Raw genomic sequence first — 57262 nt, 5'->3', positions numbered from 1 at the left:
ACCTGCTGCGTTGGCTGGGCAGCCGGCTTGCTGACGGCGACCGGCTTGCTGGCAGGCGCCTGACGCGGCGGGGCGGCAACCTGGCCCTTGCCGGTGAGCATGGGCCCCTTGGTCGGATGGCTGCGGTAATAGTTGCGGATCCCCTCGAAGATGGCCCGGGCCAGCTGATCCTGATAGCTGGCGGTGGCCAGCAGCTTCTCCTCGGCGTGGTTCGAGATAAAGCCGGTTTCCACCAGTACCGATGGGATGTCCGGCGCCTTCAGCACCGCCAGGCTCGCATGTTCCGGCGCCTTCTTGTGCAATCTGGCCACCCGGCCGAGCGAGCGCAGGATCTGGCGGCTGACGTCATAGCCTTCAGCCCGCGACTTGTCCATGGAGAGATCCAGGAAGGTCTGCGCCAGATAGGGGTTGGGATCAGACTCGGCCAATACCTTGCCAACGCCCCCCAGCAGCTCCCCCTGCTTCTCCTGCTTCTCGAGCCAGCTACCCATCTCGCGGTTGGCGCGGTTGGTCGACAGCACCCAGACGGAGGCGCCGCGAGGAGTCGAGTTGTGGAAGCTGTCGGCATGCACCGACACCAGCAGGTCAGCCTTGGCCTTGCGGGCAATCTCGGAGCGTTTGTTGAGATCGACGAAGTAGTCGCCACGGCGGGTCAGCACGGCGCGCATGCCGGGCTCCCGGTCGATGAGGGCCGCCAGCTTCTGGGAGACCGCCAGGGTCACCCGCTTCTCGTAGGTGCGGCGCGGGCCGATGGAGCCCGGGTCTTCCCCGCCGTGACCAGGGTCGATGGCAATGACGATGGCCTTGCCATGCCCCCCGACGGGAGCGGGCTGCGCCGCGGTACTCCCCTTCTCTTCATAGGGAAGATCGATCACCAGACGGTGGCCATAGGGGCCTGCCGGCGCCAGCGGGAAGACCACCGGCTTGATGGCAGAGCCGAGATCCAGCACCAGTCGCAGGCCGCCCTTCTCCAGCGGCGTGCTCTCGCGGATCTTGCGCACCAGCTCGCTCTTGTTCTCGATGCGGGCCAGGTTGGTGGCGTTGCTCGCCCCTTTCAGGTCGATGACCAGACGGTTCGGACCGGTCAGGGTGAAGTAGTTGAAATTGGGGGCGCTGCTCATGTCGAGCACCACCCGGGTGTTGTCCGGTGATGGCCACACCCGCACACTCTTGAGCTGATTGGCCCAGGTGGGCAATGCCATCAGGGAGAGAACAAAGACAAGGATCACGCGCACTGAGATGACAACCGTTCCAGAATGGCTTCGCCGATAGCAGTACGGGCATCAATCTGCACCTCGCGCTGCTCGTTTGCATAACTCAGGGTGATCTCGAGATCCGGGGCTGGCAGCCAGCCGTCGCCCTTCTGTGGCCACTCCACCAGGCAGAGGGTATCGGCGGCGAAATAGTCGCGAATGCCCATGAACTCCAGCTCTTCCGGGTCGGCCAGTCGATAGAGATCGAAGTGATAGACCTGCCACTGGGCAAGCTCATAGGGCTCCACCAGGGTATAGGTCGGACTCTTGACCTTGCCCTCATGACCCAGTCCCTGCACCCAGCCTCGGGTCAGGGTGGTTTTGCCGGCCCCGAGGGCACCGTGCAGAAATACCGTGGTGGCCTGCTGGCACGCCTTTGCCAGACGGCCACCCAGCGCCACTGTTGCTGCCTCGTCCGGCAGTGTCATCATCAAGGTTTTTGCCATGTTCTTCTTGTTACTTGTTACTGTGTCGGATTGACCAGACGACGGATCCAAGGCAGCAGATCCGATGCCAGCATGCCCCTCTCACCCTCGGCGGCGGCCAGGTCGGCGGCCTCTGCGTGGATCACGGCCCCGAGTCGGGTGGCCATGCCCGCAGACCAGCCCTGAGCCAGAAGGGCGGCGATTATACCAGACAAGAGGTCACCCATGCCGCCACTGGCCATGCCGGGGTTGCCCTCGTCGCACAGGGAAATGCGCCTGCCGTCGCAGATGAGCGACCCCGCCCCCTTGAGCAGCACCACGCCACCGTAGCGCTGTTGCAGCCGCGAGACGGCCGCAAACCTGTCCCCCTCGACCTCGGCGATGGTGCAGCCCAGCAGGCGAGCCGCCTCCCCGGGGTGGGGTGTGAGCACCCAATTATCCTGATGACGGGGGGCCTGCGCCAGCCAATTCAATCCATCGGCGTCCAATACCAGTGGCACGGCGGCTCCGATGCCCTGTTCGAACCGGGCCCGGCCCCACCCATCCTGACCGAGCCCGGGGCCCAGTACCTGCACCGATGCCCACCCTTCATCCATGTCCGCCGGGCATCCCATCAGCTCGGGTTGAACCAGGCTGGCCGCAGGACAATCCGGGTGCTGGCGCAGGCGTACCAATCCCGCCCCCGCCCGCAGACAGGCCTGACCCGCCAGCAGGATGGCCCCCTGCATGCCGAGGTTCCCCCCCGTCAGCAGTACCTTGCCGCTGTGTCCCTTGTGAGCCGAGCGCCTGCGCGGGGTCAGCAACCCCTTGAGGCTGGGATAATCGATCCGCTCGGCAGCGGGAGCCCGTTCCTCCCCCGGCATCACTCCCAGGGGATCCCGGTCGAGGTGACCGACTCCGTCTACCCCGTCGGCGGTGAGCATGCCCTGCTTGATGCCGATGAAGGTGAGGGTGCGGGTGGCACGCACCAGTGCGCCCATGGCGCGGCCGGTGTCGGCATGGAGACCGGAGGGGAGATCCACCGCCAGCACGGGCGCGTTCAAGCCATTGATTGTTGCGACGATCTTTGTCATTGACGAGGAGAGGGGAAGCTGGACGCCGGTACCGAGCAGTGCGTCTATGACCAGATCCGGCGGCGGCAGCGTGGTGGGCAGCAGATCCTCGGCCATGGTCACGCTCCCCCCCGATGCGAGCCACTCTTCGGCAGCCCGCCTGGCATCTCCCCTCAGCAGGCCGGGAGCCCGGGCGGCAATCACCAAAGGCTCGAGGCCGATGCGCCGGGCAAGGCGGGCCAGCACGTAGCCATCCCCACCGTTGTTGCCAGGGCCAACGAAGATCCACCACTGACGGCTGTCGGGCCAGTGGTGACAGGCATAGTTGCACAGCGCATTCCCGGCCCGCTCCATCAGCACATAGAGGGGAAGCCCCTCCTGCTCGGCCCAGCGCCGTTCCATGCTGCGGATCTGCTCGGCCCGCCACAGGGGTTGTGCTAGACTCTCCCACTCATTTTTTCGGATAGCGTCCCCGAACACCTCTACCATGACGGCCCCCACGTTTCATCATCCCATGACCCGGCAACTGGCACGCCATATTGCCGCCCTGCGCCTGCCACACTCCTGCAGGCAGAGGGGGGATGCTGCATGACGGCTGCCGAACTTGCGCAACTGGCCCACGATATCAAGCTCTGGGCAAGGGAGCTAGGATTTGACCAGGTCGGCATCGCCGACACCGACCTCACCCTGGAAGAGCCGAAGTTGCAGGCCTGGCTGGATGCCGGTTATCACGGCACCATGGACTACATGGCGCGCCACGGCATGATGAGGGCCCGCCCCCACGAGCTGTTGCCGGGCACCTTGCGGGTCATCTCGGTGCGGATGAACTACCTCCCGTTCGAGGCGGGCTTTGCCGCCACCCTGCGCGATCCCACCCTCGGCTACATCAGCCGCTATGCCCTCGGCCGCGACTACCACAAGGTGCTGCGCAACCGGCTCAAACAGTTGGGGGAGCGCATCGAGCTGCGGTGCGAAACCCTGTTGCAGGCAGCGGGACAAACCCTGGGCGAGTGGCGCCCCTTCGTCGACTCGGCCCCTATTCTGGAACGGCCGCTGGCGGCCAAGGCCGGCCTTGGCTGGGTGGGAAAGCACTCACTGCTGATCAACGAGTCCGCCGGCTCCTTCTTCTTTCTGGGAGAATTGCTCATCGCCCTGCCGCTGCCCGTGGATGTCCCGGTGGAGAAGGAGCTGTGTGGCAAGTGCGTGGCCTGCATCAACATCTGCCCCACCGGTGCCATCATCGCCCCCTATGTGGTAGACGGACGGCGCTGCATCTCCTATCTCACCATCGAGAATGACGGCCCCATTCCCGAGGAGTTCAGGCCGCTCATGGGCAATCGCATCTATGGCTGTGACGACTGCCAGCTCATCTGCCCCTGGAACCGCTATGCCGATGCCAGCCCCGAACCCGATTTCAGCCCCCGCCCCGACCTGCATCGCCCTCCCCTGCTAGTGCTGTGGCGCTGGAGCGAGGCCGAATTTCTCAAGCACACGGAAGGCAGCCCCATCCGCCGCATCGGCTATCAGCGCTGGCGCCGCAACCTGGCAGTGGCCCTTGGCAACGGGCCGGCCAGCAGCGAGGTCCTGGCCGCCCTGCAACAGGCGCTGCCTGAGGCTGCGCCCATGGTGGCCGAGCATATCGAGTGGGCGCTGGCGACCCTGGCCAGGCGTCAGCAGGAAGAGAATAAAAAGACGCGATTGCTGATCCGCTGCATCGAAAAAGGTCTGCCGGATCACGCATAAGTGATCTGGCCCTTGCCGGATCGCAGCCATTTTTTCATGCTCTGCCGACCATTGAACATCGGCACAATAAAAGGAAGATTCTGATGCAGATGCTGGGAGTAGATATTGGGGGGTCCGGGATCAAGGGCTGCCTGGTCGACACCGAAACCGGGGAGCTGATTGGCGAACGCCACCGCATCGCCACACCGCAACCGGCAACCCCGGCCGCCGTGGCACACACCCTCAAGGCGCTGGTCGAGCACTTCGAATGGAAGGGGCCCGTGGGGTGCGGTTTTCCCGCCACCATCCACAACGGCATCGCCAAGAATGCCTCCAACATCGACAAGAGCTGGATTGAGACCGATGCCGCCCACCTGTTTGCCGATGTGACCGGCCTGCCCTGCCATGTCCTGAACGACGCCGATGCGGCCGGTCTGGCGGAGATGCGCTTTGGCACCGGGCAGGATCGCCAGGGGGTCATCATTCTCATCACCGTCGGCACCGGCATCGGTACCGCCGTCTTCGTCAATGGCCAGTTGCTGCCCAATACCGAGCTGGGTCACCTGATGCTGGAAGGCATGGTGGCCGAACACTATTGCTCCGATGCGGTACGCAAGCGCGAGGATCTTTCCTGGGGCCGCTGGGGCAAACGTTTCAACAAATACCTGGCTCGCCTGGAGTTTCTGTTCTCCCCCGACCTCTTCATCCTGGGGGGCGGCAGCGCCGCCAAGCTCGACAAGTTCATCGACAAGATTGAGACCCGGGCTCCCCTGGTGGCGGCCGCGAACCTCAACCAGGCCGGCATCATAGGCGCCGCCCTCTATGGCGCGGCCCGGCAAGGGGGCTGACCGCCAGCAACATCAGAAGACCCGGCCCGTGCCGGGTCTCTCTCATCCGGGCTCAGAGATCGTCGAGGCGATGAGCACCGTGTACCAGACGGGTCAGGCGGGATTGGGCCATGGAGGCCAGGGCTTTCAGCAGCGCCGCCGTGTCGGGCGTGGGGCACTCCCGGGCCAGACGTTCCAGCTCGCCGATGAGCCTCTCCTCCTGGCGTGACACCAGGGCCACTATCTCCGCGGGCTGGGTTGTGGCGGGCAGCGCCAGACGATCCCCCTCGGCCAGCAGATCCTCGCCAAACCCCTGATCCAGCCAGGTCTCCTTCACCGCGCTGCCCATCTGCTCGCGATAATCGTGCAGATGAGCCGCCGCGGCATCCTCCCGCCCTTGCAGATAGGCCAGCAACATCCTGCTGCGCTCAGCATCCACCCGGGGGATCTGGCGCCCGTAAATGCGCCCTTGCCGATGATGAAGCTCCTCGAGATAGAGCATCAGGTCCTTGATCTGTTGGAATCGCATCTCGCCTCCCTCCTGGCATCCACCTGCAGCCAGTATAGGGAGCTGGCATGTCGACACGGCCACGAACTGGTCATTTATTGTTCTGCATCAAGGAGATGGAAAAGAAAGCAGAAAAAGAGACAGCAGGAGGAAGGGGAAACCGGCAGCGAGGCTGCCCGGACAACCGGGCACCTTGTCCGAAGGGGAGACATCAAATCGACGACATAAAAGATATTTACCAGCTTATATTCGGACTGGAGTCATCAAATCGGAATCTAATATTGATGCTGGTGGTGATACCTCCACACCATAGTCAAATGGCGGGAATCCTTATCCATTTTTTAGACGTCTAGACGTAAAAACATGCGTTGACACAGCCATCCGGACATCTTAGCATCATCCTCCATGATGACAGAGCTACCCAGTGAAACCTCTGCCCAATTTACCCGCCTGTAGCGCCCTGTGCTTTAAGGCTGTTAGCACGGAAGAATCCATGATTAAGTTGATCGGTCTCAACAAAGTCTACGGTAAAGGCAGTGATGCCGTGCACGCCCTGCGTGACGTGAGCCTGCATGTGCCCCAAGGCAAGATCTTCGGGGTGATCGGTGCCTCCGGGGCCGGCAAGAGTACCCTTATCCGCTGCGTCAACCTGCTGGAGCGCCCCACCGAGGGGCAGGTCATCGTCGATGGCCAGGACCTGGTCGCCCTGAGCGAGCGGGATCTGACTCAGGCTCGTCGCCAGATCGGCATGATCTTCCAGCACTTCAACCTGCTGGCCTCTCGCACCGTCTCCGCCAACATCGCCTTCCCGCTGGAGCTGGCGGGCTGGAGCAAGGACAAGATCCAGAGCCGGGTCAGCGAACTGCTGGCCCTGGTCGGGCTGGAAGCCCGTGCCCACGCCTATCCGTCCGAGCTCTCCGGCGGGCAGAAGCAGCGCGTCGCCATCGCCCGTGCCCTGGCACCGGCTCCCAAGGTCCTGCTGTGTGACGAGGCCACCTCGGCCCTCGACCCGCAGACCACCCGCTCGATCCTGACCCTGCTCAAGGAGATCAACGTCAAGCTGGGGCTCACCATACTGCTCATCACCCACGAAATGGACGTGGTGAAGGGGATCTGCGACGAAGTGGCCATCATCAGCGACGGCCATCTCATCGAGCAGGGGGAAGTGGCCTGGTTCTTCAGCAATGCCAAGACCCAGCTGGCCCGGGATTTCATCCACTCCACCATCCACCTGGAAGTGCCCCAGGAGTATCAGGATCGGATGAGTGCCGAGCGGGTGCCCGGCAGCTATCCCCTGGTGAAGCTCGGCTTTACCGGGACCACGGTGGATTCGCCGCTGATTTCCGAGGCGAGCCGCCGTTTCAACATCGACATCAGCATCCTGAGCGCAGACATCGAATACGCCGGTGGCGTCAAGTTCGGCTTCCTGCTGGCGGAACTGTTCGGGGACGAGGCCCAGTGCGAGGCCACCCAGCAGTTCCTCATCGACAACCACATTCAGCTGGAGGTAATGGGTTATGTCCGAAGCAATGATTAATCTGCTGATTTCGGCTCTGGGCGACACCCTCATCATGGTGTTTGCCTCCGCCCTGTTCGGCTGCCTGCTCGGCCTGCCGCTCGGCGTGGCGCTGCACGTGACCAAGGCAGGACAGATCCTGGCCAATCCGCTGCTCAACAAGGTCCTGGGCGTCATCGTCAACGTCGGTCGCTCGGTGCCCTTCATCATTCTGCTGGTCGCCATCATTCCGTTGACCCGCTTCATCGTCGGCACCAGCATCGGTACCATCGCCGCCATCGTGCCGCTGACCGTGGGCTGCATCCCCTTCATCGCCCGCCTGGTGGAAGGGGCTCTGATGGAAGTGCCTGACGGCCTGCTGGAAGCGGCCAAGGCCATGGGGGCCAAGCCCCTGCAAATCATCGCCAAGGTGCTGCTGCCCGAGGCCCTGCCGGGGATCCTCAACAGTGTCATCATCACCCTCGTCACCCTGGTGAACTACTCCGCCATGGCAGGTGCCATCGGAGGCGGTGGTCTCGGTGATGTGGGTATTCGCTACGGCTACCAGCGTTTCGATCCCACCGTCATGCTGGTCACCGTGGTCATTCTGGTGGTGCTGGTTCAACTCATCCAGAGCGCGGGTGAGCGCCTGGTCAAACAATGTGATCATCGTTAATCGTCGATTTCTGACAGGAGGTTTTTATGAAATTGGGCATCAAATCCGCAGCAGCTGCGCTGCTGGCAACCCTGGTACTGGTCGGTTGCGGCCAGAAGGAAGAGAACAAGACCCTGAAGGTGGGCGCCATCGCCGGTCCCGAGACCGAGCTGGTTGAGACCGCGGCCAAGGTGGCCAAGGAAAAATACGGCCTGACCGTCGAAGTGGTCACCTTCTCCGACTACGTCACCCCGAACGTGGCCCTGAACGACGGCAGCGTCGACGTCAACGCCTTCCAGCACAAGCCCTACCTGGATGCCCAGATCCGTGATCGCGGCTTCAAGCTGGTGCCGGTCGGCAACACCTTCGTCTACCCGATCGCCGGTTACTCCAAGAAGGTCAAGGCCCTGTCCGAGCTGAAAGACGGTGCCCAGATCGCGGTGCCGAACGATCCGACCAACCTGGGTCGTTCCCTGATCCTGCTGGAGAAGCAGGGCCTGCTGAAGCTGAAAGAGGGTGCCGGTCTGGAAGCGACCGTACTGGACATCGCCAGCAACCCGCGCAACTTCAAGATCGTCGAGCTGGAAGCCGCACAACTGCCGCGCTCCCTGGAAGACGTGGATCTGGCCATCATCAACAACACCTTCGCCGGTCAGATTGGTCTGACCCCCACCGAGAACGGCCTGTTTGTCGAAGACAAGGAGTCCCCCTACGTCAACCTGATCGTTGCTCGCGAGAACAACAAGGACGACGAGAAGGTCAAGGAGTTCGTCCAGTCCTTCCAGACCGACGAGGTCTTCAAGAAGGGGACCGAACTGTTCAAGGGCGGTCTGGTGAAAGGTTGGTAATCACTCACTCTGGAAAAAAGGCCACGTCAAGCGTGGCCTTTTTTTTTACCCCCGTTATCATAGCCAGAAGCACGGCAACACGAAAAACAGAACAACAATGAAGAAATGGTATCTGGCCTACTGCAAACCCAAGGAAGAGGCCCGCGCCCGCGCCCATCTGGCAGCCCAGGGCGTTGAATCCTATTACCCCATGGTCGAGATTGAAAAACTGCGGCGAGGCAAGCGCGTGCCCCAGCGCGAGCCCATGTTCCCCAACTATCTCTTCATCTACGTGGATCTGGAAGAGGTCACCCCGGTCACCCTGAAATCGACCCGGGGCATCAGTCGCATCATCCACTTCGGCAAGGAGTGGACCCCCGTCAGCAGCCAGCTGATCTACCGGCTCATGAGCCGGGACGACAGCGACGAGGCGCGCGCCAGCTATGCCCGTCTGCCGACCCAGGGAGACAAGGTACTTATCGAATCCGGCCCCCTCGCCGGGTTTGAAGCCATCTATCTGGAACCGGATGGCGAAAAGCGGGCCATCCTGCTGGTCAACCTGCTCAACCAGGAGACCTGCAGCAGCTTCGAAAACCAGGCCTTCCGCCGCCTGGAGTGAACCGTCCTGTCGGCAGAAAGAGACACAGGGCAGTACACAAGACACCATCCCCCTGCTTCCGAACGGTCAGGACCGCTCCTGCGTCGTGCATCCTTCCACCACCAGGTTTTCGGGCCGAAAAAAACGGGGCAGACCCAGAGGTCTGCCCCGTTTTTCTCTCCCTTGCGTCAGGCATCCAGTTCGAAGCGGCTGATGGCCGATGTCAGTCTCCCGGTCTCCCGGGTCAGGCGGGCGGCGATCTGCTCCCCCTGCTGGCCATGCTCGCTGGACTGATGGCTGAGCCCGGCAATCTCCTCCACCGTGCCCGCCACCTCCTGCGCCGCCCTTGACTGCTGCTCGGTGGCGGTGGCGATGGCGGCAAGCTGGCCGCTGAGATCCTGCACCAGCGTCGCCATCGACTCCAGGGTCTCGGTCACCGAGGCCACGGCGCCGCGCCCCTGCTCCACCAGCAGGGTACCGCTGCCCACGGTATCCGCGGTCTCCCGGGTCTGCTGCTGGATGCTGGCAATGGTCTGGTTGATCTCCATGGTCGATGCGCTGGTGCGGCTGGCCAACTGCCTCACTTCATCGGCCACCACGGCAAATCCCCGTCCCTGCTCACCGGCCCGCGCCGCCTCGATGGCCGCATTGAGTGCCAGCAGGTTGGTCTGCTCGGCGATGGTGGCGATCACTTCGGTGACCCTCCCCACCTGCTCGCTCTGGCTGCTGAGCTGCGTCATCGCCTGGTTTGCCTGGGCAATCATGGCACCAATCTGCGCCATGGTGGTCCCCATGCGGGCGAGGGCCTGCTCCCCCTCCCTTGCCTGTTGCTCGGTCTGGCGAGCCGCTCCCGCCGCGTCCGCAATGTTGCCCGCCACATCCCGGGTACTGACCGACATCTGCTCGATGGCGGCTGCCACCGCATCGAGCCGCTGATTCTGGCTCGCCAGATCATCCACGATGGCATTGGTGGTCTGGCCCACCTCGCGGCCAGCCCCTTCCACCTGACCGACCGCCCCCTGGATCTCCCCCACCAGCTCGCGCAACTGTGCCGACATCCGGTTGATGGAGCCCGTGAGCCCTCCCAGCTCATCCTGACGAAGCACGGGCAAGGGGGTGACGGGGAGGCGGCCATCGGCCACCAGGCCCGCCCGTTTCACCAGGCTGGCGATGTCCCGGGTCAGGCGCCGGCTGAACAGCAGGGCCACCAGGGTGCCCAGCAGGATGACGCTGGTGGTGGCCAGCAGCAGGGTGCGGTGAATGGTCTGACTGGCGGCCGCCATCTCCCCCGCCATCTTGTCCACCTCGGCACGGGTATGGGTCACCTGGGTCGCCAGCTGATCCGCCAGCCGGGTCAGGGCGGGCTCTATCTCGGTAGCCATCAGGTGGTTGGCCCTGTCCCAGTCCGGGGCCTGGCGCTTCTCGATCACCTGACCGACCAGCTCTGCAAAGGGGGCTGACATCTCTTCAAAGAGCGTCCAGAGCCCCTTTTGTGCCTCGGTGAAGTTGGCCTCTTGCTGTTTCAGCTCGGCCACCCGCTGCTGGTGGAACTGGTAGTAGTCCCGATACTTGTCCAGGTACTCCTTCTCCCCCGAGATGAGGAAATCCCGCAGGGCGGAGAGCGCATTGCCCAGGCTGTTGTAGGCATCCCCCACCTGCTTGAGCAGCAGGCGCCTGTCACCGGGCAACGTCGCCTGGGGCGTTGCCACCTCTTCATTGGCAAAAGACTGCAACTGATCGAGGGCCGACTCCGCCAGGGGGCCGGCCTCCAGCAGCATCAGGGTGTGGGCGGGCAGGTTCTCTTCGGTGTGAGCCAAGGCCCACACCTGTGACTGTGCCCCCTTGAAATCCTTGAGTGCCCGGGTCAGGTCAGGGGCGAAACGCTGGCGTTCGATGGCGTGCCAGGCCTCTTCCCACTCCTGCTTGATGCGATCACCCTGTGCCGGATCCTTGCCGAGGATGAGATAGGCCCGCAGGGATGAAACGGTGGCAATCAGGGCTTTCTGGCTCGCCTCGTCCCGCTGCAGGGCGGGCAGGGCCTGGGCCAGCAAGGCATCTTGCGAGCCTTCGATCCGGCCGAGCTGATGATAGACAAGGGCGGAGGAGAGAATGATGAGCAGGTTGATAAAACAGAAGCTCAACAACAACTTGCTTGATATTTTCATGGCCATCCTTGGAATTCGTCGGGCATCCTGCCCGGGATTAGCGTCTGATGAGCGCGGGCAAACGAGCCTGCCAACCCTGATGCCATCCCATCAGCTCCTCGCGGGGCATGGGACGGGCGGAGAAGAAGCCCTGGCATTGATCGCACCCCAGCTTCGCCAGCAATTGCCAGGTCGCCTCATCTTCGACCCCCTCGGCCACCGATTTCAAGCCCAACTTGCGAGCCAGCTCGATGCTGGACTCGATGATGGCTAGGCGAGAGGGATCTTCATAGCAGCGATCCACGAAGGATCTGTCCAGTTTCAACTCGGTAAAGGGGAGCAGGGCGAGCTGCTGCATGGAGGAGTAGCCGGTCCCGAAATCATCGATGGAGAGGCCAAAACCGTGCATCCGCAAGCGGGTCAGCACCTCCAGCGACTTGCCGAGATCCTTGACGAAGGCGCTCTCGGTCACTTCGAGGGTGATGAGCTCGGGGTTGATGCTCCAGCGCTGGCAGTGGCTGAGCAGGGTGTTGCACAGATCCCCCTCGATGAGGGAGGTGGTGGAGAGGTTCATCGACAGGTTCAGGGAGAGCCCGGTCTTCTCCCACAGGTGGCCGTCCCGCAGCGCCTTGCCGATGATCACCTCGGTGAGCGGGTCGATGAGCCCGTTGTGCTCCGCCAGCGGGATGAAACGGGCTGGCGAGATGAGGCCATATTCGGGGTGCTGCCAGCGGGCAAGAGCCTCCATGCCGAGCCACTCCCCGTTGTGAAAACCCACCTTGGGTTGATACCAGGGCAGCAACTGGTCCTGATCCAGCGCCCGGCGCAGCTCATCCAGGGTCAGGTGATAACCATCCTCTTCCTGGCTGCGCACCTGCTGGGGCCGCCAGGCACCGATAAGCTGCGCGATCTGCTGGGGAGACGCGGGTTTCTCGATGCGCCCCAGCACCTGCAGGCCATAGGCCCGGCTCATGCGCAGCACGGCATCGACCACGTCATCCTCCAGGGCGCTGCACAGCACAATGCCGCCGCGGAACCCGCCAAGGGAGAGGCGGCGCAGCAGCGCCATGCCATCCATGCCCGGCATGCGCAGATCACAGAACAGGATGTCGACCCTGTGGCGCTGGCACTGTGCCAGCGCCTCCTCCCCGTCCTGCGCCTCCAGCAGGTTGCCGTAGCCCAGTCCGCGGATCTGGTGCATCAGGGCCTTGCGCTGGAAGTTGTGATCCTCCACCACCATGATCGCCAACTCATGCCGTGCGCTATTCATCGAGCCATAACCCCGTTTCACCTCTGATAGAGTCCATCAATGCCTGTACCGCCCTGGCCAGGTCATCGAGCTTGTCCAGTTGTTTCAATCTGGCTGCCGCCTCCAGCCGGGCCGCCTCCTCTGCCAATGCCTGCTGTCCTACCATGCGCGCGGCCCCCTTGATGCGATGTGCCGTCTCCACCAGCGCCTGGGTATCCTGGCTGGCCAGCGCCAGCCTCATGTCCTCGCCATCCTGCTCGTTGGCTTCCAGGTATTCGCTGGCCATGCTGCGTGCCACCGCCTCATCCCCGAACAGGGTCAACCAGCTTATGCCTGGCAGCTGAACCCTGGCTTGCCGGGGCGCCTCCGAGGCGAGCTGTTCTTCCTGAGTCGGCAACCAGCGTCCCAGGGTCTGGCTCAGGGCATCCAGGCTGTAGGGCTTGAACAGCATGTCGTTCATGCCGGCATCACGCATCTGCTGGCTCGCCTCCTCAGAGGTATCGGCCGTCACCCCGATAATGGGAGCTCTGTCCCCGGCATCCCGCAAGGCTCGCGTGAGGGCATAGCCATCCATCACCGGCATGTGGCAGTCGGTCAGCAGCAGGGCGAAATCCTGCCCCTGCCAGGCGCGCAGCGCCTCTTCGCCATCTTCCACCACCTCGGATTCGAGCCCCAGGATAGCGAGCTGTCTCGTCAGCAATGCCCGGTTGACGGGGTGATCATCCGCCACCAGCACCCGCCCCCTGAGCTTCTCCCCCTCCATCCCCATCGACTGGCTCGCCTGCTGGTTGAACAGTGACTGGCAGGTTTCCAGCAACAGATCGGGGTAGAGAGGCGATTGTCCCAGTCGCCACCAGGCGTCGCCCCCCATGCGCCCCCGCAGGGCCTCATGGGGAGAGAGTACTATGCCCTTGAGGTTCGAACGCTGCAAACAGGCCAGCCAGTCACTGCCAAGGGCCTGTTCCAGGTGATTCTCCTGCGCCAGCAGATGCCCCTCGAGGGGCTGCTGCCAATGGTGTGCCTCCATGCGAACCAGTCTGGCGCCCAGCCTGGCCATCACCGATTCCAGCCCCTCATCCTCCCCAAACCACCACCATACCTGACCGGTCAGGGGCGGCGCTTCCCACTGGCACTCTGCCAGGGGCAGCGTGAAGGTCACGCAGGTGCCCATTCCGGGGGTACTTTCCAGGGTCAGGCTCCCCCCCATTTTCTGGGTGAGTTGATGACAGATGGCAAGCCCAAGCCCGGTGCCGCCAAACCGGCGATTGGTATCGGACTCCACCTGCTTGAACGGGATGAAGAGGGTGCGCTGCTGCTCCAGGGCGATGCCTATCCCGGTATCCCGGACCCGGAAGGCCAGCCGGTCGTCTTCATAATCCACCTGGATGGCGATCGCCCCTGCCTCGGTGAACTTCACCGCGTTGTTCAACAGATTGGAGATCACCTGCCCCACCCTTATCCCGTCGATGCAGGCCAGATCCGGCACCGTCTTCCCCCACCGCAGCGTCACGTTGAGCCCCTTGCCATAGGCCAGGGCCGCATGTCCCCGGATGACATCGCAAATCACCGAGGTCAGGCGGCAGTGATGGGGGTGCAGTTGCAACTGCCCGGCTTCCATCTTGGAGAAGTCCAGGATGTCGTTCACCAGATAGAGCAGATGGTTGGTGGAGGTCGAGATATTGCGCAACATGTAGCGCTGATCGTCGTCCAGCGCGCTCATTTGCAGCAGCTCCAGCATGCCGTGCATGCCGGAGATGGGAGTGCGAAGCTCATGACTCATGGTGGCGAGGAAGCGGCTGCGCGCCTGGGTCGCCTCCTCCGCCACCCGCCTGGCCTGGCGCAGCTCCAGCTCCTGGCGCTTGAGCTTGGTGATGTCCTGCACCACGCCGTTCAATATGACCCCTTCAAGCCCCTCCTGGTGAACGAAATGACCACGGATCTGCAAATAGCCCGCCTCCCCCTGGCGCCGGATCTCCACCTCGAGATCCAGCGGCTGCATGCTCAGGGCATGACGATCCACCGTGGCCACGAAGTCCTCGTGCGCCTTGCCTGTCAGCCCCAGGATGGAGGCTCCGGTGACCGCCATGCCGACCAGGTCCTCTTCGACCCCCACCATCTCCCTGACCCCTTGCGAGGTGTAGAGGAAGTGCCCCTTGCCCGGCCCAAGCCAGTGATACTGATAGACCAGACCCGGCATGCTGTCGGTGATCTGGGTCAGCCGGGTCTGCGCCTCCTGGGCCGCAAACCGCGCCTGCTCCAGCTCGGTCACGTCGGTCAGCACGGTCAGGATCCCGAGTCGCTTGTCATCGGGCCCCGCAAAGAGCCGCTTGGTGTAGATCATCTGGTGCAGGCGATCGTCATCAAACCGGATCTCGCCCCGGCCATGAAGCTCCTCTCCGCTCTCCCAGACGCTGGCATCCTCCTCCATCACCCTGGCGCGGATCGACTCGGGCAATCGATCCTGGAGCAACCGCTCATAGGAGCCCGTCAAGTTCTCCCCGCCGAGGAACATCTGCCGATACGCCCGGTTCGTCATTGCCACTTCATAGCGCTCGTTGGTCAGCACCACCTGGTTGGGCAGGGCATCCAGCATCATCTGGACAAACATCAACTGCTCCTCGAGCCGCCGCTCGGCCTCCCGCCGCTGGCTGATCTGGCGGCGCAACGTCCGGTTCCAGCCCATGAACAGCAAGAGGCAGAGCAGGAAGATGCCGCCGCCGAGGGAGGACCAGAGCAGCACCGTCTTCGGATCCAGTCCCGTCTGTATGGTCAGGGAGAGCCACTTTTTCTCCAGGGCGGAGAGCTCGTCGGGGGGAATGGCGATCAGCACCTTGGTGAGGATCTGCTGCAGCATGGGGTCCTGCAACTGGGTCGCCATGGCGATGGGTACCCGCAGGTCGCTGCCGGAGAAGACCACCTGGTAGCGGTCGCTGAATCCCTTTTGCAGCGACTGCTCCAGGGTGGTGGTGCTCATCAGCACATAGTCGACCTTCTGCTGGTCCAGCAGGGGCAGCAATTCGGCATCGCTGGCCACCGGCACGGCGATGGCCCCCACCTCGTTCAGCAAGACCTGCTCCACCGAGCCCCCTACCATGCCCACCCTGTGCCCTTTCAGTGCCCTGGCGGCGGTGAGCTCGGCCATCCCCTGCCTCGCCACGACCACCCGGTTGATCGACGCGTAGTTGGGGGTAAACCGGGCAAACTGCTGACGCTCCGCGGTGGGAGTCATGGCCGGGATGAGATCCAGCTTGCGATCCTGGAAGAGCGCCATGCTCTGGGCCCAGCTCCGGGTCGGCACCAGGGTGAACTGAAGCCCGGCACGCTGGCTCATCAGTGTCAGCAGATCGGCAATGAGCCCCTTGAGCCGCCCCCTGTCGTCCACCTCGCTCATCCCGGGCCAATCCGGGGCAACCCCGTAGCGGATGACCGGATGTGCTTGCAACCACGCCTGCTCCTGCGGATTGAAGACGATCTCCCTGCTCCTTTTCACCAGGGCATAGTCGAGGATGTCCCCCGCCTCCAGAATGGCGCGACGCTCCAAGGGAGAGATGTCCTCGAGGGCCCGCTCCAGCAATCCCTGCAAGACATCATTCCTGGGTGCCACGGCCATGGCGAGGGAGGTATCCCTCATCCAGTCGATCCTGGCCAGCGCCATGCCCGCCATGGCTTGCAGCCTGTTCAGCATGGGCAGCTCGGCCAGATAGGCATCCGCCTTGCCCTCCTTGAGCATGAAGATCGCCTCGTCCCGGCTGTCGGCCGTGATCAGGTTCGAGATCCCCAGGCGCAGCAGCTCATCGCAGGCGCTGACACCGAAGACGCAGACCCAGCGCACCCCATAGGCCTCTTCCAGCGAGAGGCTCTCCCGCCCCCCCGTCAACAGCACGGCCCGGGGCAGTGCCATCAGCTCGGAGGTAAATTGCATCTGCAGGGTGCGGGTCGGGCTCGGAGCCACCCCGATCAACATGTCGACCTTGCCATCCAGCAAGGCCTGCTGGACCGCCGCATTGTTGGCATAGGCACGGTAGCGAAGGCTCACTCCCAGCCTGGCTGCAATCTGGGAGGCGAACTCATCCAGGGGGCCGGTGAAATTGCCGCGCCCATCGGTATAGACATAGGGTGGCCAGGCCGCCGAAGGCATGCCGACAACCAGTTCATCATGGGTGGCAAGCCAGTGCAGTTCATCCAGGGTGAAGTTGCTCTGGTCCAGTTGCGCCGGCACAGCCGCAACCATCAGGCTCCAGAAAGCCAGACCACATAGCAGGATGAGACGACAGCAGCGGCGGAACATTATCAACTCCCATACGAAACGGAGGGGGATCATAGAGTGTTTGGCGCAATGTGCGACAACTAAATTGAGACAATGCTCATCAGGAAAGAAAAATGGCAGGCCCAGGCCTGCCATCCACCAGGTCGGGGGCCGGGCCCCCTCCCCTCAGGTTATTCGATTCCCGAGCCGGAAACCGGTTTGAAACTCCCGCTCACGGATGTGGGCGATCTGCACTTCCTTGCCTTCCAGCCCGATGTCTTTGAGCAGGGCAGGTGAAAGATGCAGGTAGCTGACGCGACGCTCCAGCCGGGTGATCCTTTTTTGAACCAGGGTCTCTACGTGGCGCAGCAGGGCGAGTTCGATAGACATAATATTCTCCAGTTGAACGTGCGGTTCCCCCGGAGAGAGGTGATCACCCTGCGGGACAACCGCGGGTGATGAAAAAAGCAGGTGTTACCTGTCCCCTCCACGCGGCAAATAAAGAGCACGAGTCTTCGCGCTGCCAGAGCAGCGATCGAACGCAACGTTGAACATGGAATGTTGCATGGTCGTCTCCTTACCGTGTGAAAGTTGAACAAGTTGCCGCAGTGTAAAAAAACACCGAATTTTACGCAATATCTCTCCCACCCATATGGGTGGAATGCGGCCAAAAAGAGGTTCAGTCAAATCCCTGACAACAGCCGGAACTCCTCCAGCGCATAGGTATCCGTCATGCCGCTCACATAATCGAGCAGCAGCCGCACCCGGTAGTACCACTCCTGCTCGCTCTCCTTTTCGAAACGGGGATCCCGGCTCGCCACCGCCAGCCGGTACGCCTTGAGGTGGCGGGCAGAGAGGCGGTGGAACAGCCGCCGGGCAAAGAAGAGCTCGCTCCCGCCGTTGCCTGCGAGCAGCCGCTCGAACTGGCTGGCGGGAAGGGCCAGCAGGCAGGCGTAGGTGGAGAGCACCCCGCGCAGGGCGGCATAGCCTTCCAGCTCCAGCGCCTCCACCTCCGGGCGCATGAACACCAGCTCGCGAGCCACCCGCTTGAGGGTATCGAGTACCCGGGCTGCCGGAGCCTGGCCGTGCAGCAGCGCCTGGGGATAGGCCCCGCTCAGGATCTGATCGTGCTCGGCCACATAGGTATGGGCGGCAAGCGCCACCAGATCCCGGGTCAGATGCTGGCGAAAATGGGGGAAGAACCCCCGACCGGAGGCAAGCGCCTCATCGAGCAGGTCGGCCATGTAACCGCCCTCGTCCGCCTCGCGCAGGGCTGCCAGCAGTTCGCTCTGGGTGAGGATGTGCCTGTCCACCGCATCCTCGAGATCGGCGATGCAGTAGGAGATGTCGTCCGCCGCCTCCATGATGTAGACCAGCGGATGACGGCACCCCTCGGCCAGCCCCAGGCTCTGGCCGAGGGCACGATAGAGGGGTTGTTCGCTGAAGAAGATGCCGCGCTTGCTGGTCCAGCCGTGGTGCTGACCATAGCCCTGTGGATGGTGCAGGCCCGGCAGGGGCTGCTGGGGGTATTTGCACAGCGCCGCCAGCTGCCCCAGGGTGAGGTTCAGCTCATGCAGGCTGTGCACCAGTCGCAGGCTCTGGGCATTGCCGTCAAACACCAGCAGATCCTGGCGAAGGGTTGCCCACTGGGGGCTCGGCAACTGGTCGTGGGCACGGGCGAAGAGGCCGTCCAGCTCCTGGGCAAGCCACTGACTCATCACCTGCTCGCCGAAATGGCCAAACGGCGGGTTGCCGACATCGTGCAACAGGCAGGACATCTCCACCAGATTGATGAAGGCCCCCTCGCACACCACTCCGGCCGGCAGCGCCGCCAGGATGCGGCGACTGATCTGGCGACCGGTCTCCTGCACCTCCAGCGAATGGGTGAGGCGGCTGCGCACCGAGGCTTTCACATCGAGCGGGAAGACCTGGGTCTTCTGCTGCAACCGACGCACCGGCGCCGCCTGCACGATGCGGGTGCGGTCCTGCTCCGTCGCCTCCAGCAGGTCTTCGTCTCCCCAGGGGTGAATGCGCTCGGGGGGGATCAAACGGTCATACATGTCGCGGCTCCTTGCCTGAGGCGTCGTGTCTACGAGAGCAGCCAGCGCCGCAGGCGGGCGATGTCACCCGGGTATTCCCGGCGCAGGGTTTCAATCCAGTCTTCCACGTTCTCCCACCAGGCGGGGTGATCCGGGCTCTGGATAAGCTGGGCCGTCTGCTGCAACCGGCGCAGGCCGATGGAGCCTGCCGCCCCCTTGATCTTGTGGGCCTCCTCCACCACACCGGCCTGATCCCTGGCAATCATGTTGGAGTCGAGCACCGCCATGTAATCCGGCATCATCTTCTCGAACAGCTCGACGCTGGAGAGCAGCACCGGCTTGCCGACCGTGCTGGCGTAATCGGTGAGGAAGGGCAGATCCAGCAGGGCATCCTGATGGTGGACATCGTCCTGCTCGTCCGCCTCGTCCCCGGCGAGATCCGCAAACAGGTGGCCTATCACCTCCCGCACCGCCTTGGAGCCCAGCGGCTTGTTGATCACATCCTGCATGCCGTGATCCCGGTAGTACTGGCGATCGCCGGTGGCATTGGCGGTGAGCGCCACCATGGGGGGCAAGCTGTCGCCGTAGCGCGCGAGCAGTTGCTCCGCCACATCGAACCCCGTCATGTCCGGCAGCTGGATGTCGAGCAGGATCAAGTCGAAATCATCCGGGTTGGCCATGGCCAGCGCCTCTGCACCATCCCGCGCCACCTTGACCTGATGGCCGAGCTTGTTCAGCAAAGCGCAGGCCACGGTGACGTTCAGCTCCACATCCTCCACCAGCAGGATGTCGAGGGAGGGCATCTCGGGCTCCGGGGCCGCGGCCCTGGGCTCGACGCAGTCCACCTCCAGCTCGGCGGTGAAGCAGGCGCCTTCGCCCGGGTCGCTGTCCACATAGAGTTGACCACCCATGGCCTGCACCAGCTGGCGGGAGACCGCAAGGCCGATGCCGGTGCCGGTAGCGTGCTTCTTGCCCTGCACCTGATAGTACATGGCGAAGATCTTCTCCTGCTGGGCACGGGGAATGCCCACCCCGGTGTCTTCCACCTCGAAGTGCAGCGCCAGCTTGCCCGGTTCATCAGCGGCGTGGGCGAGACAGCGTATGGTGACGCCCCCTTCATCGGTGAACTTGACCGCATTGCCCACCAAGTTCCACAGCACCTGACGCAGCCGGGTGCCGTCCGCCATCACGAACTGGGGCATGTCGCCGTCCCGGTCGAAGTGCAGGTAGAGCCCCTTCTGCTCCGCCTGGATGCGCGACAGCGTCTCCAGCTCGTCGAGGAAGGCGGGCAAATCCAGCGGAGCCGGCGCAATCTCCAGCCGGCGACGGTCGAGCTTGTCCAGATCGATGATGTCGTTGAAGATGTTGCCGAGCGTCACCGCGCTCAGGTGGATGGTCTTGAGCTGCTGCTGTCTGGCATCGAGGGGCGTATCCATCAACATCCGGCTCAGGCCGACGATGCCATTGAGCGGGGTGCGCAGCTCGTGGCTGATGGTGGAGATGAAGGTGGTCTTGTCCCGACTCGCCTTCTCCAGCTTGTCCTGGTACTGCTTGCGCTCGGTGATGTCGCGACCAAAGCCGAGCAGGCCGAGCCGCTTGCCGAAGCGGTCGAAGAAGGGCACCTTGCGCAGCTCGAAGTAGGCCTTGCGGCCATCGGGATACTCCAGCCACTGCTCATAGGTGAGCGGCTCGTTCTGGGCGAAGACCTGCTTGTCGGTCTCCACCACCTTGCTGGCGATGTCGTGCTTGTAGACATCGAACGGGGTCAGGCCGATGAGTTCCGCTTCCACCTTGCCGGTGAGCTCCTCCATGGCGCGGTTGCAACCGGAGAACTGCTCGTCCTCGTTGCGGTAATAGACCAGATCGGGGGAGCAGTCGATGAAGGAGCGCAAGAGGGCGGTACGCTCCCCCAGATGCAGCTGGGCTTTCTCCCGCTGGAACACTTCGTTTTCGAGATCCTCGATGGCTTGCTGGCGCAGGGTCTCGGCCCGGTTGGTCTCGGCGATCTGGGCGTTGAGCCGGCTGATGTTCTCCTGCAACTGGCTGTTGAGCTCGAGATCCCGCTCGCGCATGTCTTGCAACTTGCGCACCATCCGGGTCAGCCGCTGGCGGGAGTCCTCCAGCTGATCCACCACGATGGAGAGAAAATAGACGGCCCAGGGGGTCACCAGCAGACCGAAGAAGACAGAGCGCACCAGGTCGACGATGTCTACGGTGCCGCGCAAAAACAGGGTCACCCCCATCTGGATCGAAACAGCCAGCACTATGATGGCGGTGGCCAGGAACATGCTGAAGCGCACCAGTCCCAGCTTGGTCATCAGGTCGACGTAATATTGCGCCCAGGATTTGATCTGCTTCATCTCGTTGTTTTCTCCCCTTTTCTTGCGCAAACAGGATACCAGTACGGCGCCATGAACTCTTGTCCGTCGCGTATTCAATTATTGATTAACGTCACACTCCGGCTGGGGTAGCATGCCTGCCATGCCTCAGTCAGCACCGGTTCCACCGGAATACCGGGGCACACTGTCACCCTTCTCATTCGTTATGTCAGGAGCATACCCGATGCGAAATCATGTTCTGTTGAGCCTTGGCCTGCTGGTCGCCACCACCGCCCACGCCGATCTGGGGGAGATCCCCCGCCAGACCGGCTGGTCCGGTTTTCTGCTGGGCGGAGTCAATGCCGGCAGCCACAAGTCCAACTTCTATGCCGGTGACGACAGCAACAGCCGTATCGATGATCTGGGCTCCCCCGGCCGCGAAAGCAGTCTGAGCCCGCTGCTCAATGCCGATATCCGCTACACCTTCGCCGATACCCGCACCCAGGTCTTCCTCGGCAACCTCATCCAGGACGCGGTGCGCTTCGACTTTACCCAGCAACTCGGTCTGCGCCAGGAGATGGGTGACAAGGGTATCGTCGCCACCTCCCTGGTGTTCAACCTCATGCCGGTGGAAGTGTGGAGCGATCCCTTCGCCACCGGCGTGGACCGCAGCGCCACCGATCTCACCTCGAAAGGGGTGCGCTTTGCCTGGGACAGGATCTGGGGCAGCAACGTCTACGCCACCCTGACCAGCCGGGAAGTGGAGCTCGACGAGGAGCGCAGCGGCCAGCAATATGACCTGACCCACGGCACCCACTACGCCTCCATGCTGAGCCGCAACGGCAAGGTCCACGACCTGGCTGTCTCCTACCAGTACCACTTCGGCGGCGACCAGCTGCTGGAGCCCGCCTTCCTCTACAAGGAGGCCCGCCTGGACGGGAGTGCGGAGAGCTTCAAGAACACCGGTCTGCAGCTGACCTATGCCAAGCGCGCCTCCCAGTGGTCCATCGTGAGCAACCTCTACGCCGGCAAGCGCAAGTATGACGAGGCGAATCCCCTGTTCGGCCAGCGCGCCGATGCCAGCGAGTTCGCCCTCAATGGCACCTTCTTCTGGCACAACCTGTTCGGCATCAAACCCCTTGCCGCCACCTTCACCGCGGCCTACTCCAGCGCCGACTCCGACATCGACTTCTACGATGCCGAGGCGCTTCGCTTCAGTACCGGGCTGCTTTACAACTTCTGACCCGCCCCAAGCAAGGAGGCCACCCCCGGGGTGGCCTCTTCATTTGCACAACCCTCGACCATCAGATGCCGAGGGAATCCAGCAGATCGTCGTGCTCGTTGCTCGCCGGCGCGGCCGCCGGTGCCGGTTTGGCTGACTGCTTGGCCTGGGCGATCAGCTCGTCGGGATCCACCTCCTCCTGCACGCCGCCATCATGGATCCGGATAAACTCCGTCTTGTCCATGGCCAGCTCCAGATAGAAGATGTTGTTGCTGGCGGTGAAGAAGGTCACCCGGCGGGTCTCGGGATTGTCGAGGTTGGTGTCGACGCTCAGCATCACCTGCTTGTTGAGCGCCAGCATCTTGGGCTGGTTCTGGGTGATGTGGGTCTGCAGCTCGCGCCCCACCTTGGTGGTGAAGCTGCCGACGATCTGGTTCATCAGCTCGCCCATGACGTTGCTCACCTCGTCCGAGGTGTGGGAGATGGCAAGATCCTCCTTGGAGAGCCCCATGCTCAGCATGTAGCTCTGGTAGAGCTCCATGGCCGCGGCGGCGGAGAAGTTGATCACCACCAGCCCGGAGAAGCCGCCGTCAAACAGCACGAAACAGCCGATGTCAGGCTTGAGGCAGGTCTTGCTGATCCGCTGCACCATGCCGGAGAAGCGCACCTGGGTCTGGGTCGCCGCACTCAATACGCTCGTCACCGAATTGCACAGGCTCAGCAGTACGTCCTCTGTGGTCAATACGGCATCATCCTCGGATCTTGTCACTATCATGGAACCTTCCTGCTGATCGAAATAATGGGGCTGTCACTCGTGTCGCCCATGTCACCATGCACCGACGCGATACGCTAACAGATTGCGTGATCCCGGTGCCCAAAGCGCGAGCCACCTCTCACTTGACTGGATTATCAGTCAGAAATGGCTGAAATCCATCCAGGGTAGCCAGACGGGTTTGCCAACTGGCAGCCGCCCCTTGCAAAGCCTGCTCCTCATAGGGAATGGCGGGACAGGCACCCCAGATGGGACCGGGCCAGGCCGCATCCGAGCTGAAGCGGGCCACGTGGTGCAGGTGCAGCTGAGGCACCAGATTGCCGAGGGCCGCCACGTTGATCTTGTCCGGGCCGAGTGCCCGCTCCATCAGGGTGGCGACGGCGCAGGACTCCTGCATCAACTGCTGTTGCTGCTCGGGGGCCAGATGATGGATCTCCCGCAGGTTGGCGACCCGGGGCACCAGAATCAGCCAGGGATACTGGCTGTCTTTGGCCAGCAGGACGCGGCACAGGGGCAGATCCCCGAGTATCCGGGTATCCGCCTGAAGGCGGGGGTGCAATTCAAACATGGGGGCCTCGCTGATCAACATGGGCACATCGGGAATCAAAGATGTGCCCACGTTACTGCAACGGGGAGCAAACTTAAAGGCGCGGCACGGCCCAACCGATGAAGCGCTTGCGAAGCGCGGGGTCCGCCTGCAGGAAAAGCTGTTGCAACTGCCCTTCCAGGGCGCTGGCCGGCACGGAGGAGGCCCGGGGCGTCGCCACGGCGGCCGCAGTCACATCCGCCGCACCGGCGAGCACGGCAGGCCCCTCGCCACGGTTGTACTCCATCAGCCTGGCATGCCAGTCCATGCCGATCTGCATCCCCTGCACCATCAGCGTATCCTGGCGCACCTCGAGGGGCTGCCCCCCCGCCACCAGGCCCAGGACAGGGGCCCTGGCGTAGCGTTCCATCCCGGCCTCGTCCGCAGGCACGGGAGCCTGCAGGCGCACCGACTGCCCGCGGGCCTCATAGCGAAGCACCTGGGGCTCGGAGCGAACCTGGCGATCGTTGTCGCTGCTGTTGCGACTCGGGATCACCCCCTCGTAGCGCACCAGCAGTTGCTGCTCTCCGTCGGCCAGCACGGCATGCTGCTCGTCCTGCACCTTGCCTGCGCTCACCGCCAGGATCTGGAAATCCCGGGGCACCTCGACCCTGACCTCGGCCTGCACACCGCTGCAGCACAGCAGCGCAACCCCTGCCCAACCCTGATGACGCTTCATTCCCTGACTCTCCTTTCGCGATGAAGGGCGCAGGGTAGCAGCCCCAGATGACAGAAAAATAACGGGATGCAGGCTCACCCCAGCAGATAATGGGGCCGCTCGGCAAACCACTGGGCCAGCACCTGCTTGAACAGCCGGATCTTGCGCGGCACCCGGCGCTGCTGGGCGTGCAGCACATGGATCGGATGCAGGCCGGTCTGCCACTCCGTCAGCACGGCCACCAGCTCCCCTCGGGCCAGGCTGGCCTCCACCAGCATCAGTGGACACTTGGCAAAGCCCATGCCCGCCCGGGCCAGTTGCAGCAGGGTGCTGTAGTGGTTGGCCCGCACTCGCCCCTGCACCAGGATGTGCGCCTCCTCTTCCCCCTGGCGAAAGTGCCACTGCTCCCAGTCCGGGTTGTGGCCCTGCAGCAGGCAGGAGCGCCCCCCCAGCTCATAGGGAGTGGCGGGGATCCCCTCTCGCGCCAGCAGGGCGGGGCTTGCCACCACCACATCCTTGAGCCTGCCGAGCGGCAGGGCCACCAGGTTGTCGGGAATCAGCTCCATGGCCCGCAGAGCGATGTCATTCTCCCCCTGGCTCATGTCGATCATGGCATTGGTGAAGTTGAGCTCGACCTGGACGCCGGGGCACAGCTCGGCAAAACGGGCGAGCAGCTCGCTCACCATGCGGTCCCCCGTGCTGACCGGGCAGGTGAAGCGCAGGCGGCCGCTGTCCTCCTCGGTCAGGGCGCGGATCCCCTCCTCCGCCTCCCGGGCCAGGGCGAAGATCTCGCCGGCCTGCAGGTGAAGCACCCGCCCCGCCTCGGTCAGGCTGAGTCTGCGGGTCGTGCGCTGGAGCAGCTGGGCATTGAGGGCGGACTCCAGGGCGCTGACATGGCGACTCAGCATCCCCTTGCTCACCCCCAGTGCATCGGCAGCGGCGGAGAAACTGCCCCGCTGCACCACTTCATAGAAACTGGCCAGGTGAGTGATATCCATCATTAGCACCAATATGGAAACAATGGGTTCATCATAAGAGCTTTTTCTCCCTTTTTATCCCGCTATCATCAACTCATCTCAACCAGGAGCGATAGATATGAAGATTGTGATTGTGGGTGCCTCCGGCACCATTGGCGCCGCCGTCAGCGAACTGCTTGCCCAGGATCATCAGGTGATCCGGGTCGGTCACAGCCAGGGGGATGCCAGAGTGGACATGCGCGACCCCGCCTCCATCCGGGCGCTCTTCGAGCAGGTCGGGTCCTTCGATGCCCTGGTGGTCGCCAGCGGCAGCGTCGCCTTCAATGCCCTGACCGAGATGACGGACGAGCAGTGGCAGGTAGGGCTTCAGAGCAAGCTGATGGGCCAGATCAACCTGACCCGGGCCGCCATTGCCCACCTGAGCGACCGTGGCTCCATCACCCTCATCAGCGGCATTCTGAGCGAGGAGCCCATCCACTGGGGGGTGAGCGCCACCACCATCAACGGTGCCATCGAGCACTTCGTGAAAGGGGCCGCCTGCGAGCTGCCAAGGGGCATTCGCATCAACGTGGTCAGCCCCACTGTGCTGGAAGAGTCCATGGGCAAGTATGCCGACTTCTTCCCGGGCTTCGTGCCGGTACCCGCCGCCCGGGTGGCCCAGGCCTACAAGAAATCGGTACTGGGGGTACAGACCGGTCAGATCTTCCGGGTCAATGGCTGAGCGCTCCGGACAACCCAATGAAAACGGGCCCCGTCATGGGGCCCGTTTTGTCATCTGCGTTGCAAGCGCCTCGCCAGCCACCGGCAAACGTTTGTGCGCCTGCGGCAAAAAAAGCGGTCGGCCTCAGTCGATCAGGCCGTACTGCTCCCGCAGTACCTCGATGATCTCCTGCTTCGGATTGGCACTGCGTACCAGCGGCTGACCGATGATCTTCTCGGCGATCCCCACATAGGTGCGGGAGATATCCATCATCACCTCGGTGGGCAGCTTGTTGTCACGGGCCAGGGCGAAGCGCTCGGGCATGCGGTTCTTGTTGAGCAGGATGTCCGGATCCGGGAAGTGGTTCAGCAGCCACTGGCGGAAGCCCTCTTTGGACTTCTCGATGATCTCGCCGCCGCGAAGGGCTGCGCCGTCCCAGATGCGGGAGCTGTCGGGGGTGCCCACTTCATCCATGTAGATGAGCTTCTCGCGACCGGCGGCATCGGTCACGTAACCGAACTCGAACTTGGTGTCGACGAAGACCTGATCCAGGGCAGCCAGCGCCTCGCTGATGACGTTGAAGCCCTCTTTGAGCAGCGCCTCGTAGCGGTCGATGTCCGCCGGGGAGCGGAAGCCGAAGGCCTGATGGTGGCGCTCGATGTCGCCGCAGGAGACGTTGACGTCGTCCGCTTCCGGCACGCCATCCAGCCCCTTGAGGATCCCCTTGGTGGACGGGGTGATGAGGATCTCGGGCAGCTTCTGATCCTTCTTGAGCCCTTCCGGCAGGGTGATGCCGCAGAATTCCCGCTCACCATCCTTGTAGGCACGCCACATGGAGCCGGTGATGTACTGGCGGGCAATGGCCTCGATCATCACGGGACGGGCTTTTTGCACGATCCAGACGAAGGGGTGCGGGATGTCCAGGATGTGGCTGTCCGCCAGCCCCTGCTCCTTGAACAGCTTGAACCAGTGGCTGGAGATGGCATTGAGCGCCGCACCCTTGCCCGGCACGCCGTTCAGACCGTCCACCCCTTGCCAGATGCAGTCGAAAGCCGAGATGCGATCACTGATCACCATGAGGGCCAGGGGCGTATCGGCCGGCACATCATAGCCTTTCTCCCGAATGAGCCGGGCACTGTCTGCCGGGGTCAACCAGTAGACGCTGCGCACTTTGCCGGAATGGACAGGTTTATCGGTACGGATCGGCAAATCGTCGTTCACCGCCAATACTTGATCTGCAAGACTCATGGCTAATAACACTTCCTGTTGTGGGACTAGTTAGGCAGGGGCACCAGACCCCTGTCTGTGGGGGATTCACATCATCAGGTACTCAGGCCCGGGGCAACCGGCTCGGCACGCTGGCCCTGCGGCAACCCGGACATAACAAAACAGGGGCGCGAGGCCCCTGTTTCCATGCTTACTTCGCCCCCTGATCGGCCAAGCCCTTGGCAAAGGCCTCGGACAGGCTGATGTACATCTGGGAGATGACACCGGATGCGACAGGCTTCTTGTCCTTGTCGAACAGGGTGATGGAGGTCTTGCCGCCCGTCATCTCGCCGAGCTGGAAGCGATACTTGTCTTCCTCGAGCTTGAAGGGTTCCGCTCCCTTGGCCTTCCAGAACTCGCTGTCCGGCTCATCGTATTCCACGTCGATCCAGCCCAGGGACTGCTGGGTGTCCTTGATGGTGAAACCATAGGCAGGCAGCACCTGATTGAGGCGGCGCCACACCTGGTCAAACGACCCTTCGGCAATCCAGGCGCTCAGCTCGTTGTTGTCCAGACCCAGCTCCAGCCCCATGCCATCGCTGGACTTGTGCTGTTCACGGGCCTTGAGCTGCTTGTCGTAATAGAGGGAGAACTGGTTCAGGGCGCGGGTAGCATAACGCTGGGCGTCCGCCGGCGTCAGCACAGTGCTGGTCTCGCCGTCGATGGTCTCTTCGTGATCCAGCACCCGTACCGACATCTTGATGGCGTGGCGCTGCACATCGTTGCGCAGGGTGAACTGGTAACGCTGACGGATCTTGAAGTCATCGTCATCTTCCGCCCAGCCATCGAGCACCGCTGAGTTGTCAAACCAGCCGGTCTGCAAGACGCCGTCCTGTTGATCCAGCTTCTCGGTGGTGACCTTGTGTTCGGCCAGGAAGTTCATCAGGAAGGCCCAGGTATCGCGCTCCACGCTCTGGGAGGTGCTGAGGGCATAGAAGGCGACGGTTGGCTCGCTGGCATTGGCCACCACCTGGCTGCCGGGCACCACGGTGAGCAACTGGGCGGGCGGACGCACGTCCACCTTGGCCCCGAGGGCGCCCTCACGGCTGCTCTCGGGCAGGGCCGGAATGTCGAAATTGCTGTTAAAGGCGGGGGTACTCAACCCGGCGGGCACAAGGAAGGCGCGGCCTTCGAGGCGGCTCTCTTCATACTCGAAGCCACGGTTGGCCATTTTGCGTTCCTGGGGTGAGCTGCAGGCAGCCAGCACGGCCACCGTCGCGACACTCAGTACCAGGCGCACTGCATTTCCCTTTCCATTTGCTTTAAACACTCGCCATCAACTCCGCAGTCGTCAGTGCTCGCGCCATCGCCGCTTCCCCCTCGGGGGTGAGATCGGTCAGGGGCAGACGCAAGGTCGCCGTCGCCATCAATCCCAGCCGGGCACAGGCCCATTTCACCGGGATGGGACTCGGTTCACAGAACAGAGTCTGATGCAACGGCATCAATCGATTGTTGATGTCATGAGCCTGCCCGGCATCACCGGCCAGGGCAGCACGACACATGTCGGCCATCTGGGGCGCCGCAATATTGGTGGTGACCGAAATGACACCATCGCCCCCTTGCAGCATAAAATCACATCCGCTGGCGTCATCGCCACTATAAAGCGCAAAATCCGGCCCGCACAGTTCGCGCAGCAGCGGGGTACGGCCAAGATCGCCAGTCGCTTCTTTCAAACCTATGATGCCGGGCACCTTGGCCAGACGGGCCACCGTCTCGGGTTTGAGGTCACAGCAGGTGCGACCGGGCACATTATAGAGAATTTGAGGCAGACCACTAGCCTCGGCGATCGCACAATAGTGACGATAGAGGCCTTCCTGGGTGGGTTTGTTGTAATAGGGGGTAACCGAGAGACCCGCCACCACGCCCATGGTGGCGAAACGCCGGGAGAGGGCGATGGCATGAGCAGTATTGTTGGAGCCGCAGCCCGCGATGACGGGAATGCGTCCGGCGGCGTATTCCACCGTCTTCTCAACCACGGCGATATGTTCCTGCTCGCTCAGGGTGACCGACTCTCCCGTGGTTCCCACGGCGACGATGGCGCTGGTCCCGGCATCCACATGATATTCCACCAGCGCTGCCAGACTGACCCAATCGATGTCGCCCGAAGGCAGCATGGGGGTAACGAGCGCAACAATACTACCGCGTAACATGGATAATTCTCCCGATTTTCAGGGGCGTAATGGTAAAGCTGCCCCTTTTGAAAAACAAGGGAGGCAGGGGACAAGCCGTGTTACCATCCGGCACAAAACGTATGAATGCACGAGCGCACAAGAGGCCTCACGGCAGGGTGCCGGCACCCGCGGTCAACGCATTCTCAATAATGGACGAGAGACGATTTATGACTCATTACCTGGTCGTAACGGCCATCGGCACGGACAGGCCTGGCATCGTCAATGAGGTGACCCGTCACGTCAGTGGCTGCGGTTGCAACATTGTCGACAGCCGTCTTGGCATCTTCGGCAACGAATTCACCTTCATCATGCTCCTGTCCGGTGACTGGAACAGCCTGATGCAACTGGAAATCAGCCTCCCACTGCGCAGCCAGGAGTGGGATCTCATCACCATGATGAAACGCACCGAGCGCCACCACTCCCTGCAATATGACATCAGCGCCAGCGCAGAGGTGCTGATCCGGGATCAGCCGGGCATCGTAAGTCAGTGCACCCAGTTCTTCAGCGATCACGGCTGGGACATCCAGGCCATGCAGACCATCACCCTGGAACAGCAGCCCTTCAACCTGCTCAAGGCGAACTTTCAGTTGAATCTCTCCAAGCAGGGAGAAGAGCCCGGCTCGAAGACAGCCTTCGCCGATTTCTGTCGTGGACTGGGCGCCGAGTCGTTCGAATTCATCGTCAATCACAAGTACGCCTGACGGCGTTTATCCGAGGAGACCCCATGTCACCACTAGAAGCTGGTACCCAGGCCCCCGATTTCTCCCTCTCCGATCAGGACGGCAATCAGGTTCGCCTCGCCGACCTGCGCGGCAAGAAGGTGCTGATCTATTTCTACCCCAAGGCGATGACCCCGGGTTGCACCACCCAGGCCTGCGGTCTGCGCGACGTCAATAGCGAGCTGGCTGCCCTCAATGTGGTGGTGCTCGGCATCAGCCCTGACAGCGCCAAGCGCCTGAAAAAGTTCGAGGAGCGCGACAACCTCAACTTCCGCCTGCTGGCCGATGAGGATCACACGGTGGCCGATGCCTTTGGCGTCTGGGGCCCGAAGAAGTTCATGGGCAAGGAGTATGACGGCATCCATCGACTGAGCTTCCTCATCGACGAAGAGGGCAAGGTTGCCCATCGCTTCGACAAGTTCAAGACCAGCGATCACCATCAGGTGGTGCTCGACCTCGTCAAGGGGTAAGCCACCAGCGGCATTGTTGCAGGGCTCGCCATGGCGGGCCCTGCTCGTTTCACCACGGCATCAGCCCCCACTCTCTGGCGGCTCACCAGGGCGCCTCCTCCCCCTTTTCTCGCCAACCTCCCCTCTCAGATCAAAAAATTCATCCTGGATATGGGTTAACGTGACCCCAGATTCATTTTCCAGCGAGACAGCCCATGAACATGAGCCACACCGAACGCCTGATCCTGAGCAACCAGTACGAGATCCTGGCCAAACTCAATCCGGAAAAGGCGGCGTTTTACCAGCGTGCCAGCACCATCGTCGAGCGCGGCTACTGCCTGCAAATCCTCGAGCTGGAGAAGAGCTTCGGCCATCTGGACCTCGCCACCTGCCAGGAGGTGCTGGACACCCTGGAGCTGCACCATGCACTGGCCATCTCCTGGGGTAACCTGGATGCCAGCGCCCGGGCCGATGTCAACGAGAGCCGCCTTGCCTTCAACGGCTACAGCCGCAGCCAGGAGCGGGAACTGGCGGATTACGTCTGCTTCCTGCTGGAAGTGGACAAGCGCTTCCCCGAACTGCCCTGCCCCTGCGATGAGCTCTCCAGCGACATCGCCATGCGGGACAAGTACCAGCGCATGCTGGCGGTCTGGCGTCAGTGCCCCCGTCAGTACAAGCTCTCCATCCAGGAGATCAGCAAGGTGCTGGCCGCCTGAATGTGAAAAAGGCGCCTGAGGGCGCCTTTGTCGTCAGTCTGACTTCGGAAAGTCATTCGTAGAGGAAGGATTTGTCCAGCTGCTTGAAGGCGGCGTTGAGGGTATCGGCCAGCTCTTCGTAGCGGGGACGGGCCACCAGCTGACGTTGACCGCCCTGCTCGTTCATCTTGCCGTTTATCTCCCGATACCAGGTGGCGAGGGAGGGGGGCAGCCGGGTATCGGCGCGCTGGCCGAGCCAGTAGTACCCTTGCAGCGGCAGGCTGAGCAGGAAGAGCACGGACGCCATCACGGAGGGCCAGTAATGAAGCTCGCCAAACTGGAACTGCACCATGACGCTGAGCACCGCAAGTGCCGGGATCACCTTGAGGGCGAATTCGGTGGCCTTGATCACCCGATTCTCCGGGAACATGGAATTAAGCTCGGGACGGCGCGGCCAAAGAGTCATATAATGACGGCCTTGCTGTAATTTAGTTCCAAAAATGTTCATGCTCATGCTACCTCCGAGCTCTTTTCGAACGCATTAACGGCAAAACCTCGACAATATTTGAGAGGCAATAACAAAGGTTGAGGATGACTTTGTTATTTTTCAACAATCAGGTTATCCTTTGTACGCCCATTTTTACGCTGGGGCACGGCCACTGACCAGTCAGGGACGTCTGAATTTCGGGTCTTGTATCACTATACAAGGGGCAAGCAACAGATTGCCAACCCTCATAAGGATAAGTTGATAGTTTTTGGACGCACCGCGTCCGGCGCATCCTCCAACCCAACCCAATCTGCGATAGGATTTATTCATGAGTAAGCTGGTTCTTGTTCTTAACTGTGGCAGCTCGTCCCTGAAGTTTGCTGTCATTGACGCAACCACCGGTGATGACCTGCTGTCCGGCCTGGCCGAATGCTTCAACCTCGACGACGCCCGCATCAAGTGGAAGCTGAACGGCGAGAAAGGCAACGCTGATCTGGGTGCCGGTGCCGCTCACCAGGAAGCGCTGGACTTCATCGTTCACAAGATCCTGCCGCTCAACCCGGAACTGTCCAAGAACCTGATCGCCATCGGCCACCGCGTGGTACACGGCGGCGAGCGTTTCACCTCCTCCGTTCGCATCTGTGATGACGTCATTGCCGGCATCGAAGCCGCCATTCCTTACGCACCGCTGCACAACCCGGCTCACCTGATCGGTATCCGTGCCGCCCTGAAGGTCTTCCCGGAACTGGCCGAGAAGAACGTCGCCGTGTTCGACACCGCCTTCCACCAGACCATGCCGGAAGAAGCCTTCCTGTACGCCCTGCCGTACAAGCTCTACAAAGAGAACGGCATCCGTCGCTACGGCGCCCACGGCACCAGCCACTACTACATCAGCCTGGAAGCGGCCAAGCAGCTGAACAAGCCGGTGGAAGAGCTCAACATCATCAACTGCCACCTGGGCAACGGCGGCTCCGTCTGCGCCATCAAGAACGGCCAGTCCGTCGACACCTCCATGGGCCTGACCCCGCTGGAAGGCCTGGTGATGGGTACCCGTTCCGGTGACATCGATCCGGCCATCATCTTCTTCCTGCACGACAAACTGGGCATGAGCGTTGCCGAGATCAACACCATGCTGACCAAGGAATCCGGCCTGCAGGGTCTGACCGAAGTCACCTCCGACTGCCGTTTCGTTGAAGACAACTACGACAGCAAGGAAGAAGCCAAGCGCGCCATGGACGTGTACTGCTACCGTCTGGCTAAGTACATCGGTGCCTACGCCGCCGCCATGGACGGTCGTCTGGATGCCGTGGTCTTCACCGGTGGCATCGGCGAGAACTCCGCCCCGATCCGTGAGATCACCCTGAACAAGCTGGGCCTGCTGGGCTTTGACGTCGACCACGACGCCAACCTGAAGGCTCGCTTCGGCAAGGGCGGCGAGATCACCAAGGCTGGTTCCACCAAGGCCCTGGTTATCCCGACCAACGAAGAGTGGGTCATCGCCCACGACGCGCTGGAACTGGTCGGCGCATAAATTAGCTGTAGAGCAAGGCCGCCCCAGGGCGGCCTTTTCCTGATCCCAAAAAATGAACAAGGGGTAATAAGTGGCACGCACTATTATGCTCATCCCGGTCGGCACTGGTGTCGGCGTAACCTCCGTGAGTCTTGGCGTCGTTCGCGCCATGGAACGTCACGGTGTCAATGTCAGCTTCTTCAAACCGGTCGCCCAGCCGCGTCCGGGTGAAACCGGTACCGAGCGCTCCACCGCCGTGATCCGCGCCGCTGCCAACATCAACCCGCCCGAGCCGTTTGCCCTCTCCTACGCCGAGAACATGATCACCTCCAGCAACACCGACATCCTGCTGGAAGAGATCGTGGCCCGCTTCGAAGAGCACGTGAAGACCAGCGGCGCCGAAGTGGTGGTGATCGAGGGCCTGGTGCCGACCGACAAGCAACCCTTTGCCAACAAGCTGAACTACGACGTCGCCAAGGCGCTGGACGCCGACATGGTGTTCGTGACCCATCCGGGCAACGACTCCAGCCAGAAGCTCAAAGAGCGCATCGAGCTGGCCTGCTCCAACTTCGGTGGCGTCAACAACCCGCGCATCGTGGGCTGCGTCATCAACAAGGTGGGTGCCCCGGTTGACGAGCACGGCGTGACCCGTCCCGACCTGACCGAGATGTTCGAAGCGCACCACCACGGCGCCGATACCGGCCACAACCTGGAAGTGCTGCAGGTCTTCGGCAAGAGTCCGCTGCGCATCCTCGGCTGCATCCCCTGGAACACCCAGCTGATCGCCCCGCGCGCCAAGGATCTCGCCAAGCACCTGGCCGCCAAGATCATCAACAAGGGTGAGCTGGAAAGCCGCCGCCTGCAGACCGTGACCTTCTGCGCCCGCTCAATCCACAACATGATCGAGCACTTCCGTCCGGGCAGCCTGCTGGTGACCTCCGGCGACCGCTCCGACGTCATCGTCTCCGCCTGCCTGTCCGCCATGAACGGCGTCAAGCTGGGTGCCCTGCTGCTGACCGGCAACTACCACCCGGAACCCCAGGTGATGGCCCTGTGCCAACAGGCCATGGCCACCGGCCTGCCGATCATGATCACCGGCACCAACACCTGGCAGACCGCCGTCAGCCTGCAGAACTTCAACGTCGACATCCCGGAAGATGACCGCGAGCGTATCGAGCTGGTGCAGGACTACGTTGCTGGTCACATCGACAAGCACTGGATCGAGTCTCTCTCCGCCAAGTCCACCCGCTCCCGTCGCCTGAGCCCGCCGGCCTTCCGCTATCAGCTGACCGAGCTGGCCCGTCAGGCCAACAAGCGCGTCGTGCTGCCGGAAGGGGAAGAGCCGCGCACCATCAAGGCTGCCGCTATCTGTGCCGAGCGTGGCATCGCCCGTCCGGTGCTGCTGGGCAACCCGGAAGAGATCCGTCGTGTTGCCGAACAGCAGGGCGTGGTACTGACCGACCGCGTCGAGATCATCGATCCCGTTGCCGTGCGCGAGCGCTATGTGGCTCGTCTGGTCGAGCTGCGCAAGAACAAGGGTATGACCGAAGTGGTTGCCCGCGAGCAGCTGGAAGACAACGTGGTACTGGGTACCATGATGCTGGAGCGCAATGAAGTTGACGGCCTGGTATCCGGCGCCGTGCACACTACTGCCAACACCATCCGTCCGCCGATGCAGATCATCAAGACCGCTCCGGGCTCTTCCCTGATCTCCTCCATCTTCTTCATGCTGCTGCCGGACCAGGTGTTGGTCTACGGTGACTGCGCCATCAACCCGGATCCCACTGCCGAGCAGCTGGCCGAGATCGCCATCCAGTCCGCCGACTCCGCCGCCGCCTTCGGTATCGAGCCGCGCGTGGCCATGATCTCCTACTCCACCGGCACCTCCGGCGCCGGCGCGGACGTGGAGAAGGTGCGTGAAGCGACCGAGCTGGCCAAGGCCAAGCGTCCCGACCTCATCATCGACGGCCCGCTTCAGTACGATGCGGCCATCATGGAGAACGTCGCCAAGTCCAAGGCACCGAACTCCCCGGTTGCCGGCAAGGCCACCGTGTTCGTGTTCCCGGACCTGAACACCGGCAACACCACCTACAAGGCGGTACAGCGCTCCGCCGAGCTGGTCTCCATCGGCCCCATGCTGCAAGGCATGCGCAAGCCGGTCAACGACCTCTCCCGTGGCGCCCTGGTGGACGACATCGTCTACACCATCGCCCTGACCGGCATCCAGGCAGCCCAGGCCGAGTAGTCGACCCGCAGTCCGATACAATGAAAAACCCGCCGAGAGGCGGGTTTTTTTATGGCTCGCGCCCAGAAATGTTGATCCGCAAGATCAGGTCGGGATCCCGTCCGGATCTACAGACAGATCCGCGTTCCGCCCTTGGCAAGGCACGAGGGATAAGCAAACGCTCACACCCTCGCCAGGGGATTGCACAAATGCGATCCAGCCAGGATCAAATTGAAATATCCCTTTAAGATCATGAGACTAACGCCAGACACACCGCTAATCTACAGAGTTTTCCACAGCTTTTGTGGATAGTTTACCGATCATTTGAAAGAAAATGACAGGTGAAGACCCTCCCTTCCCCCTTCTCTTTCACCCCCTCGATAACCTCCTGATGCTGTGGCCTGCATCCCTACCGGCCCCCCCCACTTGCCCGCAACGCTGCCAGACACGAAAAAGGGCTCCGAAGAGCCCTTGAACAGCTATTTTCACATCCGGCCACATCAGGGACGCAGGGATTTGTCCGCCCGGGAGATGCCACAGACACCGGAGCGCACCACTTCGATGATCTCGTTGGTCTGGGCAGCCGTCTTGATGAAGGCGTCCAGCTTTTCGCTGGTCCCGACGAGCTGCACCGTGTAGAGCTCGGGGGTGACGTCGACGATCTGGCCACGGAAGATGTCCGCCAGCCGCTTCAGTTCGTCACGTGCACCACCGGCGGCGCGCGCCTTGACCAGCGCGATCTCCCGCTCGATGTGCTCACCCTCGCTCAGGTCACACACCTTGAGCACGTCCACCAGCTTGTGCAGCTGCTTCTGGATCTGCTCCAGCACCCGCTCATCTCCCATGGTGACGATGGTCATGCGGGACAGGGTGGGATCCTCGGTGGGGGCCACCGTCAGGGTCTCGATGTTGTAGCCGCGCTGGGAGAAGAGGCCTACCACACGGCTCAGGGCGCCGGATTCGTTCTCCAGCAGTACTGAAATGATGTGTCTCATCAGGTTCTCTCCGTCTTGCTCAGCCACATCTCGTCCATGGCGCCAAATTTGATCTGCATCGGATAGACGTGCTCGTCCGGATCGACCGAGATGTCCATGAACACCAGTCTGTCCTTCATGGCAAAGGCCTTCTCCATGGCGCTCTCCAGCTCCGCCGGATCGCTCACCGCGATGCCGACGTGGCCATAGGCTTCCGCCAGCTTGACGAAGTCAGGCAGGGATTCCATGTAGGAGTGGCTGTGGCGGCCACCGTAGAACATCTTCTGCCACTGCTTGACCATGCCCAGCGCACGGTTGTTGATGGAGATGATCTTGATGGGCACCCCGTACTGCATGCAGGTGGAGAGCTCCTGAATGTTCATCTGCACCGAGCCGTCGCCGGTGACGCAGCAGACCACCGCATCCGGGTTGGCAAACTGGGCGCCCATGGCGGCCGGAATGCCGAACCCCATGGTGCCGAGACCACCTGAGTTGATCCACTGACGTGGTTTGGCAAACGGGTAGTAGAGGGCGGCAAACATCTGGTGCTGGCCGACGTCGGAGGCGACGAACGCCTCCCCCTTGGTCACCTTGTAGAGAGTCTCGATGACCTGCTGCGGCTTGATCAGGGTGGGATGGGTTTCGTAGGCCAGGCAGTTGCGGGAGCGCCACTGGTTGATCTGCTCCCACCAGTCCGCCAGTACCTGCTTGTCGTTGTCGAAACCACACTCGCGGATCACTTCCAGCATCTGCTCCAGCACGGTTTCCACCGAGCCGACGATGGGCACATGAGCCTGCACCGTCTTGGAGATGGAGGTGGGATCGATGTCGATGTGGACTATGGTGGCATTCGGGCAGAACTTGGCCACGTTGTTGGTGACGCGGTCATCGAAGCGGGCACCCACGGCGAAGATGAGATCCGCGTTGTGCATGCTCTTGTTCGCTTCGAAGGTGCCGTGCATGCCGAGCATGCCGATGAACTGCGGATGGCTGCCGGAGAAAGCGCCCAGCCCCATGAGCGTGGTGGTCACCGGCAGGTTCAGCAGCTCCGCCAGCTTGGTCACCAGGTGATCCGCATTGGCGTTGATGGCGCCGCCACCCACGTACATGACCGGGCGGCTCGCCTCGGTCAGCAGCTTGGCAGCCCGCTTGATCTGGCCCTTGTGTCCCGCCTTGGTCGGATTGTAGGAGCGCAGGGAAACGGACTCGGGATACTGATAGGGGAACTTCTCTTTCGGATTCTGCACGTCTTTGGGCAGATCCACCACCACGGGCCCCGGGCGGCCACTGGCGGCAATGTAATAGGCCTTCTTGATGGCCTCGGGAATGTCGCTGGCTTTCTTGCACAGGAAGCTGTGCTTCACCACCGGGCGGGAGATGCCGATCATGTCGGTCTCCTGGAACGCATCCTCCCCGATCATGCTGGTCGGCACCTGGCCGGACAGGATCACCAGGGGAATGGAATCCATGTAGGCGGTGGCGATCCCCGTGATGCAGTTGGTGGCGCCGGGACCCGAGGTCACCAGCACAGTGCCCACCTTGCCGGTGGAGCGGGCGTAACCGTCCGCCATGTGCACTGCGGCCTGCTCGTGCCGCACCAGGACATGCTCCATCTTGCCGTTTTCGAAGAGAGCGTCATAGATGTCGAGCACTGAGCCACCAGGGTAGCCGAAAACGTGTTCCACTCCCTGATCTTCCAGCGCTCTAACCACCATCTGGGCGCCTGATAACATCTCCATGATAAAGCCCTCCAGGCTTTGCTCCGTTAAGCGAAAGCTATCGACAGTCCGCTGCTTCCCGGCAGCGCCGATCCGAGTCTTGTTGTTGTCTGCAGGCAGATCAGGCGAGTTCGGAGCCGTCGATAGTAGAAAAATAGGGGTTTTCCATCATTCACCCGAAAAGCGGGTGAAAAACCAACTTAACCCGCCCGTGAACGCTTGTCCACGGCTTTGTCTGGCCATAACAGTCATAAATTTCAAACAGCTATTAACATTCAGTGACTTGGCCACCAGACGGGCAACAAAGAGGGGCCCTGGGGGGAACAACCAGCGGATCATGCTGCCCGCGTCGGTCAGGAACAAAATAAACGGCCCACCCCGAGGGGGTGGGCCGTCAAAAACTGGCTGGTTTCACTGCTCGTCTTCGGGTTCTGCCAGCCAGATCTGCTGATCCGGATCCGTCTCTTCGCAGACCGAAATGCTGACACCCATGTCGAGCAGCTCATGCAGGGTGAGATTGTCTGCCAGAGTCATGGTGTCGCCGTTTTCATTGGTAAAGCGCATGCTGTCCGTCCTCTCCGTGGTGGGATCGACTCAGTTTAGTCAAAGGCGCTGAGTTGGGATAACCAGGGACGCTCCTGGCCGGTACGGCTGGCAAGCTCCCCCAGGCTGTCACACACCTCCTCCGGAAAGAGGGTCCTGCCCCAGAGGCGGCGGGAGAGCGCCCCCACCTCCTCCCCGGCCCCGGCCAGCAACCAGTCGGCCAGCTCTCCTGCCACATCGGGATAGCGTACCCTGCCAGGAGAAGGGGCCTCCAGCCAGCTTCGCACCGCATTGGCATCCAGGCTGTCCATCAACTGGGCCAGCCCCATCAGCTCCAGGGTCCTGCCGTTGGTCAACTGCTCGAACTGGCCACCCAGGGGTTTGACCAGCAGCTTCTTGCCAAGGGAGAGCGCCTCGGAGGCAAGCTCGAATCCCGCATTGCTGATGACCCCGCGACAACCTGCCAGCGCCAGCTTGAAGCCCTCTCTGGCCTGAGGTTCAAAGCGGATGTTGCGCCACTCGCTACGCTTGCGCACCTCGGGATGGAAGCAGATGAACGACTGCGTGCTGAAACGCGACAACAGGGCCGCGATCGTCTCTGTCTGCTCGAATGGCAGATAGACCAGGATCTGCTGGTTGTCCGGCACCGGCTCGAGGGGATCGACGATGGGAGGCAGTAGGGGCTGGCCGAAATGGAACCAGTGCAGCCCCAGGGACTGGCGTACCGGCGCAAAATGGCGCATCAGCTGACGGTTGAAGCCGCTCTCCCCCCAGCGCGGGATCGGCCAGTCGAAGCTCGCCTGATGGCTGATGGTGAGGCTGGGTTTGCCCCAGCGGCGAGCCGCATGGGCACTGAGCGGCTCGAAGTCGCTGATGACCAGATCGTACTCGCGACAATCGAGGGCACGCAGATCTTGCCAGAAACGCAGGGGAGAGAGTCCCTTGAGGGTGCGCCAGCCCGAGATGCGCCCCTGATGGCTGGCGAAAGTGATACCGGGGAAGGTGCGATAATCCCCGAACTCCCCCATCTCGAAGTAGCCGTCGGCGGCGCGCCCGCTGAACAGATAGTCCACCGCCACGCCCCTGCTCTTCAATGCGCGCGCCAGGGTCCGGCTACGACTGATGTGGCCGTTGCCGGTCCCCTGAACGCCGAACAGTATCCTCATCCCTGGCTCCAACCCAGCGCCCAGAGGGCGCAACCACCGCCAAGCAGCGCCCCGGCCACCAGATCACTCAGATAATGCACCCCGAGCAGCAGGCGGGACGCCCCCACCAGCGCGGCCCAGACAAACAGCAGCGGTGCCCAGAGCGGGAAACTGGCGGCCAGTACGGTCGCCATCAGAAAGGCGGCCGCGGTATGGCCCGAGGGCAGGCTGTAACGATCCGACGGGGTGATGAAGACAGGCAGCCCTGCCGGGCGCTGGCGTTTGAGGGCATTCTTGAGCAGCAGGTAGAGCGGCAACTCGAGGGCAAACGCCCAGAGCGCCACCCTGACCGCCTCCTGCCCGGCGCTCCCCTGCCACCAGAGCAGGCAGGCCGCCACGGCATAGAGGGGGCCGTCACCGGTACGGGAGACAAGCCGGCTTATCCTGGCCTGCGGCTGATTGTAGGGGTGGAGCAGGCAGACACGGCACACCCGCAGGTCCCATTGCTGGATCTTGTTCATCACGGCCCTCCCTTGCATCCTGAGTGCAGACTAGGAGGGCGGCATGACACTTCGTTGACGCCCAGATAACAGATTGATGAAAAAAAGGGCCCAGGGGCCCTTTTTCATCCGTCATCCCGGAAAAGTCAGTTCAGGGCACCGCGCAGGCCGTTTTCCATCAGGCGGCAGTTGTGGGCCGCGAGGCGGCTCATGAAGTGCTCGTCCACCGTCAGACCAAACACCTGTTCGTAGAGATCCTTCATCACGAAAGGCTGCCACATCATGCTGAGGAAGGAGATCTTCAGCATCTCGGGGTCCAGGTTGTCCGCCAGCTGGCCGTTGGAGCGCATGGATTCGAGCAGGGCATCGAACTGGGGAAGTTGGCGATCCAGCAGGCGGCTCAGCACAAAATCACGCCCCGGGCTCTTTTCAGTGGACAATGCGCTGGAGATGGCGGAGGTCAGCTCGCTGTTGGGCGCCATCACCTGATAGTAGGTATTGAGCAGATCGGTCAGGCTGCGGTTGCTGCTCTCGTCGTGCCAGGCTTGCTCAAGGGGCTCGGCCACATCCCCCAGCACCGCCTTGTAGAGGCCTTCCTTGCTGCCGAAGTAGTAGTGGATCATCGCCAGATTGGAGCCTGCCAGCTCGGCAATCTCGCGGGTCGTCACCTTGCTGTAGGGGGTGTTGAGAAAACGTTCGCGTGCGGCGGCAAGCAGCTTGTCACGAATGTCGGAACGTCCGACTGGACGGCCAGGTCTGCGTTTTTCCATGGAATACCTCAGATAATTCAGCAAGGGCTGATAAGTCGATCTGATTGTGCGGGTGATCGAGTACAGCAGGAATGACCAGATAATCAGGCATGAACCGAATATGGGACAAGAGAATTTGCACTCCTTTACAATCCGATTAAATAAACCAGTGGATTGAACCTGTCCATTCCGGTTGACACAGCATAAAAATCTCGTTATTGGTAGTAGCGTTATCGACTGGAAGGATTGAGACATCATGCGTATTGCCGCTCCGCTACTACTGCTCTCCCTAATCGCGACTCCTCGCGCGGGATCCTTGTAGCCGGGCTAAGGCATAGCCGGAATTTACAGAAACCCGTGCACCCCGCACGGGTTTTTTTATGCCATGCAGGATGCACGCAGCGAACTTAGGAAGAGGGAAGTCACATGTCAGATCGGGTCATCATATTCGACACCACCTTGCGTGATGGTGAGCAGGCGCTGTCGGCCAGCTTGACGGTCAAGGAGAAGCTGCAGATCGCCCAGGCGCTGGAGCGGCTCGGTGTCGATATCATGGAAGTGGGTTTCCCCGTCTCCTCCCCCGGCGATTTTCAATCGGTTCAGACCATCGCCCGCCACATCAAGAACAGCCGGGTCTGCGCCCTGGCTCGCGCCCTGCAAAAAGACATCGATGCCGCCGGCGAAGCCTTGAAAGTGGCAGAGGCGTTTCGCATCCATACCTTCATCTCCACCTCCTCCATCCACGTGGAGAGCAAGCTGAAAAAGAGCTTCGAAGACGTGCTGGAGATGGGGGTCGGCGCCATCAAGCACGCCTTGCGCTACACCGATGACGTGGAGTTCTCCTGCGAAGATGCGGGCCGCACCCCGATAGACAACCTGTGCCGCATGGTGGAAGCCGCCATCAAGGCCGGCGCCCGCACCATCAATATCCCGGATACCGTGGGCTACACGGTGCCGACCGAATTCTCCGGCATCATCTACACCCTGTTCAACCGGGTACCCAACATCGACAAGGCCATCATCTCGGTGCACTGCCACGACGATCTGGGCCTCTCGGTGGCCAACTCCATCAGTGCCGTGCAGATGGGGGCCCGCCAGATCGAGTGCACCATCAACGGCATCGGCGAGCGTGCTGGCAACTGCTCCCTGGAAGAGGTCGCGATGATCCTGAAAACCCGCGCCGACCTGCTCGGGGTACACACCAACATCCGCCACAGCGAGATCCATCGGACCAGCACCCTCGTCAGTCAAATCTGCAACATGCCGGTGCAGCCCAACAAGGCCATCGTCGGCGCCAACGCCTTCTCCCACAGCTCAGGCATCCATCAGGACGGCGTGCTCAAGGCGAAGAACACCTATGAAATCATCACCCCCGAGAGCATCGGTCTCACCCAGAACAACCTCAACATGACCTCCCGCTCCGGCCGCCACGTCATCAAGCACCGGATGGAGTCCATGGGCTACGCCGAGAGCAGCTACGACCTCGACGATCTCTACGCCAAGTTCCTCACCCTGGCCGACAAGAAGGGCCAGGTGTTCGACTACGACCTGGAGGCCCTCGCCTTCTTCAGCCAGATCCATGAGGAGCCCGAGCACTTCAAGCTGGAGTACCTCGGCGTGCAGAGCGGCAGCTCGGTGCTCGCCACCGCCTCGGTCAAGCTCAAGGTAGGCCAGGATCTGATCTGCGAAGCCGCCACCGGCAACGGCCCGGTGGATGCGGTCTACCAGTGCATCAACCGCATCACCGGCTACGAGATCCGCATCGATAAATACGAACTCAAGGGCAAGGGCGAGGGCAAGAACGCCCTCGGCCAAGTGGACATCGTCGCCGAGTACAAGGGGCGCAAGTTCCACGGCATGGGGCTGGCCACCGACATCATCGAATCCTCGGCCCAGGCCCTGGTCCACGTGATCAACAGCATCTGGCGCGCGGACCAGGTGGCCGAGCAGATGGAGCGCAACCACACCATCAAATCGGAAACCGTCTGAGCCCGCCGCCGGACAAGATGACAGCATGACATGGGGAGGACCGGGGCCAGGGCAGTGGCCCGGACCGGCCTCCCGGATGAAACGGAATCACACTATCAAGACGGAGAGAGTATGAGCAGTTATCGGATCGCAGTATTGCCGGGTGACGGCATTGGCCCGGAAGTGATGGCTGAGGCCATCAAGGTACTGGAAAAGGTGCAGACCAAATTCGGCTTCTCCCTCGACTATGACCGTCACGACGTCGGCGGCATCGCCATCGACAACCACGGCACACCGCTGCCCCAGAGCACGATCAAAGGCTGCGAAGCGGCCGATGCGGTGCTGTTCGGATCGGTGGGTGGCCCCAAGTGGGAGCACCTGCCGCCCAACGATCAGCCGGAGCGCGGTGCCCTGCTGCCCCTGCGTGCCCACTTCAAACTGTTCTGCAACCTGCGCCCGGCCCGCATCTACACCGGTCTGGAGCAGTTCTCCCCGCTGCGTGCCGACATCTCCGATCGCGGCTTCGACATCGCCTGCGTGCGCGAGCTGACCGGCGGCATCTATTTCGGCCAGCCCAAGGGGCGTGAAGGGGAAGGCGCCACCGAGAAGGCCTTCGACACCGAGGTGTACCACCGCTTCGAGATCGAGCGCATCGCCAAGATAGCGTTTGAATCGGCCCGGGTGCGCAAGTCCAGGGTCACCTCCATCGACAAGGCCAACGTGCTCGCCTCCTCCATCCTGTGGCGCGAGGTGGTGACCGAGGTCGCCAAGTCCTACCCGGACGTGGCCCTGAACCACATGTACATCGACAACGCCACCATGCAGCTCATCAAGGATCCGTCCCAGTTCGACGTGCTGCTCTGCTCCAACCTGTTCGGTGACATCCTCTCCGACGAGTGCGCCATGATCACTGGCTCCATGGGCCTGCTCCCCTCCGCCAGCCTCAACGAATCCGGCTTCGGCCTGTTCGAGCCGGCCGGTGGCTCGGCCCCGGATATCGCCGGCAAGGGGATTGCGAATCCCATCGCCCAGATCCTCTCCGCCGCCCTGATGCTGCGTTACAGTCTCGGCCAGGAAGCCGCCGCCCAGGCCATCGAGCAGGCTGTGGCCCAGACCCTGGCAGAAGGCTATTTCACCGCCGACCTGCATCAGGCCAGCGCCACGCACCCGGTGCAGAGCACGGCCGACATGGGCAGCCAGATCGCCGCGCGCATCTGATCCCACGGCATCGATAACAAGGAAACCGAGCAATGTCCAAGACCCTCTATCAGAAAGTGTTCGACGCCCACGTGGTGCGGGAAGTGGAAGGGGAAACCCCTCTCATCTACATCGACCGTCATCTGGTGCATGAAGTGACCAGCCCCCAGGCATTCGACGGCCTGCGCGCCATGAACCGCCAGCTGCGTCGCCCGGATCTGACCTGGGCCACTATGGATCACAACGTCTCCACCACCACCAAGGACATCGCCGCCTCCGGCGAGATGGCCCGCATCCAGATGGAGACTCTCGCCGCCAACTGCAAGGCGTTCGGGGTTCGTCTCTATGACTTGAACCACAAATATCAGGGCATCGTCCACGTGATGGGCCCGGAGCTCGGCATCACATTGCCCGGCACCACCATCGTCTGCGGTGACTCCCACACCGCCACCCACGGCGCCTTTGGCTCGCTCGCGTTCGGTATCGGCACCTCCGAAGTGGAACACGTGATGGCCACCCAGACCCTGAAACAGGGCCGCGCCAGGACCATGCGTATCTCTGTCAACGGCAAGCTGGCCGCAGGCATCAGCGCCAAAGACGTGGTGCTCGCCATCATCGGCAAGGTAGGTCACGCAGGCGGGACCGGCTACGTGGTGGAGTTCGCCGGTGAAGCCATCGAGGGGCTCACCATGGAAGGGCGCATGACGGTGTGCAACATGGCCATCGAGCTCGGCGCCAAAGCGGGCATGATTGCCCCCGACCAGACCACCATCGACTACATCCGTGGCAAGGAGTTCGCTCCCAAGGGGGAGGCGCTGGAGCAGGCCATCGCCTACTGGCTGACCCTCAAGAGCGACGAAGGTGCCCACTTCGATGCCGAAGTGGTGCTCGACGCCGCCGACATCGCCCCGCAAGTGACCTGGGGCACCAACCCGGGCCAGGTGATTGCCGTCAATGAGCCCATCCCTGCCCCGGAATCCTTCGCCGATCCGGTGGAGCAGCAGTCCGCCCGCAAGGCCCTCGCCTACATGGACCTGCAACCGGGCCAGAAGCTCTCCGACGTGGCCATCGACAAGGTGTTCATCGGTTCGTGCACCAACAGCCGCATCGAGGATCTGCGCGCTGCCGCCGCCATCGCCCGTGGCCGCAAGGTCGCCGCCGGGGTACAGGCCCTGGTGGTGCCGGGCTCCGAGCAGGTGAAGGCCCAGGCCGAGGCCGAGGGGCTGGACAAGATCTTCATCGAGGCAGGCTTTGAGTGGCGTTTGCCCGGCTGCTCCATGTGTCTGGCCATGAACAACGACCGGCTGCAACCGGGGGAGCGCTGCGCCTCCACCAGCAACCGCAACTTCGAGGGGCGTCAGGGTCGTGCCGGTCGCACCCACCTGGTGAGCCCGGCCATGGCCGCCGCCGCCGCCGTCACCGGCCGCTTCGCCGACATTCGTGCACTGTAAGAGGGAACGTACATGACAGGTTTCAAACAGCATAAAGGGATCGTCGTTCCCCTCGACAGCGCCAACGTCGACACCGACGCCATCATTCCCAAGCAGTTCCTGCAGAAGGTGAACCGCATCGGCTTTGGCAAGCACCTGTTCCACGACTGGCGCTTCCTGGACGATGCAGGGGAACAGCCCAACCCGGAGTTCGTACTGAACAAACCGCAATTCGCTGGTGCCAGCATCCTGCTGGCCCGCGAGAACTTCGGCTGCGGCTCGAGTCGTGAGCACGCCCCCTGGGCGCTGGCGGACTACGGCTTCAAGACCATGATCGCCCCGAGCTTTGCCGACATCTTCTACGGCAACGCCATCAACAACGGCATGGTGCCGGTTCGTCTGAAAGAGGAGGAGGTCGACGCCCTGTTCCAGCTGGTCGCCGCCCAGCCGGGTATCGAGATCGAAGTGGATCTGGAGGCCAACCAGGTGCGTGCAGGCAGCCTCACGTTCGGCTTCGAAATCGACGAGTTCCGTCGCTACTGTCTGCTCAACGGGCTGGATGCCATCGGTCTGACCCTGCAGCACGAGGCCGCCATCAGCGCCTTCGAGGCGAAGCAGCCAAGCTGGATTTGACGAGCCTGCGACAAGAAAGCGAGTAGAATCAACAGGGAGCCAAGGCTCCCTGTTTTATTGTCGGGTCGCTGTACAAAGCCCGCCACCTCTGCATGTCCGACAGGAGACACCCATGTCCGCAAGGGGCGCCCTTTCATTGCTCTGCCTGCTGCTCAGCCTCCCGGCCCTGGGCGGGCAGACCTCTTTCACCAACAGTGGCGGTCAGCTCAACGTCGGCTGGCAGGACAGGGAGGGCAAGGCGCAGCAGCTCAGCTACCGGCTGGAGGCGGGCAAGCTGCCCCCTCTCATCGCTTACCGTCCGGCCAGGATGCAGGAAGACGTACTGCAAAGCCTGCTGCAACAGGCCCCCCTGGCGTTCCCCGAGGTGCAGTTCTCCCTCGTTCGCCCCGCCATGAGCCTCAGCATCAAGAGCCGCAACGCCGACAAGGCGCGGGAAGCCTCCCAATGGGTCAAGCCCGAGCAGGCCAAACTGGAGGCTGCCTGGCTCACGCAGCACTACTTCCAGCCCTTCACTGCCCCCGACGGCGCTCCCGCCATCAAGCAGGATCATGTGCGCATCGCCCTGGAGAGCCGGGACGAACTGGCCCCGTTGATGGAGCAGCTCAAGCAGGAAGGGGCCACCGAGACCGAGGCGCGCCAGAAGACGGTGGCCCACATGCTCGACTTCATCCAGGCCATTCCCTATCAACTGCTCGACAGCCAGTCGGGCCGCTCTGGCAAGGGGTTTCTGAGCCCGCGCCAGGTGCTGGAGCAGAACCGGGGGGATTGCGACAGCAAGGTGACCCTGATGGCCGCCCTGCTGGCCCAGGGGTATCCCGATCTCAAGCAGGCCATGGTGTTCGTGCCGGGACACGCCCTCCTGGGGGTGGCCCTGCCAGCCAAGCCGGGGGAAGCCACCTTGAGCCGGGCGGGGGAGACCTACCTCCTGATGGAGCCGACCGGCCCGGCCCAGCTGCCCATGGGCCAGCTCGCGCCCACCAGCAAGACGCTGGTCGACAGCGGCCAGTTGAGCGTGCAGCCGGTGCAGGATGAGGGGAAATGAGACAGGCCAGCCCATGGCTGGCCTGTCTCGAGGAGGACGGGCGCCCGGGTCTCAGGTGAGGGAGAGAAACTCCAGCGCCAGCAGGAGACCGTCTTCTTCCTCCAGCACCCGCACGATGCGAGCCTGGGCCTCGAAGGGAGGCAGAAGATTGCTGCTGGTCGCCAGGCTCACCCGGATGGGCTGGGCCAGATCGAACTCGTGCTTGTTCACCTCGACGCCCATGCCGTTGGCGCTGAGATCCCGGCAGACCCCCTCCAGCACCTGCTGATGCTGGAACAGGGTGACGGGGGCATTGATGACCATGCGCTGGAAGGCACGTCTTTCCTTGGTGCTGGTGATCACTGGGGACTTCCTCCTTGGTGGTGGCTCGCACGATGCGGCCCGTGAAACATAGTGCTGGCCTCCCCCCAGGAACGCCAATACAATGCGATGCGTTGCTCAAACGGGGTGCGGTTTACCGCTGAGATTATACCCGTGAACCTGATCCAGATAATGCTGGCGGAGGAATTTGAGGCATGGCGCGCGTTTTTTGTGCCCTCATCCGCCGGCGCTCACCACACGCGAGGTGCCATTGATGAGCACCCCGACATCCACAGGAGTGCCATTGATGAAGACCCTGCTGCTGATCGCCACCAGCCTGCTCTCTGCCCAGGCGTTTGCCGCCGACACCCTCACCGTCTACACCTACGGCTCCTTCGCCGCCGAATGGGGGCCGGGCCCCAAGATCAAGCAGGCCTTCGAGAAGGAGTGCGGCTGCACCCTCAATCTGGTACCCCTCGAGGATGGCGTCGCCATCCTCAACCGGCTGCGGCTGGAAGGCCAGCACAGCAAGGCCGACATGGTGCTGGGGCTGGACGATGCCCTCATCAGCGAGGCCAAACAGAGCGGCCTGTTCGCCCCCCATTCCACCAGGCTCGATGGCCTCAAGGTACCGGGTGGCTGGCAGGACGACACCTTTGTCCCCTATGACTACGGCTACTTCGCCTTCGTCTATGACAGCAACAAGCTCAAGCAGCCCCCCAAGAGCCTGAAGGAGCTGGTGGCGCGCCCCGATATCAAGGTGATCTATCAGGATCCCCGCACCTCCACCCCGGGTCAGGGCCTGATGCTCTGGATGAAGTCGGTCTACGGGGATGAGGCACCGACCGCCTGGGCGCAACTGGCCAAAAAGACGGTCACCGTCACCAAGGGGTGGTCAGAGGCCTACGGCATGTTCCTCGACGGCGAGGCGGACATGGTGCTCTCCTACACCACCTCCCCCGCCTATCACCTGATTGCCGAGAGCAAACCCCAGTACCGGGCGGCCGCGTTCGAGGAGGGTCACTACCGCCAGGTGGAAGTAGCGGCCAAGCTCAAGGGCGCCACACAGGGCAAACTGGCTGACCAGTTCCTGCAATTCATGGTGGGCCCCGCCTTCCAGAACGAGATCCCCGGCGGCAACTGGATGTATCCGGTGACAGACGTGGTGCTGCCCAAGGGGTTCGAACAGATGATCACCGTAGCTAAGCCGCTCACCTTCAGCGCTGACGAGGTGGCCGCCAACCGCAAGGGGTGGATCCGCGAATGGCTGCAAGCCGTCACCCAGTGAGTTCAGGTCGTCGCACCCTCTGGTGGCTGCCCGGCAGTGCAGCCACCCTGGTCATCCTGCTGCTCTCCATTGGGCCGCTGGTCGCCCTGTTGTGGCAGGCGGGGGCCCTCTCCCCCCGCGCCCTGCTAGGCGATCCCTACCTGCGCCACGTGCTGGGTTTCAGCCTCTGGCAGGCACTGCTCTCCACCCTGCTGAGCCTGGGGCTTGCCATCCCGGTGGCCAGAGCCCTGGCGCGACGCCGTTTCACCGGACGCCGCCTGCTGCTCAAGCTGTTCGGCCTCTCCCTGGTGCTGCCGGTCATCATCGCCATCTTCGGCATGGTGGCGGTGCACGGTCGTCAGGGCTGGCTGCCGCAACTGCTGCACGGCCTGGGCCTGGATCCCGGCAACTATCTCTATGGCCTGTTCGGCATCCTGCTAGCCCATGTCTTCTTCAACATGCCGCTGGCTGCCCGCCTCATCCTGCAGAGCATAGAGAGCATCCCCGAGTCCTCCTGGCGCCTCGCCAGCCAGCTCGGCATGCGCTCCTCCCACATCTTCCGGCTGCTGGAGTGGCCGCTCATCCGCGGCATCTTGCCGGGGCTCGCCAGCCTCATCTTCATGCTCTGCTTCACCAGCTTCACCACAGTGCTGGCGCTCGGGGGCGGCCCCAAGTCCACCACACTGGAGGTAGCGGTCTACCAGGCGCTGCGCTTTGACTTCGATCTCGCCACCGCTGGCGGGCTCGCCCTGGTGCAACTGCTGCTGACCCTGGCCCTGCTCCTGCTGCAACACAAGCTGCAGACCACCCCGGCCAGTCGCCTCACCAGCCGTCGCCCCTGCCTGCGTCCCGACAGACACCAGAAGGGCAGCGCTCTGGTGGATGGCCTGGCCCTGACCATGGGGCTCGCCATCTTCCTGCCGCCCCTGCTGGCCATCGTGGTCGCCGGGTTCAACCCCGGTCTGCTGGCGGCGCTCGGCTCACCCCGGCTGTGGCAGGCAGGGGGGCAGTCCCTGGGCATAGCCCTGGCGGCGGGCTCCCTGGCCACTTTGCTCGGTGCCGGGCTGCTGCTCACCAGCCGGCACCTGAGGGTGCGGGATCGCAAACGGCGGGCCGCCGCCCTGTGGGAGGCCAGCGGCTCCATGATCCTGATGATCCCGGCGGTGGTGCTCTCCACCGGCCTCTTCATCCTGTTCATGCCCTTCACCGACGTCTTTGCCCTGGGCCCCTGGCTGGTGGTGCTGGTCAACGCCCTGATGGCGCTGCCCTATGTGCTGCGCACCCTCTCGGCCCCCATGCAACTGGTGGTGCGCCAGTACGATCGGCTGGCGGACAGCCTGGGAGTGCGCGGCCTGCATCGCCTGCGCCTGGTGGAGTGGCCCCTGCTGCGCCGTCCGCTGGCCCTGGCCATGGCGCTCTCGATGATATTGTCCCTCGGGGATCTCGGGGCCATCGCCATGTTCGGCAGCCAGACCCTCACTACCCTGCCCTGGCTGCTCTATCAGCAGCTCGGCAGCTACCGGCTGACCGAGGCGGCCGCCACCGCCCTGCTGCTGCTCACCCTCTGCTTCTCCCTGTTCTGGCTGGTGGAGCGGGGACTGGGAGGCAGGCATGTGGATCACTGATCCCCGGCGGCATTGCCGCCTCCCTGCCCCCAGGATCCGGCCGGGCACGTCCCTGGGGCGCCCCTTGGGGCAGTCACTCACGCTGCCTTTCATCAATTTTTCTTACTTGTTGTTCTATAAAACGACATTCAGGAGCCAAACATGCTGGTAATTGAGGAACTGGTCACCAGTTATCCCGACTGGCAGGTGACCTTCAGTGCGACCTTGCCCAAAGGGGAGATCACCGCCCTCATCGGTCCGAGCGGCGCCGGCAAGTCCACCCTGCTCGGCATGATCGCGGGCTTCGTGCCGGTGGAGTCGGGCACCCTCACCTTCGACGGCCAGGATCTGCTGTCACTGGGCCCCGCCGAGCGCCCGGTCACCACCCTGTTCCAGGATCACAACCTCTTCCTGCACCTGTCGGTGTTCGACAACATCGCCATCGGCCTGCATCCCGGCCTGCGCTTGAATCCGGCCCAGAAAAGGCAGGTGCAGGAGGCCGCTGACAAGGTGGGCCTGGGCGAGATGCTGACGCGCCTACCGGAGCAGCTCTCCGGCGGCCAGCAGCAGCGGGTGGGGCTGGCCCGCGCCCTGGTGCGGGGCAGGCCGCTGCTGCTGCTGGACGAGCCCTTCTCGGCCCTCGATCCGGCCCTGCGCCGGGAGATGCTGGCGGAGGTCGCCCGCCTCGCCTGCGAGCAGGGCATCACCGTGCTGATGGTCTCTCACAACCCCGAGGATGCCCAGCTCATCGCCGATCAGGTGCTCTTCATCGACGCAGGGCGCATCGCCTTGCAGGGCAAGCCGGATATCCTGCACAGCAGCGATCACCCGGGGCTGCTGCGCTACCTGGGCCGACCGAGAGAGGCATGAGATAGGCGGGATCAAAAAAGGGGAAGCCGTCCGGCTTCCCCTTTCTCATGCAGAGATCCCGTCAAATCAGAGATTTTCCTCGGCGAACGAAGCCAGCCGGCTGCGCACCACCCCGTTCAGGAAGATGTTGGCACTGCCGTCGAAGTCCTTGAACCGCTCGACGATGTAGGTCAGACCCGAGGTCACCGGGCTCAGGTAGTTGGAGTCGATCTGAGCCAGGTTGCCGGAGCAGACGATCTTGGTCCCCTCCCCGCAGCGGGTGATGATGGTCTTGATCTGGGACGCGGTCAGGTTCTGGCACTCGTCCAGCAGCACGAAGGTGTTCTGGATGCTGCGCCCGCGCATGAAGTTGACCGATTTGAACTGGATATTGGCCTTCTCCATGATGTAGCTGAGCGACCCGCTCATGTTCTCGTCCTGCTTGTGCAGCACCTCCAGGGTGTCGGTCACCGCCGCCAGCCAGGGCATCATCTTCTCCTCCTCGGTGCCGGGCAGGAAGCCGATGCTCTCGGCAATTTCCGGGGTATTGCGGGTGACGATCACCTTCTCGTAGATCCCCTTCTCGATCACCAGCTCCAGCGCCGCCGCCATGGCAAGCAGGGTCTTGCCGCAGCCCGCCGGGCCGGTCAGGATCACCAGGTCGATGTGCGGATCCAGCAGGGCATCCAGCGCCATGCCCTGATAGACGTTCTTGGGATGCACCCCCCAGGCCTTGCGGGACATCAGCCGCTCGCGGCCGAGATCTTTCAGGCGGATCTTGTTGCCGTCGTGGCTCAGTACCCGCGCGGCAAAGAAGTTCTCCTCGTCCAGCAGGTACTGGTTGACGTGAACTCCCTCCAGCAGGTTGGCATCGATAACGTGGACCGTATCGCGGCCATGGGTTTCGCTGTCGCACTCGCCGACCCGCTCCCAGAAGCTGCCGGGCACCACCTGGAAGCCCTTGGCGAGCAGGCGGATGTCGTCGATGAGCTGGTCGCTGCGGTAATCCTCCACATGGGCAAGACCTGCTCCCTTGGCCTTGAGGCGCATGTTGATGTCTTTGGTGACCAGCACCACCTGACGCTTCATCTCGTGCTTTTGCAGGTAGAGGGCGGCGTTGATGATGCGGTTGTCCGCCTCCTTGTCGGTGAACACCTCGGCATCCTGGGGCAGATGGTGATCGCTGAAGATGGAGATACGGCCGCTCGCCTCGCCGGCCAGTGCCACTCCTTGCACTATCTGCTCCGGAGTCGCATCGCGGAACACATCTTCCAGGGCACGGATGGCGATGCGGGCATCACGGCTGACGTCCTTCTGGCGATCCTTGATGTTGTCGAGCTCTTCGAGCACCGTCATGGGGATGAGCACGTCGTGCTCTTTGAAGGAGTAGATGGCGAGGGGTTCGTGAAGCAGAACGTTGGTATCCAGGATAAACAGCTTTCGGTCCGTGTTGTCCATAAGCATCCTCCTTGGCACTGAAGGTGCCACGTGTGTGAATCTCAGATGTCATTGAAACCACACGGCCGTGACAGTTTTATTACCCCCAACGCTACGCCCGAATTTACCGGTGCGCAACAAATCGCTGCCATCACGGGCGTCATTCGAACATAAAATCAGCAACGAAAAGGCCGGCATGTTGCCGGCCTTTGGTGGCAATCAGCACCTCAACCGCACTTGGAATCCCCGCAATTGAGACAGGTCATGCAGCCATCCTTTTGCACCAGCGCCTTGGTGTGGCACTTGTAGCAGAGCGCGGCACTGGGTGGGAAACCGCTGCCCGCCGGCTGCTCTTCTGCCTGTTGCTGTGCCTGCAATTGCGCCTGCTTCTCGGCCAGGAACGCCTGCTGGTGCTCGTCCAGCCCGGGCACCTTGAGCATGCCGATCTCGGTGAGATGGGTTTCGATCACGTTGCCAATTTCGGCGATGAGAGAGGGCACGTACTTGCCCTTGTTCCAGTACCCCCCCTTGGGATCGAACACGGAGCGCAACTCCTCCACCAGAAAGGTGACGTCCCCTCCCTTGCGAAACACCGCCGAGATGATGCGGGTCAGCGCCACTATCCACTGATAGTGCTCCAGGCTCTTGGAGTTGATGAAGATCTCGAACGGGCGCCGGGTCTCGTGCACCGTGCCCTCGTTGAGAATGATGTCGTTGATGGTGATGAACAGCGAGTGCTCGGAGACATGCTCCGGCGTTTTCAGCTTGTAGGTGGTGCCCATCAACCGCTCCGGGCGCAACACGGTTTCATGCATGTGCACCACGTCATCCTGGGGCGTCGGCGCATCTTGCGGCTCATCCCGGGTTTTTACCTTGTAGGCGACGATTTTTCTGTCGATTTTCTTGACCATGTCTCGTCCTCAGAACTTGCCGTAATAGCCTTCTTTCAAGGCGTCATAGAGATTGGCTGCGGTGTGCAGTTCGCCATCGTATTCGATCTCCTCGTTCCCCTTCGCCGTGATGACGGTGCCATCTTCCAGGGTGAACTCGTAACTGGTGTTCTCCAGATCCTTCTCCTTCACCAGCACGCCCTGGAAGGCGGCCGGGTTGAAGCGGAACGTGGTACAGCCCTTGAGGCCGGAGTCCGAGGCATAGAGGTAGATATCCTTGAACTGCTCGAACGGAAAATCGGTCGGCACGTTGGCGGTCTTGGAGATGGAGGAGTCGATCCAGCGCTGGGCCGCCGCCTGGATATCCACGTGCCCGGTCGGCGTGACGTCGTCCGCGGTGATGAAGTAATCCGGCAGGCGGCTACCCTCCTCCTCGGCATAGGGCATGGCGGCCGGGTTCACCAGCTCGCGATAGGCCAGCAGCTCGAAGGAGTAGACATCCACGCTCTCCTTGCTCTTCTTGCCCGGCTTGATGACATTGCGGCTGTAGTGGTGGGCAAAGCTCGGCTCGATGCCGTTACTGGCGTTGTTGGCGAGCGACAGGGAGATGGTACCGGTCGGCGCTATGCTGCTGTGATGGGTGAAGCGTCCACCCACCTCAGCCAGCTCGGCCACCAGAGCGGGATCCACCTCGGCCACCTGCTGCATGTAGCGGCTGTAGCGGGCATGCAACACCTTGCCCTTCACCTTGTCGCCGAGCTTGATGCCATCTGCCGCCATTTCGGGGCGCAGACGCAGCATCTTGCCGGTGACTTCGAACTCCTGCTCCATGATGGGGGCCGGCCCCTTCTCCTTCGCCAGACGCAGAGACTCCTGCCAGCCGGTCATCGCCAGTTCCTGGGAGACCTGTTCGGTGAAGGCGACGGAGGCCGCAGAGCCGTACTTGATGCGCAGCATGGTGAGCGTCGAGCCCAGCCCCAGGAAGCCCATGCCGTGGCGACGCTTGGCGGTGATCTCCTCGCGCTGCTTGGCCAGCGGCAGCTGGTTTATCTCCACCACGTTGTCGAGCATACGGGTGAAGATGGCCACCACCTTGCGAAACGCGGGCCAGTCGAAGGCGGCCTGCTCGGTGAAGGGATCGCGCACGAAGGTGGTCAGGTTGACCGATCCCAGCAGACAGGCCCCATAGGGCGGCAGAGGCTGTTCACCGCAGGGGTTGGTGGCACGGATCTCTTCGCAGAACCAGTTGTTGTTCATCTGGTTCACCTTGTCGATCAGGATGAAACCGGGCTCCGCATAGTCGTAGGTAGAGGTCATGATGACGTTCCACAGCTTGCGCGCGGGCAGGGTCTTGTAGACCTTGCAGGCCACCTGGCCCAGCTCGTTGATCACCACACCCTCCTTGTTGGGCCAGTCCGCCCAGACCACCCTCGCAGGGTCATCCAGCGCGATGCCATCCTGCTCCACCTCCTTGGCGGTGTAGGGGAAGATCAGTTGCCAGGGTGCATCCTCTTTCACCGCACTGACGAACTCTTCGGTGATGAGCAGGGAGAGGTTGAATTGACGCAGGCGACCATCCTCCCGCTTGGCCTGGATGAACTCGACGACATCGGGGTGACGGATATCCATGGTGCCCATCTGGGCGCCACGACGGCCACCGGCAGAGGAGACGGTAAAGCACATCTTGTCGTAGATATCCATGAAGGAGAGCGGCCCGGAGGTATAGGCCCCCGCTCCCGAAACGAAGGCTCCGCGCGGTCGCAGGGTTGAAAAATCATAGCCGATGCCACAACCCGCCTTCAGGGTCAGCCCCGCCTCGTGCACCTTGCCGAGGATATCGTCCATCGAATCCTCAATGGTGCCGGAGACGGTGCAGTTGATGGTGGAGGTCGCCGGCTTGTGCTCAAACGCCCCGGCGTTGGAGGTGATACGGCCCGCCGGAATAGCACCATTGCGCAGGGCCCACAGGAAGGGTTCATACCAGGTGTCGGGGTCGCGCTCCTGCGCAGCCAACGCGCGAGCGACACGCTGGTAGGTCTCGTCGATGGAGCCGTCGATGGGGGCGCCATCCTTGCTCTTGAGACGATACTTGCTGTCCCAGATCTCGAGAGACGTCTCCTGCAGAGGGATCTGGCGGCTGGCGGTGACGCCCTCCAGTACCGGAATGGATTTAGCCATGGTCAATCAACCTCCTGTGAATGGGGCAATATCGTGACAAAAATACTACCAGTAGTAAATTTAAGAACTTAAAACACAATATGTTGTGATTCATCCGTCGTAAGGGCGCCGATTCTATCCTAAAAAAATGCCCCGGCCAGCAGATTTCTGGGCCAGGGCATTTAACCGGTTCAATTTCCGAGAGATTTAAAGCGAGAGACTATCTCAGGGTTTCTTGACGTATACGCTCGGTGTCTCACCCGCCATATTCAGATAGAACTCATAGACGCCATCCGCCTCGGGCGAGAACTTCATGTCCTCATACTTGGAGCACGGGTTGACCGGTACAGGTTCCCCGCCGAGCACGGCAACGCCATCGCTCGGGCTCTTGTAACCGAAGTTGGTGCCACAACTCCAGCCGGAGTCGGCAAACTTGAACTTGTAAGGAGCCCACTCTTTCTTGAGCGTCCCCTTGGCCATGTAGAGCTTGTCGGCAACCTTGACGACCTTGCTTTCGTCGGTGGCCATCCAGTCGTTCATCTCACCACGCAGGTAGATGGACTTGCCGCCGAAGTCACTGTTGTCCGCCGCCGCCTGCTCTGCACCACCATTGGATGCGCAACCGCCTAATACCAGGGTTCCCGCCGCCAGCATCATCGTTACTGTTCTTTTGAACATGTGTCCATTCCTCAAATTATTGTGATTCCTTGGTCCATCGATGTGGACCCGGGAATTAAACCAGAGCAGGCATGACAAGAAAGGTAGAAGCATCACATTCTGTGCTTTTTATATCCAGAATGCAGGCTTTCGAATAGATATTGAGCAAAGACAGGCCACAAACACGTCGATATTGGCTGGGATGATGAATGCGAGTATCAGAAAACACGGCGAGAAACAGCACCATAGTGCCCGTTTGCCCTCCAGTGAGGGCTGAATTTCAGGCAATAAAAAACCCCGCTCGAGTGAGCGGGGTTTCTTGTATTGGGTGCCTGGCAGTGTCCTACTCTCGCATGGCGAATGCCACACTACCATCGGCGCTACAGCGTTTCACTTCTGAGTTCGGCA

Annotated in this window: 50 protein-coding genes and 1 riboswitch (1 of these 51 cut by a window edge); of the genes, 21 read left to right on the top strand and 29 right to left on the bottom strand. The window is 62.3% G+C overall.

Features of this window, described 5'->3' with window-relative positions; genetic code table 11:
* The 3 genes in view from AB7E19_RS00250 to AB7E19_RS00240 are tightly spaced (at most 17 nt apart) and all read right to left on the bottom strand, a layout consistent with a single transcriptional unit that may run on beyond the window.
* Positions 1–1235: the 5' portion of an N-acetylmuramoyl-L-alanine amidase gene (locus tag AB7E19_RS00250; RefSeq protein WP_322131017.1), read on the bottom strand. It extends 316 nt beyond the left edge of the window; the window shows 1235 of its 1551 coding nt (coding positions 1–1235); it begins with the start codon at positions 1233–1235; its stop codon lies beyond the left edge, outside the window.
* Positions 1226–1699 carry a tRNA (adenosine(37)-N6)-threonylcarbamoyltransferase complex ATPase subunit type 1 TsaE gene (tsaE, locus tag AB7E19_RS00245; RefSeq protein WP_069651841.1) on the bottom strand — a complete coding sequence of 158 codons (474 nt, stop codon included), beginning with the start codon at positions 1697–1699 and terminating at the stop codon, positions 1226–1228. The genes AB7E19_RS00250 and tsaE overlap by 10 nt, the downstream gene beginning before the upstream one ends.
* 17 nt (positions 1700–1716) lie before the next feature.
* Positions 1717–3219, bottom strand: coding sequence for an NAD(P)H-hydrate dehydratase (locus tag AB7E19_RS00240; protein WP_322131018.1), 1503 nt, complete (start codon positions 3217–3219; stop codon positions 1717–1719).
* 99 nt (positions 3220–3318) lie between these two features.
* Between AB7E19_RS00240 and queG the strand changes: the two genes are divergently transcribed.
* A complete protein-coding gene (gene queG / locus AB7E19_RS00235; protein WP_322131019.1) occupies positions 3319–4473 on the top strand; it encodes a tRNA epoxyqueuosine(34) reductase QueG in 1155 nt (384 codons plus the stop codon).
* Between the two features lie 83 nt (positions 4474–4556).
* Positions 4557–5300, top strand: coding sequence for a polyphosphate--glucose phosphotransferase (gene ppgK, locus AB7E19_RS00230; RefSeq protein ID WP_151028723.1), 744 nt, complete (start codon positions 4557–4559; stop codon positions 5298–5300).
* Positions 5301–5352: 52 nt separating this feature from the next.
* Here ppgK and AB7E19_RS00225 read toward each other — a convergent pair whose 3' ends face one another.
* Complete coding sequence (locus AB7E19_RS00225) at positions 5353–5808, bottom strand: hypothetical protein (RefSeq protein ID WP_039040959.1); 456 nt, start codon at positions 5806–5808, stop codon at positions 5353–5355.
* Positions 5809–6280: 472 nt separating this feature from the next.
* Between AB7E19_RS00225 and metN the strand changes: the two genes are divergently transcribed.
* The 4 genes from metN to rfaH all read left to right on the top strand — a co-directional run bounded on the left by metN (position 6281) and on the right by rfaH (position 9383).
* On the top strand, positions 6281–7324 hold the full coding sequence (gene metN, locus AB7E19_RS00220; RefSeq protein ID WP_103261496.1) for a methionine ABC transporter ATP-binding protein MetN: 1044 nt from the start codon (positions 6281–6283) through the stop codon (positions 7322–7324).
* Positions 7305–7958: a methionine ABC transporter permease gene (locus tag AB7E19_RS00215; protein ID WP_029313844.1), complete on the top strand. Its 654-nt coding sequence runs from the start codon at positions 7305–7307 to the stop codon at positions 7956–7958. The genes metN and AB7E19_RS00215 overlap by 20 nt, the downstream gene beginning before the upstream one ends.
* A 26-nt stretch (positions 7959–7984) precedes the next feature.
* Positions 7985–8785 (top strand): methionine ABC transporter substrate-binding lipoprotein MetQ, encoded by an 801-nt coding sequence (gene metQ / locus AB7E19_RS00210; protein WP_010673183.1) that lies wholly within the window; start codon positions 7985–7987, stop codon positions 8783–8785.
* A gap of 97 nt (positions 8786–8882) precedes the next feature.
* Entirely contained in the window at positions 8883–9383 is a 501-nt protein-coding gene (rfaH, locus tag AB7E19_RS00205) for a transcription/translation regulatory transformer protein RfaH (RefSeq protein ID WP_010673182.1), read from the top strand.
* A gap of 167 nt (positions 9384–9550) precedes the next feature.
* On the opposite strand, the gene AB7E19_RS00200 is transcribed toward rfaH, so the two are convergent.
* The 6 genes from AB7E19_RS00200 to arcB all read right to left on the bottom strand — a co-directional run bounded on the left by AB7E19_RS00200 (position 9551) and on the right by arcB (position 21400).
* Complete coding sequence (locus AB7E19_RS00200) at positions 9551–11527, bottom strand: methyl-accepting chemotaxis protein (RefSeq protein ID WP_223915118.1); 1977 nt, start codon at positions 11525–11527, stop codon at positions 9551–9553.
* Positions 11528–11564: 37 nt separating this feature from the next.
* Entirely contained in the window at positions 11565–12776 is a 1212-nt protein-coding gene (locus AB7E19_RS00195) for an EAL domain-containing response regulator (protein WP_322131021.1), read from the bottom strand.
* On the bottom strand, positions 12769–17043 hold the full coding sequence (locus AB7E19_RS00190; RefSeq protein ID WP_322131022.1) for a transporter substrate-binding domain-containing protein: 4275 nt from the start codon (positions 17041–17043) through the stop codon (positions 12769–12771). The genes AB7E19_RS00195 and AB7E19_RS00190 overlap by 8 nt, the downstream gene beginning before the upstream one ends.
* A 144-nt stretch (positions 17044–17187) precedes the next feature.
* Positions 17188–17391, bottom strand: a complete 204-nt coding sequence (locus tag AB7E19_RS00185) for a hypothetical protein (protein WP_041211124.1) — start codon at positions 17389–17391, stop codon at positions 17188–17190.
* Between the two features lie 293 nt (positions 17392–17684).
* Positions 17685–19061 carry a dGTPase gene (dgt, locus tag AB7E19_RS00180; RefSeq protein ID WP_128312853.1) on the bottom strand — a complete coding sequence of 459 codons (1377 nt, stop codon included), beginning with the start codon at positions 19059–19061 and terminating at the stop codon, positions 17685–17687.
* A 29-nt stretch (positions 19062–19090) separates the two neighbouring features.
* Positions 19091–21400, bottom strand: a complete 2310-nt coding sequence (gene arcB / locus AB7E19_RS00175; RefSeq protein WP_427934401.1) for an aerobic respiration two-component sensor histidine kinase ArcB — start codon at positions 21398–21400, stop codon at positions 19091–19093.
* Between the two features lie 202 nt (positions 21401–21602).
* On the opposite strand from arcB, the gene AB7E19_RS00170 reads away from it, so the two are divergent.
* A complete protein-coding gene (locus AB7E19_RS00170) occupies positions 21603–22601 on the top strand; it encodes a DUF2860 family protein (protein WP_286700532.1) in 999 nt (332 codons plus the stop codon).
* A 61-nt stretch (positions 22602–22662) separates the two neighbouring features.
* Here the strand turns inward: AB7E19_RS00170 and AB7E19_RS00165 are convergent, their stop codons facing one another.
* From AB7E19_RS00165 to AB7E19_RS00150, 4 genes are all read right to left on the bottom strand, one after another.
* Entirely contained in the window at positions 22663–23355 is a 693-nt protein-coding gene (locus AB7E19_RS00165; RefSeq protein ID WP_029313837.1) for a DUF3334 family protein, read from the bottom strand.
* 118 nt (positions 23356–23473) lie between these two features.
* Complete coding sequence (locus AB7E19_RS00160; protein ID WP_039040966.1) at positions 23474–23920, bottom strand: HIT domain-containing protein; 447 nt, start codon at positions 23918–23920, stop codon at positions 23474–23476.
* 73 nt (positions 23921–23993) lie between these two features.
* A complete protein-coding gene (locus AB7E19_RS00155) occupies positions 23994–24617 on the bottom strand; it encodes a DUF2057 domain-containing protein (protein WP_286700533.1) in 624 nt (207 codons plus the stop codon).
* A gap of 74 nt (positions 24618–24691) precedes the next feature.
* Positions 24692–25594, bottom strand: coding sequence for a LysR family transcriptional regulator (locus AB7E19_RS00150; protein WP_010673171.1), 903 nt, complete (start codon positions 25592–25594; stop codon positions 24692–24694).
* Between the two features lie 97 nt (positions 25595–25691).
* Between AB7E19_RS00150 and AB7E19_RS00145 the strand changes: the two genes are divergently transcribed.
* Positions 25692–26294 carry a short chain dehydrogenase gene (locus tag AB7E19_RS00145; RefSeq protein ID WP_041211120.1) on the top strand — a complete coding sequence of 201 codons (603 nt, stop codon included), beginning with the start codon at positions 25692–25694 and terminating at the stop codon, positions 26292–26294.
* 123 nt (positions 26295–26417) lie between these two features.
* On the opposite strand, the gene AB7E19_RS00140 is transcribed toward AB7E19_RS00145, so the two are convergent.
* The 3 genes from AB7E19_RS00140 to dapA all read right to left on the bottom strand — a co-directional run bounded on the left by AB7E19_RS00140 (position 26418) and on the right by dapA (position 29689).
* Positions 26418–27521 (bottom strand): phosphoribosylaminoimidazolesuccinocarboxamide synthase, encoded by a 1104-nt coding sequence (locus AB7E19_RS00140; RefSeq protein ID WP_427934397.1) that lies wholly within the window; start codon positions 27519–27521, stop codon positions 26418–26420.
* Positions 27522–27690: 169 nt separating this feature from the next.
* Complete coding sequence (bamC, locus tag AB7E19_RS00135) at positions 27691–28809, bottom strand: outer membrane protein assembly factor BamC (protein WP_029313833.1); 1119 nt, start codon at positions 28807–28809, stop codon at positions 27691–27693.
* Positions 28802–29689, bottom strand: a complete 888-nt coding sequence (dapA, locus tag AB7E19_RS00130; RefSeq protein ID WP_029313831.1) for a 4-hydroxy-tetrahydrodipicolinate synthase — start codon at positions 29687–29689, stop codon at positions 28802–28804. Before dapA ends, bamC begins: the two co-directional genes overlap by 8 nt.
* Positions 29690–29877: 188 nt before the next feature.
* Here dapA and AB7E19_RS00125 point away from each other — a divergent pair, with 188 nt between their 5' ends.
* The 3 genes from AB7E19_RS00125 to AB7E19_RS00115 all read left to right on the top strand — a co-directional run bounded on the left by AB7E19_RS00125 (position 29878) and on the right by AB7E19_RS00115 (position 31594).
* The gene (locus AB7E19_RS00125; protein ID WP_010673166.1) at positions 29878–30411 is read left to right on the top strand and encodes a glycine cleavage system protein R; all 534 of its coding nucleotides are present in this window, start codon (positions 29878–29880) and stop codon (positions 30409–30411) included.
* Positions 30412–30434: 23 nt separating this feature from the next.
* A complete protein-coding gene (gene bcp, locus AB7E19_RS00120) occupies positions 30435–30899 on the top strand; it encodes a thioredoxin-dependent thiol peroxidase (protein ID WP_322131024.1) in 465 nt (154 codons plus the stop codon).
* A gap of 194 nt (positions 30900–31093) precedes the next feature.
* On the top strand, positions 31094–31594 hold the full coding sequence (locus tag AB7E19_RS00115) for a YfbU family protein (RefSeq protein ID WP_039040945.1): 501 nt from the start codon (positions 31094–31096) through the stop codon (positions 31592–31594).
* Positions 31595–31646: 52 nt separating this feature from the next.
* Here the strand turns inward: AB7E19_RS00115 and yfbV are convergent, their stop codons facing one another.
* The gene (gene yfbV, locus AB7E19_RS00110) at positions 31647–32087 is read right to left on the bottom strand and encodes a terminus macrodomain insulation protein YfbV (protein WP_029313829.1); all 441 of its coding nucleotides are present in this window, start codon (positions 32085–32087) and stop codon (positions 31647–31649) included.
* A 301-nt stretch (positions 32088–32388) separates the two neighbouring features.
* On the opposite strand from yfbV, the gene AB7E19_RS00105 reads away from it, so the two are divergent.
* Together AB7E19_RS00105 and pta are read left to right on the top strand one after the other, a co-directional pair.
* Complete coding sequence (locus AB7E19_RS00105; protein ID WP_010673162.1) at positions 32389–33591, top strand: acetate kinase; 1203 nt, start codon at positions 32389–32391, stop codon at positions 33589–33591.
* A gap of 70 nt (positions 33592–33661) precedes the next feature.
* The gene (gene pta, locus AB7E19_RS00100) at positions 33662–35815 is read left to right on the top strand and encodes a phosphate acetyltransferase (protein ID WP_010673161.1); all 2154 of its coding nucleotides are present in this window, start codon (positions 33662–33664) and stop codon (positions 35813–35815) included.
* A gap of 479 nt (positions 35816–36294) precedes the next feature.
* Here the strand turns inward: pta and ilvN are convergent, their stop codons facing one another.
* From ilvN to AB7E19_RS00070, 6 genes are all read right to left on the bottom strand, one after another.
* Positions 36295–36789 carry an acetolactate synthase small subunit gene (gene ilvN / locus AB7E19_RS00095; RefSeq protein ID WP_010673160.1) on the bottom strand — a complete coding sequence of 165 codons (495 nt, stop codon included), beginning with the start codon at positions 36787–36789 and terminating at the stop codon, positions 36295–36297.
* Complete coding sequence (locus AB7E19_RS00090) at positions 36789–38507, bottom strand: acetolactate synthase 3 large subunit (RefSeq protein WP_316286774.1); 1719 nt, start codon at positions 38505–38507, stop codon at positions 36789–36791. Before AB7E19_RS00090 ends, ilvN begins: the two co-directional genes overlap by 1 nt.
* Before the next feature lie 390 nt (positions 38508–38897).
* On the bottom strand, positions 38898–39050 hold the full coding sequence (locus AB7E19_RS00085; RefSeq protein WP_010673158.1) for a hypothetical protein: 153 nt from the start codon (positions 39048–39050) through the stop codon (positions 38898–38900).
* A gap of 35 nt (positions 39051–39085) precedes the next feature.
* Positions 39086–40195 (bottom strand): MJ1255/VC2487 family glycosyltransferase, encoded by a 1110-nt coding sequence (locus AB7E19_RS00080; RefSeq protein WP_029313827.1) that lies wholly within the window; start codon positions 40193–40195, stop codon positions 39086–39088.
* Positions 40192–40695 (bottom strand): phosphatase PAP2 family protein, encoded by a 504-nt coding sequence (locus AB7E19_RS00075; protein ID WP_039041177.1) that lies wholly within the window; start codon positions 40693–40695, stop codon positions 40192–40194. Before AB7E19_RS00075 ends, AB7E19_RS00080 begins: the two co-directional genes overlap by 4 nt.
* A gap of 125 nt (positions 40696–40820) precedes the next feature.
* Positions 40821–41444: a TetR/AcrR family transcriptional regulator gene (locus AB7E19_RS00070; RefSeq protein WP_010673155.1), complete on the bottom strand. Its 624-nt coding sequence runs from the start codon at positions 41442–41444 to the stop codon at positions 40821–40823.
* Positions 41445–41849: 405 nt separating this feature from the next.
* Between AB7E19_RS00070 and leuA the strand changes: the two genes are divergently transcribed.
* From leuA to AB7E19_RS00045, 5 genes are all read left to right on the top strand, one after another.
* Positions 41850–43412: a 2-isopropylmalate synthase gene (gene leuA, locus AB7E19_RS00065; protein ID WP_322131025.1), complete on the top strand. Its 1563-nt coding sequence runs from the start codon at positions 41850–41852 to the stop codon at positions 43410–43412.
* Between the two features lie 111 nt (positions 43413–43523).
* Positions 43524–44609, top strand: coding sequence for a 3-isopropylmalate dehydrogenase (leuB, locus tag AB7E19_RS00060; RefSeq protein WP_039041178.1), 1086 nt, complete (start codon positions 43524–43526; stop codon positions 44607–44609).
* A 32-nt stretch (positions 44610–44641) separates the two neighbouring features.
* Positions 44642–46039: a 3-isopropylmalate dehydratase large subunit gene (gene leuC / locus AB7E19_RS00055; protein WP_041211113.1), complete on the top strand. Its 1398-nt coding sequence runs from the start codon at positions 44642–44644 to the stop codon at positions 46037–46039.
* Positions 46040–46051: 12 nt separating this feature from the next.
* A complete protein-coding gene (gene leuD / locus AB7E19_RS00050) occupies positions 46052–46651 on the top strand; it encodes a 3-isopropylmalate dehydratase small subunit (protein ID WP_039041180.1) in 600 nt (199 codons plus the stop codon).
* Positions 46652–46763: 112 nt separating this feature from the next.
* A complete protein-coding gene (locus AB7E19_RS00045; RefSeq protein WP_042016676.1) occupies positions 46764–47693 on the top strand; it encodes a hypothetical protein in 930 nt (309 codons plus the stop codon).
* Between the two features lie 51 nt (positions 47694–47744).
* Here the strand turns inward: AB7E19_RS00045 and AB7E19_RS00040 are convergent, their stop codons facing one another.
* Positions 47745–48035: a PilZ domain-containing protein gene (locus tag AB7E19_RS00040; protein ID WP_010673149.1), complete on the bottom strand. Its 291-nt coding sequence runs from the start codon at positions 48033–48035 to the stop codon at positions 47745–47747.
* A 91-nt stretch (positions 48036–48126) separates the two neighbouring features.
* Positions 48127–48217: riboswitch (TPP riboswitch) on the top strand.
* An 83-nt stretch (positions 48218–48300) separates the two neighbouring features.
* Between AB7E19_RS00040 and thiB the strand changes: the two genes are divergently transcribed.
* The 3 genes from thiB to thiQ all read left to right on the top strand — a co-directional run bounded on the left by thiB (position 48301) and on the right by thiQ (position 51734).
* A complete protein-coding gene (gene thiB / locus AB7E19_RS00035; RefSeq protein WP_427934387.1) occupies positions 48301–49281 on the top strand; it encodes a thiamine ABC transporter substrate binding subunit in 981 nt (326 codons plus the stop codon).
* A complete protein-coding gene (gene thiP, locus AB7E19_RS00030) occupies positions 49257–50885 on the top strand; it encodes a thiamine/thiamine pyrophosphate ABC transporter permease (RefSeq protein WP_042016674.1) in 1629 nt (542 codons plus the stop codon). The genes thiB and thiP overlap by 25 nt, the downstream gene beginning before the upstream one ends.
* A gap of 141 nt (positions 50886–51026) precedes the next feature.
* Positions 51027–51734, top strand: a complete 708-nt coding sequence (thiQ, locus tag AB7E19_RS00025; protein ID WP_052816553.1) for a thiamine ABC transporter ATP-binding protein — start codon at positions 51027–51029, stop codon at positions 51732–51734.
* A 66-nt stretch (positions 51735–51800) separates the two neighbouring features.
* On the opposite strand, the gene AB7E19_RS00020 is transcribed toward thiQ, so the two are convergent.
* From AB7E19_RS00020 to AB7E19_RS00005, 4 genes are all read right to left on the bottom strand, one after another.
* Positions 51801–53171, bottom strand: a complete 1371-nt coding sequence (locus tag AB7E19_RS00020) for a PhoH family protein (protein ID WP_010673145.1) — start codon at positions 53169–53171, stop codon at positions 51801–51803.
* 206 nt (positions 53172–53377) lie between these two features.
* A complete protein-coding gene (locus AB7E19_RS00015) occupies positions 53378–54061 on the bottom strand; it encodes a hypothetical protein (RefSeq protein WP_010673144.1) in 684 nt (227 codons plus the stop codon).
* 9 nt (positions 54062–54070) lie between these two features.
* Positions 54071–56218: an adenosylcobalamin-dependent ribonucleoside-diphosphate reductase gene (locus tag AB7E19_RS00010; RefSeq protein ID WP_052816555.1), complete on the bottom strand. Its 2148-nt coding sequence runs from the start codon at positions 56216–56218 to the stop codon at positions 54071–54073.
* 204 nt (positions 56219–56422) lie between these two features.
* Entirely contained in the window at positions 56423–56875 is a 453-nt protein-coding gene (locus AB7E19_RS00005; protein WP_029313820.1) for a pullulanase, read from the bottom strand.
* Positions 56876–57262 lie beyond the last annotated feature (387 nt).

It is taken from the genome of Aeromonas sp. (genome assembly GCF_050252055.1).
Classification (GTDB): Bacteria; Pseudomonadota; Gammaproteobacteria; order Enterobacterales; family Aeromonadaceae; genus Aeromonas; species Aeromonas caviae.
This window is presented reverse-complemented; position numbering and strand designations above follow the sequence as displayed.

Bases quoted from the DNA above. Each gene is read 5' to 3' on its own strand.
- AB7E19_RS00105 (WP_010673162.1), top strand. From the start codon at position 32,389: ATGAGTAAGCTGGTTCTTGTTCTTAACTGTGGCAGCTCGTCCCTGAAG.
- AB7E19_RS00225 (WP_039040959.1), bottom strand. From the start codon at position 5,808: ATGCGATTCCAACAGATCAAGGACCTGATGCTCTATCTCGAGGAGCTT.
- AB7E19_RS00240 (WP_322131018.1), bottom strand. From the start codon at position 3,219: ATGGTAGAGGTGTTCGGGGACGCTATCCGAAAAAATGAGTGGGAGAGT.
- AB7E19_RS00170 (WP_286700532.1), top strand. From the start codon at position 21,603: ATGCGAAATCATGTTCTGTTGAGCCTTGGCCTGCTGGTCGCCACCACC.
- AB7E19_RS00115 (WP_039040945.1), top strand. From the start codon at position 31,094: ATGAACATGAGCCACACCGAACGCCTGATCCTGAGCAACCAGTACGAG.
- dapA (WP_029313831.1), bottom strand. From the start codon at position 29,689: ATGTTACGCGGTAGTATTGTTGCGCTCGTTACCCCCATGCTGCCTTCG.
- AB7E19_RS00155 (WP_286700533.1), bottom strand. From the start codon at position 24,617: ATGAAGCGTCATCAGGGTTGGGCAGGGGTTGCGCTGCTGTGCTGCAGC.
- rfaH (WP_010673182.1), top strand. From the start codon at position 8,883: ATGAAGAAATGGTATCTGGCCTACTGCAAACCCAAGGAAGAGGCCCGC.
- AB7E19_RS00150 (WP_010673171.1), bottom strand. From the start codon at position 25,594: ATGGATATCACTCACCTGGCCAGTTTCTATGAAGTGGTGCAGCGGGGC.
- AB7E19_RS00200 (WP_223915118.1), bottom strand. From the start codon at position 11,527: ATGAAAATATCAAGCAAGTTGTTGTTGAGCTTCTGTTTTATCAACCTG.
- AB7E19_RS00085 (WP_010673158.1), bottom strand. From the start codon at position 39,050: ATGCGCTTTACCAATGAAAACGGCGACACCATGACTCTGGCAGACAAT.
- tsaE (WP_069651841.1), bottom strand. From the start codon at position 1,699: ATGGCAAAAACCTTGATGATGACACTGCCGGACGAGGCAGCAACAGTG.
- metN (WP_103261496.1), top strand. From the start codon at position 6,281: ATGATTAAGTTGATCGGTCTCAACAAAGTCTACGGTAAAGGCAGTGAT.
- AB7E19_RS00010 (WP_052816555.1), bottom strand. From the start codon at position 56,218: ATGGCTAAATCCATTCCGGTACTGGAGGGCGTCACCGCCAGCCGCCAG.
- AB7E19_RS00070 (WP_010673155.1), bottom strand. From the start codon at position 41,444: ATGGAAAAACGCAGACCTGGCCGTCCAGTCGGACGTTCCGACATTCGT.
- AB7E19_RS00190 (WP_322131022.1), bottom strand. From the start codon at position 17,043: ATGTTCCGCCGCTGCTGTCGTCTCATCCTGCTATGTGGTCTGGCTTTC.
- AB7E19_RS00015 (WP_010673144.1), bottom strand. From the start codon at position 54,061: ATGGTCAAGAAAATCGACAGAAAAATCGTCGCCTACAAGGTAAAAACC.
- AB7E19_RS00075 (WP_039041177.1), bottom strand. From the start codon at position 40,695: ATGAACAAGATCCAGCAATGGGACCTGCGGGTGTGCCGTGTCTGCCTG.
- AB7E19_RS00165 (WP_029313837.1), bottom strand. From the start codon at position 23,355: ATGATAGTGACAAGATCCGAGGATGATGCCGTATTGACCACAGAGGAC.
- bcp (WP_322131024.1), top strand. From the start codon at position 30,435: ATGTCACCACTAGAAGCTGGTACCCAGGCCCCCGATTTCTCCCTCTCC.
- yfbV (WP_029313829.1), bottom strand. From the start codon at position 32,087: ATGAGCATGAACATTTTTGGAACTAAATTACAGCAAGGCCGTCATTAT.
- leuB (WP_039041178.1), top strand. From the start codon at position 43,524: ATGAGCAGTTATCGGATCGCAGTATTGCCGGGTGACGGCATTGGCCCG.
- AB7E19_RS00185 (WP_041211124.1), bottom strand. From the start codon at position 17,391: ATGTCTATCGAACTCGCCCTGCTGCGCCACGTAGAGACCCTGGTTCAA.
- leuC (WP_041211113.1), top strand. From the start codon at position 44,642: ATGTCCAAGACCCTCTATCAGAAAGTGTTCGACGCCCACGTGGTGCGG.
- AB7E19_RS00125 (WP_010673166.1), top strand. From the start codon at position 29,878: ATGACTCATTACCTGGTCGTAACGGCCATCGGCACGGACAGGCCTGGC.
- thiB (WP_427934387.1), top strand. From the start codon at position 48,301: ATGAAGACCCTGCTGCTGATCGCCACCAGCCTGCTCTCTGCCCAGGCG.
- metQ (WP_010673183.1), top strand. From the start codon at position 7,985: ATGAAATTGGGCATCAAATCCGCAGCAGCTGCGCTGCTGGCAACCCTG.
- leuD (WP_039041180.1), top strand. From the start codon at position 46,052: ATGACAGGTTTCAAACAGCATAAAGGGATCGTCGTTCCCCTCGACAGC.
- ppgK (WP_151028723.1), top strand. From the start codon at position 4,557: ATGCAGATGCTGGGAGTAGATATTGGGGGGTCCGGGATCAAGGGCTGC.
- AB7E19_RS00090 (WP_316286774.1), bottom strand. From the start codon at position 38,507: ATGGAGATGTTATCAGGCGCCCAGATGGTGGTTAGAGCGCTGGAAGAT.
- ilvN (WP_010673160.1), bottom strand. From the start codon at position 36,789: ATGAGACACATCATTTCAGTACTGCTGGAGAACGAATCCGGCGCCCTG.
- AB7E19_RS00020 (WP_010673145.1), bottom strand. From the start codon at position 53,171: ATGGACAACACGGACCGAAAGCTGTTTATCCTGGATACCAACGTTCTG.
- AB7E19_RS00005 (WP_029313820.1), bottom strand. From the start codon at position 56,875: ATGTTCAAAAGAACAGTAACGATGATGCTGGCGGCGGGAACCCTGGTA.
- AB7E19_RS00145 (WP_041211120.1), top strand. From the start codon at position 25,692: ATGAAGATTGTGATTGTGGGTGCCTCCGGCACCATTGGCGCCGCCGTC.
- AB7E19_RS00080 (WP_029313827.1), bottom strand. From the start codon at position 40,195: ATGAGGATACTGTTCGGCGTTCAGGGGACCGGCAACGGCCACATCAGT.
- thiQ (WP_052816553.1), top strand. From the start codon at position 51,027: ATGCTGGTAATTGAGGAACTGGTCACCAGTTATCCCGACTGGCAGGTG.
- AB7E19_RS00140 (WP_427934397.1), bottom strand. From the start codon at position 27,521: ATGAGTCTTGCAGATCAAGTATTGGCGGTGAACGACGATTTGCCGATC.
- AB7E19_RS00160 (WP_039040966.1), bottom strand. From the start codon at position 23,920: ATGTTTGAATTGCACCCCCGCCTTCAGGCGGATACCCGGATACTCGGG.
- thiP (WP_042016674.1), top strand. From the start codon at position 49,257: ATGGCTGCAAGCCGTCACCCAGTGAGTTCAGGTCGTCGCACCCTCTGG.
- leuA (WP_322131025.1), top strand. From the start codon at position 41,850: ATGTCAGATCGGGTCATCATATTCGACACCACCTTGCGTGATGGTGAG.
- AB7E19_RS00195 (WP_322131021.1), bottom strand. From the start codon at position 12,776: ATGAATAGCGCACGGCATGAGTTGGCGATCATGGTGGTGGAGGATCAC.
- dgt (WP_128312853.1), bottom strand. From the start codon at position 19,061: ATGTATGACCGTTTGATCCCCCCCGAGCGCATTCACCCCTGGGGAGAC.
- arcB (WP_427934401.1), bottom strand. From the start codon at position 21,400: ATGAAGCAGATCAAATCCTGGGCGCAATATTACGTCGACCTGATGACC.
- queG (WP_322131019.1), top strand. From the start codon at position 3,319: ATGACGGCTGCCGAACTTGCGCAACTGGCCCACGATATCAAGCTCTGG.
- AB7E19_RS00215 (WP_029313844.1), top strand. From the start codon at position 7,305: ATGTCCGAAGCAATGATTAATCTGCTGATTTCGGCTCTGGGCGACACC.
- AB7E19_RS00045 (WP_042016676.1), top strand. From the start codon at position 46,764: ATGTCCGCAAGGGGCGCCCTTTCATTGCTCTGCCTGCTGCTCAGCCTC.